Below are 57,671 nucleotides of genomic sequence, written 5' to 3'. Positions count from 1 at the left end.
GGCTTTTTGTAAACCTCAACTTCTGTGATTCCTAAACAAGCCAGAAATCCAATTGCCGCAGGTGTGATTAAAGTATTGGCTTCAAAAACTACTTCATCTTTTCCAATTTGTTCTCCTTTTGGGCGAACATTTGCACTTTTCTCAGGCATTGTGGCAATCAAAATTGAATCTTTATTTCCCATTACATGTTCCTGCATTACTACTGTATCTGCATTATCTGGAACAAAAGCGCCTGTAAATATTCGAATTGCTTCGTTTGGCTTCAATTTTATATTAGAATGATCTCCAGCCTGTGAAATTCCAACAATATCATATTGATGTCTGATGCTGTGCGTAAAGGCATAACCATCCATAGCCGACTGGCGAAAAGGTGGCATGTCGATTGGCGAAATTACTTTTTCTGCCAAAACATATCCTAACGCTTTGCTAACCTCAATGAACTTTGTTGGCATTTTATTGCTATTCGCCTCAATAATCGCTATAGCATCTTCTACTTTAATCATTCGTGTTATTTTTACAAGCAAAAAATACTTATTACAAATATAAGTATTTTTACTTAGTTAAATCAATTAAGTATCTAAATTTTTTAAAAATATAAATTTAGCTTAATTCTTTTACATACCGAGCGAAAAAATCAAATAGCTTTTAAAGTTGAAGTGTTTGATTTACTTTCCTTTAAAATTACCTTTTGGAAGATAATACAGCCATGCAAAACCAATAAAAAATAGTATTGCAGAAGCTGCAAAGGCAGGAATTAATATTTCTTTATTATTTTCTAATGCATTATTCAAAGAAGCATATAAAAGCCAAATTTGAATACTTACATTTAAAATCAAAATAAAAATAAGTGTAGAAAGTATATTGTTCAGCTTATTAGGGTTAGCGCGATTCTGGCTTCGTCTAAAAGTACTCATATCTATAAATTTAAATTATACAGTTTAGCTGTCTTTTTTCTCAATCATTGCTTTTACAAAAACAGCATTTTCTTTAAAAACCACTTCTAATTGCGGCAAAGCTCGTGGTGGCGGTCCTGCAATAACATCTCCAGTTGAAGCGTCAAATGAGCCTTCGTGACACGGACAATGTATAATTCCAGTGCCTGGTTTGTAATATACTGAACAAGAAAGGTGTGTGCATTTTTGTTCGTAAGCTCTAAACTCACCGCTTTCTAAGTGAATTAATATATATGGAATTGTACTTCCTTCTAAAACAAAACCTCTTGTTCCTCCAACAGGAACATCTTCTTTATTGCAGATAAAATGCTCTCCTTGTACTTCTTCTTTTGGCAATAAAAAAGCTTTTGCGGTTACGAATCCGCTTCCTACCATTAATCCGCCGGAAACAAAAGTCAGGAATTTAGCAAAATCGCGTCGGCTGACCTGAGTTGATTCCTGTTTTTTTATGGGGAAATCTTTTTTCCAGTTTTGATTTAAATTATCTTCTTTTGACATGATTCTAGTTTAATAAATTCTTAATTCTGTACTGCCTTTTGGCATCATAATATTCACTTTTGTTTTGACTTTTTCCTGTCCAAAAATAAAATTATTGACTGGCGTACTATTTGGTCTCATTTCTTCGATTTGTTCTCTTGTTCCATAAAACAACGCTCCGCTTGGACAAACTGTAGCACACATTGGTTTTTTACCTACGCTTGTTCTGTCGTAACACATCGTGCATTTCATCATCAAATCGTATTCTTCAACTTTTTTAGGCACACCAAAAGGACAAGCCATAACACAGTTTGAACATCCTATACATCTTTCTGTACTTGCTGTGTGTACAACACCAAATTCGTCTTGCGAAATCGCATCGGCTGGACAAACATTTGCACAAACAGGATCTTCGCAATGCATACAAACCTGTACAGTGGTTTGAATTGTCGACGCACGATCTACATAATTTACGCTTATTAAAGTTTGCTGGCCATTGGTTTCACATTCGGCGCAGGCCATTTCGCAGGCTTTGCAACCAATACAGCGTTGCATATCTACAAAAAATTCTTCGTTTGTATTAAAATTGGTCAAATTCATAACTTCACTTTTTATAGATTAAACACTTGCATACGCTTCAGATTCTTTGGCTGGCGGTGCTATTTTTCCTTGCGGATCTAATAAACAGGCGCAGACTTTAAACTCCGGAATTTTAGAAATCGGATCTAAAGTTCCCGGCGTTAATTGATTGGCAGATTTATGTCCTGGCCAGTGATACGGAATGAAAACGGTATCTTTTCTAATCGTTTCTACAATATTTGCAGGGAAAATTCCTTCTCCTCTACGGGTTGCCACTCTTACTAATTCTCTTTGTTTGATTCCGTATTGTGCCGCCAATTCCGGATGAATTTCTAACATTGGTTCCGGAAACTGATCTACAAGTTTTCCAATTCGACGGGTCTGTGTTCCGCTTAAATATTGCGAAACAACTCGGCCTGTTGTCAATGTTATTGGATATTCTTCATCTGTAACTTCGCCCGGAAGTTTATAAGGCGCGGGATTAAAATGCGCTTTTCCGTCTGGCGTTTTAAACTTTTTATCTTCCCAAAGTCTTGGTGTTCCGGGATGATCCTCAGTTGGACAAGGCCAGAAAACGCCCATTTTGTCTTCTACTTTTTTATATGTGATTCCGAAATAATCTGCTGTTCCGCCTTTTGAAGCGACACGCAATTCGTTGAAAATTTGTTCACTATTATCATAAGTAAATTTATCTTCTTCACCCAGTCTTTTGGCAATTTCTAATAATATAGAAGTATCGGTTCTGGCTTCTCCCGGAGGAGTAACCGCTTGTCTGATTCTAATCACTCTTCCTTCTGCAGAAGTTGTTGTTCCTTCTTCTTCTTCTTGTAAAGATCCTGCTAAAACAATATCCGCATGTCTAGCAGTTTCATTTAAGAAGAAATCAATGCATACGTAAAACTCTAATTTTTCAAGAGCAGAACGCACATAATTATTGTTTGGAAGTGAAACTAACGGATTGAAACAAATCGATATTAATCCTTTTATTTCGTCTCTGTGAATGGCTTCTATAATTTCATAAGCAGTAAGTCCTTTTCCGGGTAAATCTTTTTCGTTGATTCCCCAAACTTCAGATATATATTTTCTGTGTTCTGGGTTTTCAATATCTCTGTTTCCTGGCAATTGATCGCATTTATGACCGTGTTCTCTTCCACCCTGACCATTTCCTTGTCCGGTGATAGTTCCGTAACCACAATAAGGTCTCCCTATTCTTCCTGTTGCCAAAACGAGATTAATACAACCTAAAACATTATCAACACCTTTTGAGTGATGTTCGATTCCTCTTGCGTGCAATAAGAAGCTAGTTTTTGCTTTTCCCCATAATTCTGCAGCAGCTTTTATTTTTTCTTTATCAATTCCGGTTACTTCTTCTGCCCATTCTAAAGTATAATCTTTAACGGCATCAATCGTTTCCTGAAATCCTGATGTGTAGTTATCAATAAAATCATGATCCAACATATCGTGATCTACCAAATATTTCAGCATTGCGCCGTATAAAGCAGAATCTGTTCCGGGTTTTACATCCAAATGAATATCGGCAGTTCTTGCCAGCGGAATCATTCTTGGATCGATTACAATTAATTTTGCACCACGATCTCTAGCTTTCCAAATCCAATGTGTTAGGGTTGGGAAAGTTTCGCTAATATTGGCTCCAGTAACGATGATCACTTCGGCATATTCTAAGTCTGAATAATTGTTTGAAGCTCGGTCTAAACCAAATGCTTTTTTATTTCCCGCTCCAGCGCTTACCATACAAAGTCTTCCGTTGTAATCTAGATTTCTCGTTTTTAAAGCTACACGGGCAAATTTTCCAACTAAATAACTTTTTTCGTTGGTTAATGAAACTCCAGATAACATCGAAAAAGCATGTTTCCCGTATTTTTCCTGAATTCTTTGAATTTCAGAAACGGTTTTATCCATCGCATCATCCCAAGAAACTTTTTCAAAACCTTTTCCTTCTACTCTTTGTATTGGGTGTAAAAGTCGGTCGGGATGATTATTTTGAAGATATCTTTGAACTCCTTTTGGACACAAACGTCCTTCATTGAAAGGAAATTCCATCCACGGTTCAAAGCCCACTACTTTATTTTCTTTCACTAATAACTGAATTCCGCACTGCATTCCGCAAAAACAGCAATGTGTTTTTACAACGTCATCTGGTTCGTCTCTTCCGTCATAACCATCTACGGGAGCGTAGTTTAGATGTGGTCCAAATGCTTCAATAATTTTTTCAGTTGATACGGGTAGTTTTGCCATATTTTTTAGTTTTAAGTCTCAATCCCAGTCTCAGTTTAAACAGTAAACTGATAACTGAGACTAAAAACTTTTTTTAGTTTTCAGTTTTCGGTCTCAGTTTTCAGTCTTGGTTTACAGATTAGTAGCTGCAAACTAAAAACTGCGACTGAATACTTTTTTATAATTATCCAAATAAATTTCCACCTTCTAGTCTAGCTTTTAAGTGTGCTTTTGCTAAGCGCGATCTTTTTCCTTCTGGGCTTAAATCAAGGTGAGAAGTTCCGTCTTCATGAGTAAAATCAAAACCTAATTCTTTGGTTACAATTTTTAAATCATTGATATGAAGCTGGGTTGCAAATTCTTCTCCAGTATGCGGACAAACTGCCATTCCTTGTTTAATTCCTTCTTGTTTATAAATATGCGCTCCAATTTGCGCGGGGCGCTGAATGATATGAAAGAATTTGCCAAACGGAATCCAAATCAAGAACATGATTACAGTTACGGCATGTATTACTGCTAAGAAATCATATGCAAAACCTTTCATAAATTGATACGAATATGTTAAGCATAAACCTGTTACAGAAATGGCTATTAATAAAATTAAGGGTAATAAATCACCTTCAAAAGTCTGTGTTGCGATTAATCCGGGATTGGTTAATCTTCTTCTTAAATAATAAACAGATCCTATTATAACTAACCACGAAGACCAGTTTAAGGCATGAAAAATCAGGAAAGCCAAAAAAGAATTTATTTTAAAATCCATCATTTTAAATCCGAAGAAATGTGCTTCGTAAATAGAAATTGAATTTGGTGCGAGCGTAAAGTGAATCCATCCAAATGTAAGCGGAATTGTTATGGCAAATGCCGACAAACATCCTAAAGCAATACAAAAATGGGCAAACCAGCGCCATTTGCTTCTTGGGTAAATAAATTTTTGAACGACGATATTCTGAGCGGTTTCTTTTCCTAAAAACCATAAATGAGAAAGTACTTTTCCGGTAAAAAGGAATTTAAGACTTCTTTTAAAATACATCCAAGTTGGAGGTCTTTGCAACCAAACGGTATAACGATATACGATTCCGAAGAAAGCAAATACAGTTCCGAATAAATAAGTAACTAATGCTGCATCAAAATTTTGCAGTTTTCTGGAACCATAAAAAACGAGTACAATGGTCAATACAGAAACCAAAGTTGCAACAAGTAAAGCTTTGGTATTAAACGTTTTATTTTTCATCTTTAATAAATTAAATGATTACTTATTTAACTTGGTTTTTCACAATTCTTACGATTGTAGAACCACCAATTGATACCTGTAGCTAATATAGTGAAAATAGCAACACCAATAAAGAATTGATTTACAGTACCATTAGCAGATATGTTATTTCCAATTAATTTAGAAAAAATAAAAGGTCCAAAAGCAGCGATTGCAGCTGTCCATCCAATAACTCCTGCTGCCTGACGTGGATTTTCTTTAAATATGATTGGATATTGTCTAAAAGTACCTGCATTTCCAATTCCTGTAAAAAAGAACATGGCTAAAATTACGGTAACAAAAAGTGGAAATTGTTCCATGCTGGTTGGTGCAACTAAACCTTGTGTTACCAATATGATTGCTCCTGCCAAAATTCCCAAACCTGTAATCGTTGTTAAAATTGCTCCTCCAACTTTATCAGCCACAAATCCAAAAGCAATTCGGCTGGCAGAACCTAATAATGGTCCATAAAACGCATATACTAAAGGATCTGGTGCATTTGGAAAATCTCCGTAAAGAAATTTAATCATTAACGGAAAAGCAGCAGATAATCCTGCAAAAGTTCCAAAAGTCATTACATAAGTTATTATGCAATACCAAGTATGTTTGTTTGAGAAAATATCCATCTGTTCTTTTACAGAAGCCATCATTGGAATACTTCTTAAATAAAACCAACTTAAAATTGCCATGATTATTAAAAATGGAACGTACCAAAATGCGGCAGACTGCAAGTATATTTCTGATTTTTTAACCGCTGTATTATCAGGTTCGATGTTGTCTAAGATTTTTTCAGCTAGTTTCGGATTTGCGTTTGCAATGGCTTTTGCTTTAGCTTTTATTGGTAAGGCATTAAAAATAATAACATTATCTGTCGAATTTACTGCGGTACTTACCGAATCAATTACATTTTGCTTTGCATTAGAAAGTATTTTAGTTTGAACTTCTGTATCAAATGTCGCAAAAACTTCCTTTTGTTTTTCTAAACTTGATGTTTCTAAAAGAGCTAAAGTTTCTTTAGGATCAACACTTGTAAAATTAGATGCTGCACCGTAAATTCCCAAACTGATAATCAGCGGTGTAACAAATTGCGCGATCGAAACACCAAAATTTCCAATTCCGGCTTGTAGCCCTAACGCAGTTCCTTTTAATCTCTGAGGAAAAAATAAACTCGTACTTGGCATATAGGATGAGAAATCTCCTCCTCCAAAACCTGTTGTAAAGGCTAAAACGGCAAAAACCCAAAAGGGCGTATTGACATTCATAATGGCAAAACCAATCCCGATAACTGGAATTAATTTTATCGCTGTTGCAAAAGATACGATATGACGTGTTCCGAAAATGGGTAATAAAAAAGTATGAATAATTCTTAAAAATCCAGCGGCAAGTCCTGGAATAGCTGTTAACCAAAAGAGCTGATCTTTAGAAAAATTAAATCCTAATCCAGGTAGTTTAACGGCTATCACGCTCATCATAAACCAAGAAGCAAATGATAAGATTAAAGTTATTGTTGTTATTATTAATGTCCTCCATGCAATTTTACTTCCGCCAGCATTCCAAAAAGCTTCATCTTCTGGATCCCATTTGTCTAACCAAGTTTTCATATGTTTATTTTTTTAATGATTGCTTTCTATATCTCTTGTAAAATTTGGTAATTTAGTTCTCGTCACATTTATGATTGTTCGATGCATCCATAGAAGGCAAAGAACAGAGACTAGGAAAATAAATATCCAAGAACTTGTCCATAATCCTGTGTAATTGAGAAGATATCCGAAGATTATTGGACCTAAAAATCCTCCTAGACCTCCTATTAAACCAACCATTCCACCTACAACTCCGACTTCATTTGGAAAATATTCCGGAATGTGTTTATAAACTGCAGCTTTTCCGATTCCCCAAGAAATTCCAATAAGGATTACCAATACCAAATAAACCCATAGATTGGCACTAAAGTTTATTTGTGTTACTCCCTGCGCCAATAATTCTTTCTTTTTGACTTCTTGATTTTGTTTTACAACAATTTCCTGCCAAGAAGTTTTTACTGGAAAAACAGATTGCCTGTTTATTTCAGCATCTTTCTTGGCTTCTATTAGATGTGCTTTTCCGTTTACGACTATTTTATCTGCAGCAATTTCTGTTACAACACCATTATTCATTGCCATTACACCTGGCCCCGCAGTAAAAATTTCCATTTTAGGAAACATCAATAAAAAACTAATTACAATTGAAGAACCTAAAACCCAATACATTACTTTTCTGGCTCCGAATTTATCTGAAAGATATCCACCAAAAGCCCTGATTACTCCAGAAGGCAGACTGAACATTGTAGCAAACATTCCGCCCATTACTAAAGTTGTACCGTAAACATTCATAAAATTGGGAAGAAGCCATTGCGAATAAGCAACGAAAAAGCCAAAAACTAAAAAGTAATACGTTCCAAAACGCCAAACTCTAGTTTTTTTGAGCGGGGATAATAATTCTGTTATGTTTTTTGAAACGCCGTGATTGGTTTTGTTTTTAGCAAAAACAATAAAAAGTATTCCAATAATTACGAGAACAGCCGCATAAATAATGGGCAGCATTTTCCAACCATTTACTGGATCTTTCTCTGATAAATTGTTTAATAAAGTCGGTGCAATGAAAGTCGTAATTGCCGCACCAGCATTTCCCATTCCGAAAATACCTAACGCTCTTCCCTGCCACTCTTTTGGATACCAAACAGATGTGTAGCCAATTCCAACGGCAAAACTGGTCCCTACTAATCCGAAGAAAAAACTTAAAACGGCAAAACTCCAGAAAGAATTAGCAAAAGGCAATAAAAAGAGCGGAATAGAACACAATAAAAGTAAAGTTGAAAAAACAATTTTTCCACCGTATTTATCCGTTAAAATTCCGATTGGAAGTCTAAAAATAGAACCTGAAAGAATTGGAATTCCTAAAAGCCATCCTGTTTCAATAACAGTAAAATTAAAAATTCCTTTATCTGCCAAAAAAGTTACTAAAACACCATTTAATGTCCAGCAAGCAAAACATACTGTAAAGGCTAGTGTATTTAAAAATAAAATACGGTGTGATTGAGAAAGGTTATTCATATCAAAATTTTAAATATTATTGAAATAAGCTGCACTTCAATAATGCAACAAAATTAAAATCTTAAATACTTACAAAATATGACATATATCATATTAAAGATAATTTAGTCTTTAATATAAAACATTCTAAAGTACAATATATTAACCAATTACAATAAATAACAAACAGTTTTTTTAAATGAACACCAATATTTATAAACGTTCTATTGTAAGAATTTTAAATAATTATGTGTAATTATTTAAAGTTTAAATTTTCTTGAGTTTAATTTTGCAATTTATACACTAAAAGTTCGATTGTTTTCTAATTAGAAAACAAAACTAAAGCATCTTTTTCTTTTATCTTGACGTTTTTGTACTTGCTTTTAAATTTTACATGAATTTAAAAGCAAAAAAAACAAGTGTAAAATACTACATTTTAAATACTCAATTATTATTTTTCTTAACATTTACCTGAATTACAAATTCGCTCCTAAGCCTTTAAAAATAAGGGGTTAAATAAAAATTAGTTTTACAGAAAGCGCTAGAAATGAATATTTTTCAAAAAAAACTTTACAAACTTTTGGTTTTTATTATATAAAAATTAACTTTGTCTATAGGATTAGTAGAGTTTAAATAATGTTTCAAACATAAAAATTATTATTGTGAAAACGACAGAAAGCATATCGCATTACATTCTTCCTAAAGTATACACTTATAACACTTTCTGTTATATGTGTTTCTGTTGTTAAAACCTACTTTTAAATTATGTGCTTTTTATACCATTTTCCAAAAGCAGATTTCTTAAAAATTCATCACCGAAAATATTTATTGAGTTTACACAAAAATCTTTCAATTGCATTTACTGCATCTGATTGATTCTTGAAACCATGCCTATATTTCAAAAATTAAAATAACTAACAATTAAAAAAAACTAAAATGAAAACAATGCAAACCTGTTGCTGTAAATAAAAAAAGCCATTTCTGCGGCAACAGAAATGGCGAGGCTTAAAGAACATTTATCACTAAATCAAGAACACTTTTTAGAGTGCTGTATAAACAGTGCTCAGGGCGTCTTGTTAATTACTTAAAACCAACACAAAGAAATGAAAAAAAAGTTAAACATACACATACTGCTGTTTCTACTCTTCATAACGGCAGGCATACAAGCCCAAAATACTACCCCGCTTATTCAGTCAAAACTAGACGGAACTGTAGTGGATGACATTACAAATCAGCCCATTATAGGTGCTTCTGTTACTATCAAAGGAACAACTCACGGTGTTATTACAGATGCCGAAGGAAAATTCTATTTTCAAACCGGACAGAAATTTCCTTACACACTAATTGTAAGCTACATTGGATACAAAAAAGCAGAAGTTATTGTAGAAAAGAATCCGGTAATCATCAACTTAAAAGAAGAACGCCAAGAACTTGATGAACTGGTAGTTGTAGGATACGGAACTCAAAAAAGAAAGGATATTACAGGTTCTGTAGCTTCTGTACCAAAAGCCAATTTATCTCAGGTAACTTCATCTGCAGATAACCTTTTAAGAGGTGCTGTTGCTGGGGTTGTAGTTACACAAAGTTCGGGGCGTCCAGGTGCCTCTTCCAGTGTACGTATTCGTGGAGGAAACTCAATTACAGCGGGTAACGAACCACTTTATGTTGTGGACGGAATCTTAATTTATAATGATAATGCTAACAGTTCTGCTGGTGTGACTTATGCAGGTGCAAGCGTAAACGTATTATCGACTATAAATCCCGCAGATATCGAATCGATCGAAGTTCTGAAAGATGCATCTGCAACAGCAATCTATGGTTCTCGTGGTGCTAATGGAGTTGTGATTATTACGACTAAAAAAGGAACAAAGGGACAAGATAATATCTCATACCAAGGTTATTTCGGATTTCAAAATGTTTCAAAAAAATTGAAATTAATGAATGCCAGCGAATGGGCAAGTTTAAGAAATGATGTTCAAGCAAGTATCGGTCAGGCACCTTCATTTACTGCTGCACAAATTGAGGCTTTTAAAACTTCTGGAAGTTACGATTGGCAGTCTGAAGCTTTTAGAACCGCAGCGCCTATTCAAAGTCATAATTTATCTTTTTCTGGTGGTGATGAAAGATCTAGATACTCTATTTCTGCAGGATATTTTGATCAGGACGGAGTTGTAATAGCAACCGATTTCAAACGTATTTCACTTCGTGCGAATTACGAAAGAAATTATTCTCAAAATTTTAAATTTGGTGTAAATGCCAACTATACTAATTCTATTTCAAATGGTGTTGGTGCGAGTAGCAGTGGAGGAAGAAATCCAAATCCTTTAGTTGGTGTATTATTGACTGCTCCTGTAGTTCCGATAAAAAATGCTGACGGAAGTTACAACGTAACCAATAATCCTTATGCTACTTCTGTAAATGGTTATGTTCCGAATCCGATTAATGATTTGGAAAATACAATCAACGAAACTAAAATCAATAGAATTTTAACCAGTTTATTTGGTGAATACAAAGTCACTAAAAAATTGACTGCGAAAGTTGCTGTTAGTGGTGATGTTATCAATACAAAACAAAATTATTATGCACCAGCAAATACTTCAAATGGAGCTGGAACAAAAGGTTTAGCATCTATTGGAGACAGAATTGTAAGTTCTGTTTTAAATGAAAACACATTAAATTATAATACCAACTTCGGAGAAAATCATAAATTTTCTGCTTTAGGCGGTTACACACTTCAATATACAAAAGGAGAAGTAGTAAATGCAGGAGCAAATACTTTTGTTAATGATGCTAATACTTATAATGCGATTCAAGATGGTGTAGCTGTAAAACCTTATAGTGACGCTTATGAAAGTGTATTGAAATCGTGGCTAGCAAGAGTTAATTATTCTTATAAAGGAAAATACAATTTAACGTTATCAGGCCGTGCCGATGGTTCTTCTCGATTTGGTTCTGAATCTCTTTGGGGCTACTTTCCTTCTGCAGGTTTTTCTTGGAACATTACCGATGAGGAATTTGCCAACAACATTAAAGGTGTAACCGAAGCTAAACTTAGAATTACAGCCGGAACCACAGGAAACCAAGAAATTGGAAATTATCTTGCTTTGGCTCAAATGGGCTCTGTAAACTATTCTTTTGGAGGAACATTGTATACTGGTATCGCTCCTACCCGATTGGCAAATCCTGATTTGAAATGGGAAAAAACAGATCAATACAATGTCGGTTTAGACTTGTCTTTACTTGACAGAAAAATCAATTTTGTTTTTGATGTGTATTATAAAAAGACAAAAGATTTATTGATTAGTGTTCCTGTTCCGTTGAGTTCAGGTTATGCAACTGTTCTTCAAAACATTGGTGGAGTTGAAAACAAAGGTTTTGAAGTTGGTTTGACAACAGAAAACTTGAAAACAGAAAATTTTGCATGGAATTCAAATCTAGTCTTTTCTCTAAACAGAAATAAAGTTACCGAGATTGGAAATGGCGTTAACGAATTTTTCCCTGTAGTACCAAATGGATCATTATTGCAGCAACAACCCGTAATTGTAAAAGTAGGTCTGCCTTTAGGAACTTTCTGGGGATACAGAACAAACGGAATTTTCCAAACTCAGGAAGAAGTAAACACGCAGCCAAAAATCAACAGTTTAGCCAATACAAAAATTGGAGATAGAAAATATGTAGATGCAAATGGCGATGGGGTGATCAACGCTTTGGATAAAGGAAATTTAGGGACTTCTCAGCCAAAATTTGTTGGAAGTTTCAGCAACACGATTTCATACAATGATTTTGATTTGAATTTCTCTTTCCAAGGATCTTATGGCGGAAAAATCTTCAACGCTCTAAATCAGCAATTAGAAATTTCTACTCTTGGAACAAATGCAGCGGCTACGTTAAATGATCGTTGGACACCAACAAACCCAAGTAATGAAATTCCGAGAGCAACAAGTTCTCCTTTAGGAATTGTTTCTGAAAGATATGTAGAAGATGCTTCTTTCTTAAGATTAAAATTAATCACATTAGGTTACACGTTACCAAAAAGTGTTTCTAAAAAATTAGGAACAAAAAGTGTGAAATTCTATGTTTCTGCAGAAAATTTAATTACATGGACAAAATACACTGGATATGACCCAGAAGTAAGTTCATACGAACAAAACAACTTATATCCGGGAATTGATTTTGGATCTTATCCAAACTCAAAAACATTCATCTCGGGCTTGAACGTAACTTTCTAAGAAAAAAAATATATCAAAATGAAAAAGATCATTATAACATTCCTTTTAAGTGCCGGTTTACTGGTATCGTGCACGGAGCTTGAGGTAACACCAAACTCTTTTGTTACCGAAGCCAATTATTTTAATACTCAAGATGATGCTGTAGCAAGTGTAACTGCTGTTTATGCTTCTTTAAGCCTTGATCCAGGAGAACAAAGTTTATTTGGAAGAAACCTTTATTTCTTAACTGATATGGGTTCAGATTATGCAGCTGCTGGAGTTTCTGCAACCAATCCGCAGGTAAGAGCGATGAGCGCGCTAACTCACGATGCCACTACCGACCGTGTCCAAGTAGCTTGGAGACAAATTTATGCAGGAATCAACAGAGCCAATGTTGCTATTGATAATATTCCGAAAGTAACTGGAAATGAAATTGTAAAAACAAGATTAATTAACGAGGCTAAATTCATCAGAGGATTATTGTATTTTCAAGCAGTTCGTCTTTGGGGCGGAGTTCCGATTGTTTTGCATGAAGCAACTTCTATTCAATTAGGTAATTTAAAAACGAATCGTGCCACTGCTGAAGAAGTTTATACTCAAATCATTAAAGATTTAACAGATGCTGAAAGTTTACCTGCAACTTACAGTGCTGCAGACGCGGGACGTGCAACTTCTGGAGCTGCAAAAGCAATTTTAGCAAAAGTATACATCACAAGAAAAGATTGGCCAAATACAATTTTAAAAGCTAGAGAAGTAATTAATGGTGGTTACGGATATGCTTTGTTTGAAGATTTTCAAGACATTTTTACTAAAACTAAAAAGAACGGAAAAGAACATATTTTCTCTGTACAGTTTGAGCCAAATCAGGCAGGAAACGGTTCTAGCGGAAGTACTTTTCAAGCCACTTCTTTCACAGGATTTACTGCAACTGAACCAGCAGATATCGTTTCTGATGTGGCGCTATTCTACGACATTTATGCACCTGGAGATAAAAGAAGAGATGTAAGTTATGCCAAACAATTACTTAATCCGGCTACTGGAACACTTTATACTTTTCCAAAACCAATTTTCAAAAAATATTTGGATTTAACCAACTTGGCAACACCTGGAAACGTAGCCATTAACTTTCCTATTATTCGTTACGCAGACATTCTTTTGTCATTAGCGGAAGCGATAAATGAACAAAGCGGACCAACTGCAGAATCTTATGAATTGATCAATCAAGTTAGAAGAAGAGCATTTGGAAAAGCCATTACAACTCCAGATGTAACAGTTGATTTAATCGGATTAAATCAAACCACTTTTAGAGCGGCAATTCAGGAAGAACGCAAAAAAGAATTTGTTCAAGAAGGACAAAGATGGTTTGACTTGGTGAGATGGGGAACTTTGGTTACAGAAGTGAAAAAAGTAACGGCTAAAAACTCTGTTTCGGAAAGAAATAATCTTTATCCGATTCCACAAAGTGAAAGAAATATCAACCCTGACGGTTTACCACAAAACCCTGGATATTAACTATTAATTTTTAAACACATAGAAACATAGAATTAATTTTTGAATAAAAGAAGTTTAAAGAAAAACATATTTTTCACACATAGATTACTATGTGCCTTTAAAAAAGTGAAACGCCTTTTATCGATTCTAAAAACTATGAATCTATGTGTTAAAAAAAGTTTGGTAACCAGAAACCCTTATAACCAAAAAACTATTAAAAGATGAAAAATTTTAAAAATACCACTACAATCAAAAGCTCTGGAAAAGGGCTTTTGATTACGGCATTGCTGGTTGCACAATTTGGCTTTGCGCAAGAACAGCAAGAGTTTAAAGGAACTATTGGTAAAACTTTAGCCGATTCTAAAGAATATTGGCCAGATCCTGTAAAAGCGCCGAAAGGTGGTCCAAACGTGGTTTGGATTTTATTGGATGACGTCGGATTTGGAGCGGCATCTGCTTTTGGAGGTTTAATCAACACGCCAACTTTTGATAATCTTGCCAACAACGGACTTCGTTATACCAACTTCCACACCACAGCAATTTGTGCTCCAACGCGCGCTGCATTATTGACAGGAAGAAATTCAGGAAGAGTTCACGTTAGCGGATTTTCTCATACGGTTTTATCAGCTGGTTTTCCAGGTTGGGACGGAAGAATTCCTTCTGATAAAGGAACCATCGCAGAGATTTTACGTGAAAACGGGTACAATACTTTTGCTGTTGGAAAATACGGCGTAACTCCAGATGAAGATGCAACAGATGCAGGTCCGTTTGACAGATGGCCAACTGGAAAAGGTTTCGATCATTTCTACGGATTCTTAGGTTCTCAAACCGATCAATACAATCCTGATTTGGTGGAAGATCAAGTTCACATTAAACCTGACGGACGTCATTTAAATGAATTAATTACTGATAAAGCAATCAGCTACATTCAAAAACAGCAAAAAGCGGCACCGGGAAAACCATTTTTCTTGTATTACGCGCCTGGAGCAGTTCACGCACCTCATCAGGTAGCCGAAAAATGGGTTGAACCATACAAAGGAAAATTTGATGAAGGCTGGGATGTTTATCGTGAAAAAGTATTAGCAAATCAGAAAAAATTAGGAACGATTCCTGCAAATGCAGTTTTACCAGAACGCAATGCACTTATTACAGAATGGAAAAAATTAACACCAGATCAGAAAAAAGTATATGCAAGATTCATGGAAGTTTACGCTGGATTCTTAACTTATACCGATTATGAAATTGGAAGAGTTGTAGATTATTTAAAACAAAGCGGACAACTTGATAATACTTTAATTTTTGTTGCTATTGGAGATAACGGAGCGAGTAAAGAAGGTACTTTGCAAGGAACGATTAATCAAAGTTTGTTTTCTCAAGGAAAATCGGATGAAGAAAATCTTCAAAGCAACTTAAACAATATTGGAGAAATTGGAACTGCAAAAGGTTTAAATACGAATTATCCTTTAGGATGGGCGCAAGCTACAAATGCTCCTTTCAAAAACTGGAAACAAGATGCACATTCTGAAGGAGGAACAAGAAATCCTTTGATTGTTTTTTATCCAAACGGAATTAAAGACAAAGGCGGAATTAGAAATCAATACAGCCATGTAACAGATTTACTTCCTACAACTTTAGATATTGCTGGAATTAAAGCGCCAGAATATATCAAAAATATCAAACAAGATATTATTCAAGGTTCAACTTTTAAGGCTTCTTTAGATAATCCAAAAGCAGAATCGCTACATAAAGTACAGTATTACTACATTTTTGGAAACAGAGCAATTTATAAAGACGGATGGAAAGCTTCGGCTGCACATTTACCAGATTCATTTGCGGTAAAACAATCTTTAGGAAAAAGTGAAAAACCAGCTGCAAGTAATTTCGATACTGATGTTTGGGAATTATACAACTTAAACGAAGATTTTAACGAGCGCAACAACTTGGCTAAAAAATATCCTGAAAAATTAGCTGAACTTCAAAAATTATTTGATGAACAGGCAAAAGAAAACAATGTTTATCCGTTGATTGACTGGCAGGATGTTTACAACAGAAGGATTCATAATTCAGGTGCTGAAAAAGGTAAGACACTTCAAGATTTAGTAAAGCAAGTAACTAAACCTGCGGATACAGAAACTACAAAATAATGATTACACAACCTGCAAGGTTTTCAAAACCTTGTAGGTTTCAAATATCCAACCAGAAAAATCTTTAACGATTTCTAGGGTTTGAAAATCATACCTACAAGGTTTTGGAAACCTTGCAGGATAAACTTATAAAGATGAAAAAAATAAAAAATAAAATACCAAATCTCAAAACTCCGCAAAAAGGTCTTTTGTTTACAGCTTTACTTTTTGCACAATTTGTTTTTGGACAGTTAAAACCTGATCCAAATTATAAAGGTGTTGTGGGCAAAACTTTAGCCGATTCTAAAGAATATTGGATTGAGCCAGCAAAAGCTCCAGAAGGCGCACCAAACGTAGTTTGGATTTTATTGGATGATGTTGGTTTTGGAGCAACAAGCGCTTTTGGAGGATTAATCAATACGCCAACATTTGAAAAATTAGCCAATAATGGATTGCGTTACACCAACTTCCACACTACAGCAATTTGTGCGCCAACACGTTCTGCTTTATTGACTGGGCGTAATTCGCACGCTGTTCATGTTGGAGGTTTCTCTCACACTTCAATGTCAGCAGGATTTCCTGGCTGGGATGGAAGACTTCCTTCTTCGGCGGGAACAATTGCAGAGATTTTGCGTGACAACGGTTACAACACTTTTGCTGTTGGAAAATACGGTGTAACTCCAGACGAAGATGCTACAGATGCAGGCCCGTTTGACAGATGGCCAACTGGAAAAGGTTTCGAACATTTTTACGGATTCTTAGGTTCACAAACCGATCAATATAATCCTGATTTGGTGGAAGACCAAACTTGGTTAAACGGAAGCACAAAACTAAACGGTGCCGAAAAAGACAAGTCTAAAAACGAATTTGTAACCGATTTAAAAGGGAAACATTTAAGCGAATTAATTACAGATAAAGCAATCAAATACATTGATCGTCAGAAACATGCGGCGCCAAACAAACCATTCTTTTTATACTATGCGCCGGGAGCAACACATTCTCCACATCAAGTAGAAAAACAATGGAGCGATAAATACAAAGGCAAATTTGATGATGGTTGGGATGCTTATCGCGATAAAGTAATTGCCAATCAGAAAAAATTAGGATTAATTCCTTCCGATGCAAAACTGACAATTCGTGATTCTTACGTGCCTGCTTGGAGTACTTTATCTCCAGATGAGAAAAAACTATATGCTCAGTTTATGGAAATATACGCTGGATATCTAGAATACACTGATTATGAAGTAAGCCGAATTGTAGATCATCTGAAATCTATTAATCAGTTGGATAATACTATTTTCTATATTGTTTTAGGAGATAACGGAGCTAGTAAAGAAGGTAGTTCAATTGGTTTAATTGATGAATCTTTTAGAAAACTTTCTGATCCAAAAATTAAAGAAGAGTCTTTGAAATCTAATTTAGCTAAGACTAATTTATTAGGAACTCCAGCCGCAACAAAAGAAAATTATCCGCACGGATGGGCTTTGGCAGCAAATACTCCGTTTAGAAATTTAAAACAAGATGCACATTCTGAAGGAGGAACAAGAAATCCTTTGATTATCTATTATCCAAAAGGAATTAAAACGCCGGGAATTCGTAACCAATACGGACACGTAATTGATATTCTGCCAACCACTTTAGAGACGGTCGGAATTAAAGCGCCAGAAACCATCAGAGGAATAGCTCAGGATTCTATTCAAGGAACTTCTCTAGCCTATTCTTACGCTGATGCGAAAGCGCCTTCAAGACATAAAATTCAGCATTACTATATTTTTGGTTCAAGATCACTTTATAAAGATGGCTGGAAAGCTTCGGCGCCGCATCATCCTGATTATATTGATATTACTCAAAATGATGCTTTATCTAAAAAAGACGAGCCAAGTAATTTTGATAATGACGTTTGGGAATTATACAATCTAAATACGGACTTTAACGAAAGAGTCGATTTAGCTAAAAAATACCCGGAAAAATTGAAAGAGCTTCAGGCCGAATTTGACAATCAAGCGAAGAAAAATAATCTTTATCCGCTAATAGATTGGCAAGATGTTTTGAGACAGCGCATTCATAAGAAAAACAAATAATAATATTATCAGAGCTGTTAAATAATTAATAGCTCTGATATTAAAAAAGTAAACTATGGCAGCAACAAAACCACTTATCAAGAAAGGCATTTTTGCTTTAGTCCTTGTAGTAATTGCAGTGACTTTTTACTACTTAACGATATGGGCAGTTCCGTATTACGTTCAAAATAAATTTGCAGAAAAAAGTTTGGGTTATGTGAACACACCAAGATTCGGAGAGCAGCCAAATGCTGAAAACAGCAGAGTGATTCCGCTTCCAAATCCTGATTTCTTGTATTCTACAATCAATTATGATTTGAAAGAAAATGTGTTGAAAATCTCTGGAATTGTTCCCGATTCAACTTATTGGTCAATTTCTGCTTATCAGGAAAACACAACCAATTATTTTGTAGAAAACGAAGAAAAAGTAAAAGCAAAATTTGAATATTATTTAGCTCCTGAAGGAAGTACTGCTGAAGTTTTGAAAAATATTCCGAAAGAAAAAATCATTTACAGTCCGACAACAAAAGGATTGATTCTGTTTCGTTATTTGGTTTCAAAAGCATATCCTGTTAAGACATTGGCAGAATTACAGCATGGAGTTACGGTAGAAAAGTTATCGAATTAATTTTAAAATCAAATCAAAATGGCTTTAAATCAAAAAATTAAGAAAATAGCAATCGGACTAGGCTTAGTTCTATTGGCTGTAGTTTTAGGAAGCGGAGTTGGTATTTACAATATCCATTCAGGAAAAAGTGACTCGCAGCGAACGATTGGCAACTGGAAGACCGTTGATAAATACAAAGACCTCAGCACAGCCGATTTATTGACAATTGCTCAGGTTGCAGTTTACGGTCCTTACGCTTTGACGAAAAAAGAAGTAATTTACTTAAGCACAAGTACAGACAGCGAAGGAAATGCTTTAGATCCAAAATCAGATTACGTGATTAACGGTAAAAAACTCGACGCCAAATACTGGAGCATTACCGCTTATGATGAAAACGGTTTTTTAATTAAAAATCCAATCAACAAATACAGCTACAACTTGGAAGACGTTAAATACGAAGCAGATAGTACTTCTTATAAAATCAATCTGTCGGGAACAGAGAAAAAAGAAAACTGGCTTCCGATCAACAATGTTCAAAAAACGAGTTTAATCATTCGTTTGTATTTGCCTTCAGAAAAACTTAGAGAAAATTTAACAGCTGAAACACTTCCCACCATTCAAAAAGTAAAATAAAAGTATCATTTATAACAAAAAAGTTAAAAATTCAAACAATTTAATCCTACTAAATCCATAGAATTAAAAGATATTTTGTTTAGTTTTACATTAACTATTAAAAATCAGAGAGATGAAACGAGTAGATTATGAAATTATAGGAAAAAAGATTGTCGTTGGGATAATCCTATTTTTAGTTCCGCTGGCTATTTTGGCTGGAGGTTTAACAATAATTAATCAATTTTTAAAATAAGAGATCATGGCAATAGTTCAAAAAGAAAAATTAACGAGAGACTTAACAATTAGTTTCTTCATTTATTCATTGCCAGTATTGGCAATTTACCTTTATTTTAAATTAACTGGAGGAGCTGTAAGCGAATCACATTTGACATTACCTTCTTGGTTAGAATTTGCGCAACCCGTTTTTGCTAATATCCGATCTTGGGGATTAATAGTATTCACAATTGTACTAGGAATTGTAGAATTTGCGGCAGGATTATACGATGATGATTGGACTGGTGAAGAACGTAAAATTGATATTGTTTGTTTCTTAGCACCAAAATTACTTTTACCACCTGTGATTGCTTTTTTCAGCTTAACGGCTTTACCTTATTTATTACCAAATGCGGCAAATTCATTATCATGGGTTCCATTTTGGGGAGGATTTTTCTTAATCGCAATTGCTGATGATTTAACGCAATATTGGTACCACAGATTACATCATCAAGTTCCGTTTTTATGGCGTTTTCACAGAACACACCACTCTGCTCCTTACATGGGAATGGCAATGGCTTCTAGACAAAACTTTATTTACACCGTTTTCTTTTCACAAATCTATTTAACTGCAACTTTAACTTATTTAGGTTTAGGATTACCTGCTTTATTTGTTTTAGTAATTAAAAGCATCATCACTTTGGGCGCGCACTCTAGTATTGCTTGGGACAAACCTTTCTACAAATACAAAGTTTTACATCCAATTGCTTGGGTTTTAGAAAGATTAATTTCTACTCCTGCAACACACCATGCGCATCACGCAGACACAAGCGGAGACGGTGTTGGACACTTTAAAGGAAACTTCGGAAACATGTTCTTTATTTGGGATATGATTTTTGGAACAGGCTTAATCACTCGTAAATTCCCAGAATCTTACGGAACAAAATCATACAAACAAGAAGAATGGTATGCTCAATTTTTGTGGCCAATATTCAAATCTAAAAAAGAAGGAAGTTCTCTTGCAGAAGGCGTATTAGCTTTTCCATTAAAAGCCAAACCTGTAGAAAACACAGTGCAGACTGAAGAACAGACTCCAGTTTTAGAGCAGGCTTAATTTTAAAAAATATATTAAAAATATAAAGTAGGCAGTGTATTCAAATTAAGGTTGAATACACTGCCAGCTTTTATCAAAACCTTTCCATCATGAAAAATAATAGCATAAAAAATAGCATTTCAGCACTTATTTTGCTTTTTACAGTAATAGGTTTTTCGCAAAATAAAAGTTCAAATACCGTTTCATTGGATGTTTTTTACAATAAAATTCAAGCGGAGAAAAAACCACAGATAATCGATGCCAGAGGTCCAGAAGAATTCGCTTTAAACCATATTAATGGTGCTGTAAATTTCAATTTAGAATCGAAAGACTACGCGAAACAAGTAGCCAAATTAGACAAATCTAAACCCGTTTTTACCTATTCAATTGGAGCAGGAAGAAGCGTTTGGTTAGCTGACGAATTATTAAAAAGCGGTTTTAAAGAAGCGTACAGTTTAGAAGGTGGAATTGCCAACTGGATCGGAAACGGAAAACCTTTTTATACCAATTCTAAAAGCAAATTAACGCTTTCTGAATACAATAAAATTGTTGCCGATAATAAAACTGTTTTAGTAGATATTGGTTCTAAATATTGCGGTGCTTGTACAAAAGTAAAACCAGTTTTAGAAACCATCAGAACACAATATGGAGAAAATTTAAAAATCGTAGAAATTGATTTAGAAACCAGTCCGCAAGTTATTGCTGACTTAAAAAAGATAAAAGTTTTCCCTACCTTGATTTTATATCAAAATGGTAAAATTATTTTGAAAAAAGACGGTTTAGGCGATTTGAAAAAAGATGTTGATGTGGCTTTGGCTTCGAAATGATAATGTAATTTGAGAGCAAAGTTGGATACAATTTTGTCAGGCTGAGCGAAGTCGAAGCCCACGTTAGAAACTCTACAAAGATTAATTTTCGTTACGGAGCTACTTGTTTGGGCTTCGACTTCGCTCAGCCTGACAAACCGTATATGAAAAAATTAAAAAACGCAAAACCAAAATTCAAAAGATTACTACCAAAATATGGCAAACTATAAAAAAATAACCAAAATTGTTGTTCCCATTTTAATCGTGCTTGTTCTTCTCGCAGCCTTTTTATTCTGGCCAATTAATACCGACGGAACATTAGTCAAAACCGATGAAAAATTAGCAGCAGGAAAAGCTGCTTTTCTTGCTCAAAAAGACACTTCTGCAACTTCATTAAAAAAGCCTAATATTATCATTTTACTGGCTGATGATTTAGGGAAATATGATATTTCGCTCTACGGCGGAAAATCGACTCCAACTCCACAAATCGACTCTTTGGCGGCATCAGGTGTCACTTTTACAGAAGGTTATGTTTCCTCTTCTATTTGTTCGCCTTCTAGAGCCGGATTGATTACAGGAAGATATCAGGAACGTTTTGGGCACGAATATCAGCCGGGCGATCGTTATCCGAAAAACAATTTAGAATATTACGCTTTTAAATATATCATGAATACCAATAATTGGAGATTAAATGATAAAATCGAATATCCAAATGATGCTTCAATCGCAACGCAAGGTTTACCAAAATCTGAAATCACTTTTGCAGATTTGGCTAAACGTCAAGGGTACAGCACTGGTATAATTGGTAAATGGCATTTGGGACACAACAAAGGATTTTTTCCTCTAGATCGTGGTTTCGATTATCATTACGGATTTTATCAGGCGTTCTCGCTTTTTGCGCCAGAAGACAACAATCCAGATATTATCAATCATCATCATAAAGATTTTACCGATAAAATGATTTGGGGAAAAGGCCGCGTCGGAATCGGACAAATCCGTCGTGATAGTACTATTATTGATGAAAAAGCCTATTTAACAGAAAAATTTGCTGATGAGGCAGAAGCTTTTATTGATAAAAATAAAACAAAACCGTTTTTATTATATGTTCCGTTTAATGCGCCGCATACGCCATTTCAAGTTCGTAAAAAATACTATGATCGTTTCCCGAATGTGAAAGACGAAAACAAACGTGTCTATTTTGCGATGATTAGCGCGCTTGACGATGCGATTGGAAGAATCCGTGAAAAAGTAAAAAAAGAAGGTCTTGAAGAAAATACTTTAATCTTTTTTGCAAGTGACAACGGTGGTGCGGATTACACCTTTGCCACAACTAATGCGCCATTAAAAGGCGGTAAATTTTCTCATTTTGAAGGCGGAATTAATGTTCCTTTTGCACTTTCGTGGATAGGAAAAATAAAATCGCATACCGTTTACAAAACGCCTGTGAGTACTTTGGATATTTTTTCTACCATCGCTGCTGCAATTGGTTCTGATTTGCCGAAAGACAGAGTTTACGACGGCGTAGATTTAGTTAAAACCGTAAACGAAAACAAACAAGCACACAAAGATTTATTCTGGCGTTCGGGCGATGCAAAAGCGATTCGAAGTGGCGACTGGAAATTGATTGTAAGTGGAAAAACACACGAAACATGGCTTTATAATCTCGCCAAAGACAAATCTGAAACTACCGATCTGGCTTCAAAAAATCCTGAAAAAGTAAAAGAATTACAAACCGCATTACAAACTTGGGAAAAAGGGTTAATTAAACCACTTTGGCCTAATTTAACATATTATGAATTCGATTTTGGCAAACAAAAATACTTTGTCGATTTGTAATTATACAAAACCGATTATATATAATCGATTTAACTAATTTAGATATCCTAACAGGTTTTAAAAACCTGTTAGGTATTTAGCTATAAAGTATTCCCTATCAAAATAAAAAGTTTCCTTGATCTAATATCCATTACATACTGGTTGTGATTTAGAAACCTGAAAATCATACCTAACAGGTTTTTAAAACCTGTTAGGATAAGAACATTAATTAAACAACAAATGTCAACTCAACCCAAACCATTTACTATTCACGAAGACTGGACCGTTGTAATTCTCGGATTTATAATCATCGGAATTTCACTTTTTATCTTTCTTCCCGAAGTTCCAGTTTTTAGCTGGTCCAATTCTACCGATTTAACAGCGAAAGTATTTGATTTTAATAACCTTAAAATACTTTTTATTCAATTTATCTATTTAATTTCTATTGGAACTTTTGGCGCTTTTTTAATTGGAAAATCCGTAAAATATTTTCTATTTACTTTTCCAATAGTTTATGTTTTGACCTTAATTGCGTTAATTCTCGCAGGAAATTCAGCTATAAAATCCATCAATTTAGAAGCGGTTATTTTTAGTTTACTAATTGGTTTAGCGATTGGAAACTTTTTCAAACTTCCCGACTGGTTTCGATTGGCCCTTTCTACAGAAGTTTTTGTCAAAATCGGATTGGTTTTATTGGGGACCAGTGTTATTTTTTCAGATATTCTAAAAGCCGGATCTTTAGGATTAATTCAGGCATTAATTGTCGTTTTATCCGTTTGGTATTTTGCTTTTTGGCTTTGCAAGAAATTAAAAGTTGACGACGAATTAACGATGATGATTTCTAGTGCAGTTTCCATTTGTGGCGTTTCTGCTGCGATTGCAACTTCGGGCGCGATAAAAGGAGATTCTAAAAAATTATCTTATGTAATTTCTATTGTTTTGGTAACTGCAATTCCGATGATGATTTTTATGCCCATTATTGCTAAATATTTCAATTTCCCTGAAGAAGTTACGGGAGCTTGGCTCGGAGGAAGTATTGATACTTCTGGCGCTGTGGTTGCTTCTGGAACTTTGGTTGGCGAAACGGCATTAAAAATTAGTACCATTGTAAAGTTTTCTCAAAATGTATTATTGGGAATCGCCGCTTTTGCTATTTCTGTTTATTGGACATACACACACAACAAATCTGGAGAAACTTTAGAATCAAAACCAACGCTTAATGTAATTTGGGAACGTTTTCCAAAATTCGTTATAGGTTTTATAGCCGCTTCAATTGTTTTTTCTTTTTTCGTTGCGCCAGAAACTCGCGACGCAGTAAAAGATAGTCTAAAAAACCTTCAAGGACTTTGGTTTGCATTGGCTTTTACCAGCATTGGTTTAGAAACCAATTTTAAAGATTTGCTTCAAAATAACAGCAAGAAACCTTTCATCGCTTTCTTGATTGCACAATTATTCAATATCATTATTACGCTTATCATCGCTTTTTTACTTTTCAGTAAATAATTAAAGTGATGAAATTAAAAACAAAAATATAATACCATGAATTCCAAACTTAAAAACATTGCACTTGCTTTCCTTCTATCTGGAGCGGCAACTATTTCTAAATCAAATGCGCAGAATAATACATCGAAACCCAACATTATTTTGATTATGGTTGACGATATGGGCTATTCAGATTTAGGAAATTACGGGTCGGAAATTAGCACTCCAAACTTAGATCGATTGGCAAAAGAAGGAACTCGTCTTCGTGAATTTTACAATAATTCTATCTGCGCACCAACAAGAGCTTCATTATTAACGGGTCAATATCAGCACAAAGCGGGCGTTGGTTTTTTTGATGTCAATTTAGGATTGCCTGCCTATCAAGGTTATTTAAACAAAGAATCTTTAACCTTAGGCGAAGTTTTTCGTTCAGGCGGATACAGCACGCTTCTATCTGGAAAATGGCATGTTGGTTCTGAAGATCAAGCGCAATGGCCAAACCAAAGAGGTTTTGATAAATTTTATGGCATTTTAAAAGGTGCTTCTAATTATTTCGATACGAAACCTTTGCCTTTCGGAAAAACACCTTATCCCGTAAAATTAATTCGCAATAACGAAGAACTGCATCCAAAAGATGATTCTTATTATTTTACAGACGAAATCGGAAATAATGCCGTGACTTTCTTAGACGAACAAAACAAAGAAAACAAGCCATTCTTTTTGTATTTGGCTTTTACCGCTCCGCATTGGCCGTTGCAGGCAAAACCAGTTGATATTGCCAAATACCGCGGGAAATTTGATGAAGGCTGGGATGTTTTGAGAGAAAAAAGAATTGAGAAATTAAAAGCCAATGGCATTTTACTTCCCAACCAAACCATTTCGCCAAGAGATCCAGAAGTTCCAGAATGGAGCAAACTGACTTACGATGAAAAACAGTTTTGGAAAGCAAAAATGGAAGTTTACGCGGCAATGGTAGACAATATGGATCAAAACGTGGGTAAAGTTTTAGATAAATTAAAGGCGCTTAAAAAAGACAAAAACACGCTGATTATTTTTATTTCTGACAATGGCGCTCAAGGCGGATTTAACACTTACAATCCGTTAGGGAGAGGTTTGGTTCGAAACGAAGGACCAGTTGGAACTTCTGGATCATTTGATTATCAGGAACAAAATTGGGCATATTTATCAAATACACCTTTGCAGCAATATAAAAATAATATGCACGAAGGCGGTTTCAGTTCGCCATTTATCGCTTGGTTTCCTTCAAAAATAAAGGCTGGAAGAATTGATAAAGGAACTGGACATATTATTGACCTCGCTCCTACTTTTTATGATTTGGCTGGAATTGAATATCCTAAAAATTTAAACGGTGTTAGTTCTAATCCATTAGCTGGAAAAAGTTTGCTTCCTGTTTTATTTGAAAATGCTTCTGAAGTAAATCGTGGCGAACCTTTATTCTGGGAAAGAGCTGGAAATAGAGCCGTTCGCGATGGAAAATGGAAATTGGTTTCCATCTATCCTTCTTACGAATGGGAACTGTATAATCTAGAAACGGATCGAGGCGAGACAACCAATGTTGCAGCTCAAAATCCTGGAATTGTAAACCAGCTTTCTGCCAAATATTTTGACTGGGCAGATAAAACGGGAGTTGTAGAATACAGTAAATTCAAACTTAAACCAGAAACAATGCCAGGCGGCGCTGCTTTAAAAAAGTAATTTAAAACACTAAAATTCATTTGACTTGAATTTTGTTAGACAATAAAAGATAGAATAATAAGTATAAGCTTGCCCTTTTACTTACTATTCTATCTTTTTTTTATTTGCAAAACAAATCACACAAAAACCTAAAAATCAAACAATTAAACTCAATTCATTTAAATAATCACAAAATATCTATTTTCTATTTCAAATAAAAATATCTTTTTTCTTGGTTTTTATTATAATAAATTTAACTTTGTCTATAGAATTAGTAGAGTTTAAAACATAAAGAACTACATTTTGAAAACAACAGAAAAAATATCGACTTACATTTTTCCTAAAAAATTTACATATAACACGTTTGGTTATATGTGTTTCTGTTGTTAATTCTTTCGTAATCGTCGGTTACTCAATTTTCATTTTATAAAATCGACATCAAAACGACTCCTTTTACATCCCAAACACTTTCCTACTTATTGTACTTTGAGAAATCTCTTTGTTGTAATTCGCATCAAATAGATTACTGTGGCATCAAAAAATTGATACAAATAGTGATGCATTAAAGCTGAGTTATGGTAAAGCTGTTAGTTACAAACCAAAAAAAACTATGTTATGAATTCATTTTATCAAGAAATAGCAAAAAAACATCAAAGCTTACTAATACTGCCTCAAAAAAAAGACATTCATCAATTTATTGAGGATTTGTTCTCTGTTTTATTTTCAAACACTTCAAAATCATTTGGGCACTTACCTATTATCGAACATAAATTTGAAGTATTGGAAAAAGAATTTAATGAAATTCTTAGAAATTATACTTCCGACAAAAATGAAAGCCTTAAACAATCTATAACATTCTTTAAGGCGCTTCCCGAATTATATCGAAAAACATTAAATGACGCTGAAACCATTTACGCTAAAGATCCAGCCGCAAAATCTATAGAAGAAGTGCTTTACGCCTATCCTGGCTTTTTTGCTATTGCGGTTTATCGCTTTTCCAATCAGTTATGGCATCAAGACTTGAGACTTTTGGCAAGAACCTTTTCAGAATATGCGCATATTAAAACCAGCATAGAAATTCATCCCGGAGCACAAATTGGTGACGAATTTGCAATCGATCACGGAACAGGAATTGTAATTGGAGAAACGACAATAATTGGCAATAATGTACAAATTTATCAAGGCGTTACGCTTGGCGCTTTGAGCGTAAAAAAAGAAGAAGCATTCATTAAAAGGCATCCAACCATTGAAGACAATGTGGTTATTTATGCAAACAGTACCATTCTTGGTGGTCAAACTATAGTTGGAAAAGATTCTATTATTGGCGGAAATGTTTGGCTAACTTATTCCGTTCCTTCGAATTCGGTTGTTTATCATAAAAATGAAATGAAGGTCAAAGACAACAATCCGTTTCCTGAACCTATTTTTTATTCGATTTAATATTAAGATTGCCATGAAATATCAAAACATTTTAGAAACAATTGGAAATACGCCTCACGTTAGATTAAACAAGCTTTTTACATCTCACGAGGTTTGGATTAAAATAGAAAAAACAAATCCAGGATCTAGCATCAAAGATCGAATTGCTTTGGCGATGATTGAAGATGCAGAACAAAAAGGATTAATCAATAAAGACACTATTATTATCGAGCCAACTTCTGGAAACACTGGAATCGGACTTTCATTGGTTGCAGCTGTAAAAGGCTATAAAGTGATTGTAGTTATACCAGAATCGATGAGTATAGAACGCAGAAAAATTCTAAATGCTTATGGAGCAGAATTTGTTTTAACGCCAAGAGAAAAAGGAACATCGGGAGCGGTTGAAAAAGCGATAGAATTAGCTTCCATCACCAAAAACTCTTTTATTCCATCGCAATTTACGAATCAAGCTAATGTTGCCATTCACGAAAAAACCACAGCTTTAGAAATTTTAGCCGATTTTCCAGACGGAATCGATTACCTGATTTCTGGAGTTGGAACTGGCGGACATATTACAGGCGTTTCGAAAATATTAAAGCAACATTTTCCAAAGCTAAAAACTTTCGGCGTTGAACCGGCTTTATCTCCAGTTTTAAGTGGTGGACAGCCTTCTCCTCACCCATTTCAAGGAATTGGCGCAGGATTTATTCCAGAAGTTTTTAATCGCGAATATATCGATGAGATCATAACGGTTGAAAAAAATGAATCCTTTCATTACGCTAAAAAAATAACTCGAGAAGAAGCAATATTTTCAGGAATTTCAACAGGAGCAGCGCTCGCCGCCATTGCTAAAAAGCTAAAAGACATACCCGAAAATGCCGTAATTCTAACTTTCAATTATGACACAGGTGAAAGATATTTATCTGTAGATGAGTTGTTTGATTAAAATTTATGAATAAATTTAAGGTGTCAGAAAAATAAATTATAACCCTATTAAAACCCAAAAAAAATGGCAGAAACTAAACCACAACAGACCGCATTAGGCGATGTTGCAGCAAGACAACTCGCAATTGCAACACGTACAGTCCCTCAAATTGGAACCGTTACACCGAGATGGCTAACGCATTTATTACACTGGACACCAGTAGAATCGGGTGTATTTCGTTTAAACAAAGTTAAAAACGCTAATCATATTGAAGTGGATTGTTCTGCTCGAGACGAGAGAGTTTTACCCAATACTTTTGTTGATTATGTAGAAAACCCAAGAGAATACAATCTTGCTGCCGTACAAACGATTGTAGATGTTCATACACGTGTTTCTGATTTATACAGCAAGCCTTATAATCAAATTTCAGAACAACTTCGTTTGGCTATCGAAACGATTAAAGAACGTCAGGAAAGCGAATTAATAAACAATAAAGATTACGGTTTATTAAGCAATGTTGCACCGTCTCAAATTATCAAAACCAGAACTGGCGCACCAACTCCAGATGATTTGGACGAATTACTGACTAAAGTTTGGAAAGAACCTGGTTTCTTTTTATTACATCCTTTAGCAATCGCTGCTTTTGGCCGCGAATGTACTCGCCGTGGAGTTCCGCCTCCAACAATTTCTTTATTCGGATCTCAGTTTTTAACTTGGAGAGGAATTCCGCTTATTCCTTCGGATAAACTGCCAATTGTAAAAGGAAAATCAAAAATTATTCTTTTAAGAACTGGCGAAAGCCGTCAAGGTGTTATCGGATTAATTCAACCTGGATTACAAGGCGAACAATCTCCGGGATTATCTGTTCGTTTTATGGGAATTAATGAAAAAGCGATTGCTTCGTATTTGGTTTCGCTTTACTGCTCTTTGGCTATTTTAGTAGATGATGCTATTGCCGTTTTAGAAGACGTAGAAATAGGAAAGTATCATGAGTACAAATATTAACAACAACGGTTTACCCAACATCGACGATTTGCAAAATTTAGCAAACGAGTTGTTCAAGGCGCTGCCTAACGAGTTTCCAAAAGAAATTTCGTTAAGTCCAGACAAAGCCGAACATCCGCGTGCGACAAAGATTGCAGAAACGATATTGCAGACAGGACATGTTGATCCGTTAGATCAGCATCCGTTGGCAATTCCGTCGAATGTACAGCCAGCACAGCATTCCTTTAGCGGATTTGGCGTTTCTCCTTCTGTATTAAATTACGGAAATACGGGAGCTTCTGCATTGTACCCAAATGCTGGAGCAGGATTTGATCCGCAGAGCAAAAATTCATCTTCGGGAGTTCAGGAAAATCATGATTTAAATATCAACGATCCACATACGGGATTTCATGATATTAATTTGAATAATGGAAGTCCGCAGCTTAGTGAAGAATCTATTTTTTCTTCGTTGTTGTTGAATAATCAATATCTGCCATTTCAAACACAAAATTCTTCTTTTGAAATTGAATTACAAGCGGCTTTGGCTTCTGTTGATACTCAATTTAAAAAACGAGATGATAATCCGTTTAACGGAAATGATTCAGGAGCATCGTATTATTTTTTAGAACAGAATCCGTTTGCTTTTGATAGAAGAAGCACAGATATCGTTGTTGGAAATTCTTTTGATGCTAAAGAAATTAATCTTTATAAAGGACACCATTTCAATGCAGAATTAGTAAAAAAGGATTTCCCAATTCTAAGAGAAACCGTAAACGGAAAACCTCTTGTTTGGTTTGATAATGCGGCAACAACACAAAAACCGCAATCGGTTATTGATAGAATTGCGTATTTCTACGAACATGAAAATTCGAATATTCACCGCGCGGCACACGAATTAGCAGCTCGCGCATCTGATGCATACGAAGCAGCAAGAGAGAAAGTAAAAGCTTTTTTGAATGCTAGTTCTGTAAACGAAATTGTTTTTGTAAGAGGCGCAACAGAAGGAATAAATCTAGTCGCTTCAACTTGGGGCGAACAGAATTTAAATTCCGGCGATGAAATCATTGTCAGTAATCTGGAACATCACGCCAATATTGTTCCTTGGAAACGTCTTGCTGATAAAAAAGGATTGAAATTAAGAGTAATTCCTGTTGATGATGACGGTCAGATTTTGTTGGATGAATATGCAAAACTGCTCAATTCTAAAACACGTTTGGTTGCTTTTACACAAGTTTCGAATGCATTAGGAACGGTTACGCCTGCCAAAAAAATAGTTGAAATGGCTCACGCTGCCGGCGCAAAAGTCTTGATTGACGGCGCACAATCGGTTTCACACATGAAAGTGGATGTTCAACATCTGAATCCAGATTGGCTAGTTTTCTCTGGACATAAATTATTTGGTCCAACTGGAATTGGCGCTTTATACGGAAAAGAAGATTTATTGAACGAAATGCAGCCGTATCAATCTGGCGGAAATATGATTCAGGACGTAACTTTTGAGGAAATAAAATACCACAAAGCACCCAATCGTTTTGAAGCTGGAACAGGAAATATAGCCGATGCAATCGGTCTTGGCGCAGCAATTGATTATGTAACCAAATTAGGAATTGAAGCGATTGGTCAGTACGAGCATTATTTATTAGAATATGCTACGAGACTTTTAAAAGAAATTTCGGGTGTACGATTAATTGGAACTGCAAAAGATAAAGCGAGCGTATTGTCTTTTAATCTTCAAGGCTATTCCAATGATCAAGTTGGACAAGCTTTAAACAAAGAAGGCGTTGCAGTAAGAACGGGTCATCATTGTGCTCAGCCTATTTTACGCAGAATGGGAGTCGAAACTACAGTTCGTCCTTCGTTAGCATTTTACAATACAACTCAGGATGTCGATACTTTTATTAAAACCTTATGGGAATTGAAAAAGGTTAAATTCTAAAATTCTAAAATAAAAATGAGTCAATGCTTTAAAAACATTGACTCATTAAGAAATAGTTACTTTTTTTGATATTTTAAGTAATTATAACCAGAAGGCGATTGTTTAATTACAGTCGCCTTTTTATATGATTAAAGTTAAGCAGAAATAATTAATTTCTGAACTCATTCAAAGATTTCTCGATAATCTCTAAACATTCTTTAACTTGATCTTCCGTCATTACCAAAGGCGGCGCTAATCTAATTTTATTTCCGTGAGTTGGTTTTGCCAATAATCCGTTGTCTCTGAATTTTAGACAGATTTCCCAAGCCAAGTCAGAATCTTCATCTGTGTTGATTACGATTGCGTTTAGAAGTCCTTTTCCGCGAACCAGCGTAATTAAGTTATTTTTTTCGGCGATTTTATTTAAACCATCTCTTAAAATAATTCCTAAACGTTCCGCATTTTCAGCCAGTTTTTCATCTTTAATTACTTCAAGAGCTGCAATCGCTACAGCCGCTGCAACAGGATTTCCACCAAAAGTAGATCCGTGTTGTCCTGGTTTAATCACATTCATAATTTCATCATTACACAAAACAGCCGAAACTGGATAAACTCCGCCAGAAATCGCTTTTCCTAAAATTAAAATATCAGGCTGTACATTTTCGTGATGAACAGCTAATAGTTTTCCTGTACGTGCAATTCCGGTCTGAACCTCATCTGCAATAAAAAGTACATTGTGTTTTTCGCAAAGCGCTTTAGCTTTAGCTAAATAACCTTCTGAAGGCACATAAACTCCCGCTTCACCTTGAATTGGTTCAACCAAGAATCCAGCAATATTTTTAGATGAATTTAAAGCATTTTCAAGCGCTTCTAAATTATCATATTCAATTTTAATAAAACCATCAGTAAAAGGTCCGAAGTTTTTACGAGCAGTTTCATCATTTGAAAATGAAATGATTGTAGTGGTTCTTCCGTGAAAATTATTCTCGCAAACAATAACCTGCGCCTGATTTTCTGGAATTCCTTTTACTTCATAAGCCCATTTTCTACAAACTTTAAGCGCTGTTTCAACTGCCTCTGCACCAGTATTCATTGGTAGCACTTTATCAAAACCAAAATATTCGGTTACGTATTCTTCGTAATTTCCTAATTTATCATTGTAAAAAGCACGAGAAGTCAAAGTCAGTTTTTGAGCTTGTTCTACCATTGCACCCACAATTTTTGGATGGCAGTGACCTTGATTTACAGCAGAATAAGCTGATAAAAAGTCATAATATTTTTTACCGTCAACATCCCATACATAAACTCCTTCTCCACGCTCTAAAACTACTGGAAGCGGATGGTAATTATGAGCTCCATATTTATTCTCTTTTTCAATCAAAACTTCTGATTTTGATGAAAGTGCTTTTTCTGTACTAATCATAATCTGCTTTTTATTTTGACAAAAATATTAAAAATAAATTTAATTTTATTCAAAATAAATATTTTGACCTAAAAATAACGATTATTAAGTCAAAAAACACATTTAAAACCTATTAAAAAACATATTTAATTTATTAGAAAGTTTCTTTTATGATTGATTATTAAAAAAAAGAATTACTTTTATAAATCAGCAACAACAGATTTTTAAAGAGTATTATTGAATGGAATTATTAGACGAATTTGATATTAGTATTATTAAGGAATTAGAAAAAGACGGCAGAATGGCTTTTTCTGCGATCGCAGCTAATTTGAAAATATCTAATACCATGGTGCATCAGCGCATTAATAGAATGATTGAACAAGGTGTAATTGGCGGAATTAAGCCTATTATTCAAGAAAAGAAAATTGGTTACGACTGGGCTTCTTTTACTGGAATTACCTTAAACAAAGATTCTGATTCTGATCGAATTATCGAAGCATTAAAACAAATTCCTGAAATCACGGAATGTTATTATGTAACAGGATCTTTTACTTTGTACATTAAAATAATTGCCAAAAATCACGAACATATGCGTCGTATTCTTTATGAAAAAATCGATGGAATTCCAGGAATTGCAAAGACTGATTCGATTGTAGAATTGGGCTGTGCTTTCAAAAGGAATATATCACTATAAATATATTTATTCTTACAATACAATATTCGTTACAAACCTCACAAGAATTTACTTGTGAGGTTTTTTTGTAACATATTATTTCTGATATTTGTTAAAAATTGTCGAATTATGAAAAACACAGCTCTAATTTTATTCAGTGCAATCTTATTTTCCAACCTTATGAACGCACAATTAAAACCTGTAAAATACACTGAAGGCAGCCAGCAATTAAACGGCTTATTTATAAAATCTGCTAAAAAAAGCGCTAACAATCCCGGAATCTTACTTCTGCCAGCATGGCTCGGAATTGATAATGCTTCTAAAGGAATAGCAGAAAATTTATCTAAACTAGGATACCATGTATTTATAGCTGATATTTATGGAGAAGGAAACTATCCTAAAAATACGGGTGAAGCTGGAAAACAAGCTGGTTTTTATAAAACGAATTACGAAGCCTATCAAAAACGTATTGACGCCGCTTTAAAAGAATTGGTAAAATCTGGAGCCAACGCCGATAACATTGTTGCAATTGGATATTGTTTTGGAGGAACAGGAGTTTTAGAAGCTGCCAGAGGTCATTTAAACCTTAAAGGAGTTGCATCGTTTCACGGCGGTTTAGGTAAAGATGCTAGCAGAAAAACTGAAGCTATTTCTACAAAAGTTTTAATTTGCCACGGAGCCGATGATCCGTTTGTTTCTAAAGATGAAATTACTTCTTTTCAGCAAGAAATGCGCGATTCTAAAGCAGACTGGCAAATGATTTATTATGCTAATTCCGTTCACTCGTTTACCAATCCAGAAGCTGGAAGCGATAATTCTAAAGGCGCAGCTTACAATCCTGTTGCAGCTAAAAGATCTTTTGAGCATTTACAGCTTTTCTTAAATGAAGTTCTAAAAAAATAATACCATATAACTCAACCCAACCAAAAACAAATTAATCAACCAGCTCAATGTCACATAGCAAAATTAGAGAAGATAAAACCTGTTTGAACTGCAGGCACGTTGTAGAACAAAAATTCTGTCCAAACTGCGGACAAGAAAACACCGACAGCCGAAAAACTTTTCATCATTTGTTTATTCACTTCTTTGAAGATTTAACACATTATGAAAATGCATTTTGGAAAACAATTCGAAATCTTCTTTTCAAACCTTCGACGCTTACAAAAGAATATCTTTCAGGAAAAAGATTGTCTTATCTGGCTCCTGTTCGTCTTTATATCTTTATAAGTTTCATAACCTTTCTTTTAATTGCATTATTTCCAAGTAATATAACTGAGGATCTAACGAAAAATGACCAGGAAATCACGTCTAATTTTGAAAAAGAACTTAAAAAAGAAAAGGGAAACTGGAAAGAAAAATCATATTTAAAATCGAAAACAGTAGACAAATCCTATTTTCACTTGAAAACAATGAAAGAAATTGATTCCATTCAGAAATATGGAAAGGAAAGTGAAAAGCTTAATACAACAACCTACTGGTTTTATGAAAAAGCCGTTCACGTTACCGAAAAATATACTAAAAGAGAGATAATTGAAAAATTTATCGAATCTTTTTTTCATAATCTTCCGAAAATCCTATTCATTGTAATGCCATTTTTTGCTTTTTTCTTGTGGCTTTTTCATAACAAAAAGAGATGGTACTATTTTGATCATGGTATTTTTACGCTCCATTATTTTTCGTTTCTGCTGCTCATTTTTCTCATCATGTTTATAATTGACAGACTTGTTGGTCTTTTTGGAGAAAATAGCCCGATGTCTTATATTTCCGGAATTACGTCTTTCATTGGAACGATTTGGATGCTGTATTATTTTTTCCCTGCACATCATCGTTTTTATGGCGAATCTAGAATAGTTTCCTTTGCTAAAAGCATTTGTTTATTCATTATAAACTCATTTTTTATTCTTTTTTTACTAACCTTTTACGTTCTTTACACATTTATTAATTTACACTAACTATAGGAATGAAAAAACTACTCCTTTTATTATTAGTTGTTTCTGCGTATTCATGTAAAACTGCGCAGTCAACAGCACCTAAAGACAACTCAGATCCAACAAAATACGTTAATGCGATTTCTGAAAAAGATCTTAAAAAAATGCTTTACAAAATTGCTTCTGACGAAATGGAAGGTCGTGAAACGGGTTCTCCTGGACAGAAAAAAGCGGGTCTTTATATGATTGAACAATACAAAAAAAGTGGCGTATCTTTTCCAAAAGGAGCTTCAGATTATTACCAGCATATTCCTGCAGCATTCTTAAATGCACGAAGAAACGAGAATTTAGCTGACTCTGAAAACATTTGGGCTTTCATCGAAGGTTCTGAAAAACCAGATGAAATCTTAGTTATTTCTGCGCATTATGATCATGTTGGAATTAAAAATGGTGAAGTTTATAATGGAGCTGATGATGACGGATCTGGAACTGTGGCGGTTATCGAAATGGCAAAAGCTTTCGCTAAAGCTAAAAAACAAGGTCATGGCCCAAAACGCTCTATTTTGTTTCTTCACGTAACTGGAGAAGAGCACGGGTTACATGGATCTCGTTTTTATTCTGAAAATCCGTTATTTCCAATTGCCAATACCATTGCCGATATCAACATTGACATGATTGGACGTCGTGATGTTGAACATTCAAAGACAAATAATTATGTATATGTAATTGGCGCAGACAGATTATCATCTGATTTACACAATGCTGTTGTGGCTCAAAATGAGAAATACATCAAAATGGACTTGGATTTTAAATTTAATGCCCCTAAAGATCCTAATCATTTTTATGAGCGTTCTGATCACTACAACTTTGCCAAACATGGTATTCCATCAATCTTCTTCTTCAACGGTGTACACGAAGATTACCACGGAAAAGATGATACTCCAGAAAAAATTGAGTACGATGCTTTAACAAAAAGAACAAAACTGGCCTTCGTTCTTGCTTGGGATTTAGCCAATAGAGAGAATAGACCGGTAGTTGATAAGAAGTAGATTCTTACTATTAGGGACAAAGGTTCAAAGTAACAAAGGGACAAAGTTTATAATCTGTACAAATAAAAAAAGGATGAGTTGTTAACTCATCCTTTTTTTATTGTATTTTAACTCAAAGATAAAAAACTTTGTTACTTTGTTACTTTGTTACTTTAAACCTTTATCCCTTCCTCTAGTCATTCATCGAAATCAAAAACTCTTCATTATTCTTCGTTTTCTTGAAACGATCGTTTACGAAATCCATTGATTCTACTGGGTTCATATCGGATAGATATTTACGCATAATCCACATTCTTTGTAACGTTTTTTCGTCTAATAATAAATCATCGCGACGTGTACTTGATGAAGTAAGATCGATTGCTGGGAAAATACGTTTATTAGCTATCTTACGATCTAATTGAAGTTCCATATTACCTGTTCCTTTAAATTCTTCGAAGATCACTTCGTCCATTTTAGAACCTGTTTCTGTCAATGCAGTTGCGATTATACTTAAAGAACCACCATTTTCTACATTTCTAGCTGCTCCGAAGAAACGTTTTGGTTTTTGTAATGCATTGGCATCAACACCTCCACTTAATACTTTTCCAGAAGCTGGTTGAACTGTGTTGTAAGCTCTAGCTAAACGCGTAATAGAATCTAATAAAATCACAACATCGTGACCACATTCTACTAAACGTTTTGCTTTCTCTAATACTATATTTGCAATTTTTACGTGTTCTTGTGGCTCTCTATCAAAAGTAGAAGCGATAACTTCACCACGAACACTTCTCTGCATATCTGTAACCTCCTCAGGACGTTCGTCAATCAAAAGAACGATCAAATAAACTTCCGGATGATTTGCAGCAATTGCGTTTGCAATATCTTTTAAAAGCATTGTTTTACCCGTTTTTGGCTGCGCAACGATCATTCCACGTTGTCCTTTACCAATTGGAGAAAACAAATCTATAATTCGAGTTGAAACTGAGCTTCCTTTTTCAGCCAATTTAAATTTTTCTGAAGGGAAAACTGGTGTTAAGTGTTCGAAAGAAACTCTATCGCGCACCACTTGTGGATCGTGGCCATTAATTTTTAATACACGAACCAAAGGAAAAAACTTCTCGCCTTCTTTTGGAGGACGAACCACACCTTTTACAGTATCTCCGGTTTTAAGACCGAATAATCTGATTTGTGAAGTTGATAAATAAATATCATCTGGAGAAGCTAAATAATTATAATCTGAAGAACGCAAAAATCCGTAACCATCAGGCATCATTTCAAGAACGCCTTCACTTTCTATAATTCCATCAAATTCGAAATCTGAATCTCTGAAATTATTGCTTTTTTTATTTTTATGATTAGGATTTTGATTGTTATGATTTCCGTTTCCGTTACCATTCCCGTTTTGATTTTGATTCTGATTCGGGTTTTGATTTTGGTTTTGGTTCGGATTTTTATTCTGATTAGGATTAATCTTTTTTACCGGAGCAATTACTGGACTTTTCTCAGCTGTTTCAGCTACTGGCTCAGAAATAATAGTTTCGGATGGTGCTTGTTCTAAAGATGCTGGCTCTGTAACTTGTTCTGCTGGTATTTCTTCTACAGCTACTTTTTCTTTTTTCAACGCCACTTTCTTCTCATATGCCGACTTATTGAATTTTACAATTTTCGGATCCTTTTTTACTGCTGGCGCTTTATTTTCTTGTGCTTCTGTTGTAGGTAACTCTTCTGCAATTGGCTCTGCTGCTTGAGCAGTATCGTTTTTTTGAACGGTTTCCTCTGCTTTATCAAATTCTAAAACGGGTGTATTTTTGGTATTTGCTGCTTTAGTTTTTGCTGGCGCAATTCTAGCTCGTTTTGGTTTTTCTTCTTTAGATTCAGAAACTACAGCTGTCTGAGGAGCTTCTGCAGGTGCAAGAGTACTTTCTTGGTGTGCTAAAATCTGACTAATTAAAGTCTCTTTTTTGACACCATTAATCTTTATTGTTTTAGCTAACTTAGCTATTTCTTGAAGCTCAGCAAGCTTCATTTCTTTTAATGCAGAAATATCAAACATGAATATTCTATGAATTTAATTATTTTAAAGGAAATACTGTAAAAAGAATAGGTAGATAATTAATTTGAATTGACCGCAGTATGAAGTGCTTACGGTATTATGATGCAATAATACGAATAAAATTTAATCATACAATAGTATTTTAAAAAAAGAAAATATATTTTTGTAAAACATTTTTAGACCATGATACAAAGAATTCAGACTGTATATTTAATTCTAGCTTTTGCTGCAACGGGCATTTTAATGCTTTTTGTTCCTTTATGGACAACTGCCGCAGGAAAGCCTTTCTTTTTTATGCAAGACCAACTTTATACTATTTTATTAGGCTTAACAACGATGCTTAGCATTATTAGTATAATTTCATTTAAGAAGAGACAAAATCAGTTTGTGTTAAACAGACTAAACATAATATTAAACTTAATTTTATTAGGATTATTTGTATATCGATCACTAAATTTATCTGGAGAGGCTGAAGTCTCTGAGAAAGGTATTGGGATGTTTATGCCGATTGTTGCTATCGTGTTATTAGTTTTAGCTAATAAGGCCATCAAGAAGGATGAAGATCTTGTAAAATCTGTAGATCGTTTGAGGTAAACCTATAAACTTAATTTATTTGTGCGAAGAAAACCCGGATTTAATTATTCGGGTTTTTTTATGCTCCAAAATAAATTATTGTAAGTATTTTTGTATAATTTTGTATTTTAATTTGTTTTCCAACAAAATGACATCAAAAATAAAAATCCATCTTGCAGATGATCATCAAGTATTGATTGATGGACTTTCTAACTTATTGAAAACTGTTCCAAATTTTGAAGTGGCAGGCAGTTCTCTTGACGGAACTACTGTTTACAATGATGTTATTTCAGATCAGGCTGATGTTTTAATTCTGGATATCAGTATGCCCAAAAAAGACGGAATTGAAACTTTAAAAGAATTTAAAGATAAAAAATCTACCTGTAAAGTAATTATCCTGTCTAGTTATGATGACCTAAAAATCATTAAAGAGGTAATGAAACTTGGTGCAAAAGGCTATTTAACCAAAAACTGCGCAGGTGAGAATATCATTGAAGCTGTTGGAGCTGTTTATGAGGGTCAGGAATATTTCAGTGACGGTGTGAGAAAAAAGATTTTTAATACTTTCAAAGACAATCCAAAATTGAATCAGAATGCGGTAATCGAAAATCCGATTTTGAGTCCGCGTGAGATTGAAATTATCATATTAATTGCTTTAGAATATAGCGGAAAAGAAATTAGCGAAAAACTTTTCATCAGTTCTCATACTGTAGAAACACACCGCAAAAACATTATGAGAAAACTAAACATCAGAAGCACAATTGGGTTAGTAAAATATGCACTTAAAAACAATTTGATTAATTCGTAAAACAGGTCCTATGTTTGGTCTTCATTTTCTGTTATATCTATTTTTTTCTTTTGCTGTCAAAACGACTGATTTATCTCAGCAAGCTGTAAACATAAGTAAAACTGAAACTGCTTTAAACCATCAGAACAATGAAGGAATTCAATTAACAGAAAAAAAAATAGTAAGTCTATCCATTATTCTGATTATCATTATTTTTCTTCTGTTTTATTATATCTACCAAAACAATAAGCTGAAACAAAAAATAAAACGAAAAGATACGAAGCAAAAAATACTTCTCGACATTATCAACTCTAGTATCGATTCTCAAGAAATAGAAAGAAAAAAAATTGCTTCGTTTCTCCACGACAATATCAACTCTTTACTTTCGTCTGCCGGATTGCACTTAAATACTTTTACAGTAAAGAAAGAAATTAAATCGGAAGAAATTATTAAGGCTAAAACGATCTTATCTCAAGCACATGAGCTTTTACGGGACATGTCTCACGATTTAGTCCCTTCACTTTTAGTTCGTTTTGGGCTAATCTATGCTTTGGAAGATTTATGCGAAAAAAACTCCAATTCAGCCATTAGTTTTGAATTTTCAAGTTCTATTCCAACAAACAAAAGATATATTGAAAAATTTGAAATGAAAATTTACTTTATTGTTAGTGAATTATTTAACAACATTATAAAACACAGTAAAGCAAAAAAAGCTAAACTTTCAATAATTGAAAAAAACGCTCAATTGATTTTACGTATTGAAGATGACGGAATTGGCTTTAAAACTCAAAAACCAAAAGATTTAGAAGGTTTTGGCTTAAACCGAATTAGAGCGAGAATCAAAAAATATAAAGGAACTATTTCCATTAACTCAAAAGAAAATACAGGAACTCAGATAAAAATTCAGATTCCGCTGCCACATTAAAATTACTTCGCTCCTATTTCGATAATTTCTAAATCTTTTATTTTATCATCATCAATTACAAATCGGAGCATGGTTCTTACTTTATGAAAACCACTTTTTCCGGCAGCACCCGGATTCATGTGCAATAAATTATTTTTCTTATCAAACATCACTTTCAAAATATGCGAATGTCCGCAGATGAATAATTTCGGTGGGTTCAGCGCTATTTCTTCCCTTACGTTAGGATTATATTTTCCAGGATAACCACCGATATGAGTAATCCAAACTGAAACATTTTCGCATGAAAAACGATTATTCAAAGGAAATTCCATCCTTGCCTTTGCATCGTCTATATTTCCATAAACAGCTCTTAAGGGTTTTAGTTTTTTAATGGCATCTGTAACATTCAAATCTCCAATATCTCCAGCATGCCAAACTTCATCAGCTTGATTGACATATTTTAGAATTGTGTCGTCTATATGACTATGTGTATCAGAAAGAAGAAGGATTTTTGTCATTTTTTTTAGAAAGGCTCAAAGGTTCAGAGAAGCAAAGGTACAAAGGTTTTCTTGTAGAGACGCACCGCAGTGCGTCTTTCGTGTGTTTTTTAAAATTCATTATTTGCCAATTTTCGATCTGGTTTTAGATGCACTGCTGTGCGTCTCTACAGATATACACAAAGAAAAAAACCTCTGCAACTCTGAACCTTTGTTACTTTGTCACAAAAAAAAGAAAAAACTTAGCATCTTAGTATCTTAGAACCTTAGCAACTTTTTTTCGTACCTTTGCAACTCTGAACCTTTGAACCTCTAAAGTGAGATATTTTATTCAATTTGCTTATAACGGAACACATTATCATGGCTGGCAGATACAGCCTAATGCCTCATCAGTACAAGAAACTTTAAATAAGGCTTTTTCGGTTTTATTAAATGAGCAGATAAGTATTATGGGAGCCGGTAGAACCGATACAGGTGTTCACGCTACTGAAATGTTTGGGCATTTTGACACTGAAAAGACTTTGGAAGTTCCTGTTTTGGTTCATAAGCTTAATTCATATTTACCTAAAGATATTGCGATTTTCAATATTATTCCAGTTCACGATGATGCTCATTGTCGATTTGACGCTACAAAAAGGACTTACGAATATCATATCAATACCATAAAAAATCCGTTTTTACAGGAATTGAGCTGGTATGTAAATCAGAAATTAGATTTTGATCTGATGAACGAAGCAGCGCAATTATTATTGAAACACACCGATTTTCAGTGTTTTTCGAAAGTCAATACCGATGTAAATACTTTTGATTGCACGATTTTCGAGGCATTTTGGAAACAAGAAAAAGGAAAGCTGATTTTTACTATTTCGGCAAATCGTTTTTTAAGAAATATGGTTCGGGCAATTGTAGGCACTTTGATTAACATAGGTTTACACAAAATTACGCTGGCAGATTTTGAAGATATTATTGCCAGTAAAAGCAGAGAAAAAGCTGGATTTTCGGTTCCAGCGGATGGTTTATATTTAACCAATATTTATTACGATTATTTATAGCTATAAGCTATAAGTTGTAGGCTTTAAGCGCTCCGCGTTAAGTCTATTGCTTAAAGCCTAAAGCTTAAAGCTTGAAAAAACAAATGAAAGCAAAAGCGTTCGATACAGGATTATTTAAAAGAATTTTAAAATATACAAAGCCTTATAAATGGCGTTACTACGGCGTAATTATTTTTGCCGTTTCGCTCTCTATTTTCGCCGCCCTTCGACCGTATTTACTTAAAGAAACTGTCGATGGCTATATCAAAACTCATGATAAAATGGGACTATTGATGTACATCATCTTAATGGGCGTAGTTTTATTAATGGAAGTTTTCTCTCAGTTTTATTTTGTGTATTGGGCGAACTGGCTTGGGCAAGATATTGTAAAAGACATTCGAACCAAACTTTTTAAGCACATTCTAAGTTTTAGAATGAAGTATTTTGATCTGGTTCCTGTAGGGCAATTGGTAACACGTGCCGTTTCTGATATCGAATCGATTGCCCGCATTTTCAGTCAAGGTTTGTTTATGATTATAAGCGATTTGATGAAAATGGTGGTGGTCTTAATTTTTATGTTTTACATGAACTGGAAACTAACTTGGATTGTTGTTATTGCAATGCCAATTCTGGTTTACATAACAAGAATTTTTCAGCGTAAAATGCAGGTTGCTTTTGAGGAAGTACGAACGCAGATTGCCAACATGAACTCTTTTGTACAAGAACGCGTGACGGGAATGAAAATCGTACAGCTTTTTAATCGTGAAAAAATCGAAGCTGAAAACTTTAAAGACATCAATAATAAACATCGAGTTGCTTGGATAAAAACGATTTTATACAACTCCATCTTTTTCCCGATTGCCGATATTATTTCGTCTATAACTTTAGGTCTGGTTGTCGTTTATGGTGGATTTAGAATTTTAAACGGAGATCATTTTACGACTTTTGGAGATTTATTCTCTTACACCATGTTTATCGGAATGCTATTTAATCCGCTGAGACAAATTGCGGATAAATTTAACGAGATGCAATTAGGAATGATTGCTGCCAATCGTGTTTTTGATATTATTGATACACAAGATCACATCCAAGACACAGGAACCATTGAAGCACCTGTTTTTAACGGAAGTATCGAATTCAAAGGCGTTCGTTTCAGTTATATCCCAGAAGAAGAAGTCATAAAAGGAATTGATCTATCGGTTTCAGCTGGACAAACTATTGCTATTGTAGGTTCTACTGGTGCTGGAAAATCCACTATTATAAATCTTTTGAATCGCTTTTACGAAATTAACGGCGGGACAATTTCTATTGACGGAGAAAATATCGAAAACTATACATTAGCATCTTTAAGAAAACAGATTGCTGTAGTTTTACAAGATGTATTCTTGTTTGCTGATACAATTTACAATAACATTACTTTGCATAATCCAGAAATTACGAGAGAAAGAGTTATTGACGCAGCGAAGAAAATTGGCGTTCATGATTTCATTATGAATCTCCCAAATAATTACGATTTTGATGTAAAAGAACGAGGCGTAATGCTTTCGTCTGGACAGCGTCAATTGATTGCCTTTTTACGTTCCTATGTAAGTAATCCAAGTATTTTGATTTTGGATGAAGCGACTTCTTCGATAGATACGTATTCTGAAGAAATGATTCAGCGCGCGACTGAGACGATTACAAAAGGAAGAACTTCTATTATTATTGCGCACAGACTAGCAACAATTGTAAATGCCGATAAAATTGTCGTGATGGATAAAGGTTTAATTGTGGAACAAGGAACGCATCAGGAATTGTTGCAAAAAACTGATGGCTACTATAAAAATTTATATGACTCTCAATTTTCAGTAGCTAATTAGTTCTTAAAACTTAAGTTGATCAATAAAATAATGCTAATTTAATCTAAAATTCACGTTTAGTTCAAAATTAAAAAACTGCATATTTCATAATTTGTGATTTAAAATCCGACTAAAAACTGTCAAAATGATTTCAAAACGTTAAAATAGCGTTATAGAAATCATAAAATTGACATTTCAGTATCAAGTAGATAGCTTACATTTTTGGTTTATTATTTATCTTTGAGAGTATAGAAATCAAATGTAAAAGAAAATGCCACAAAACCGATTTTACCCAAACGAACAATTTAAAGAAATAGAAATAAACGCCTCATTACAATTAAAATATGCCATTTCAAACAGAGGACGATTAATAAGTTTTACTGACGAAATTGAAAATGGCCGAATACTAAAAGGTGGCTTAAGTGACGGATATCCGACTTTCCGTTTTAAGGTTAAAAAAGACGACAAAATCGTTAACAAATACCTCTTCTTATATAAATTAGTTGCTCAATATTTTATTCCGAAAGATTCCGAAGATCAGACTTATGTATTGCATCTGGATTATAACAGAAGTAATGACGATATTAGTAATTTACGCTGGGCAACCAAACAGGAAATGATGGCGCATAGCCGTAAAAGTCCACGTGTTATTCAGGCGAAAAAGAATCTTATCGAACATAATCTAAAAGCCGACGGAAGAAAATTAACCACAACAAAAGTGATGTTAATTAAAAAAATACTAGCAAGACCTGAGCAAAAAACACGCCTTAAAATGATTGCCAAACAGTTCGGTGTCAGCGAAATGCAAATTAGAAGAATTGCAAGCGGCGAAAACTGGGGGCACGTGAAGATTTAATTATGAATTGTTAATTGTGAATGGTAAATTATTGATTCATAGCTCATCATTACAATTACATAAGCCACAGATTATAAAGATTAACACAGATTTTTTTAAATCATTTTAATCTTTATAATCTGTGGCTTATTTTTTTTAAATTTCCCAAAGCACTCCTCACTATTCACTAAAAACTATTTACTAAAAACTATTTACTAAAAACTATTTACTGAGGACTAATTACTAAGAACTAATTACTAAGAACTAATTACTAAGAACTAATTACTAAGAACTAATTACTAAGAACTAATTACTAAGAACTAATTACTAAGAACTAATTACTAAGAACTAATTACTAAGGACTAATTACTAAGAACTAATCACTAAATCACAAAAAACAATTCATAATTCACAATTTACAATTCACAATTCCTTCAGTTTCTGTGAAAAGACCAAAATCTGTGCTTTTAAAAACAAATTTTCAGACGTTGATTTAAAATAAATCCTTAAATTCGCAATCACAAATAACAAAAGAATAAATCGAAAGATGAGTTTCGGAATTGTAGACTTCATTTTTCGGTAGTTAATACTAAAAACAAAAAAAATGAAATACGACGTTATTGTTTTAGGAAGTGGTCCTGGAGGATATGTAACAGCGATTAGAGCTTCTCAATTAGGCTTTAAAGTAGCTGTAGTAGAAAAAGAAAATCTTGGTGGAGTTTGCCTTAACTGGGGATGTATTCCAACAAAAGCGCTTTTAAAATCTGCTCAGGTTTTTGATTATTTAAAACACGCTTCTGACTACGGATTGAAAGTTTCTGAATTTGATAAAGATTTCCCTGCAGTTGTTCAACGTAGCCGTGGTGTTGCGGAAGGAATGAGCAAAGGAGTTCAATTCTTAATGAAAAAAAACAAAATTGACGTTATTGAAGGTTTTGGAAAACTAAAACCAGGAAAAAAACTTGACGTTACCGATAAAGACAATAAAGTTACAGAATACAGCGCTGATCACATTATCATCGCAACTGGTGCTCGTTCTCGTGAGTTACCAAACTTACCTCAAGACGGAGTAAAAGTAATTGGATACCGTCAGGCAATGACGTTACCAACTCAACCAAAATCTATGATCATTGTTGGTTCTGGAGCAATTGGAGTTGAGTTTGCTCACTTCTACAACTCAATGGGAACAGACGTTACTATCGTAGAATTTATGCCAAACGTAGTTCCTGTAGAAGACGAAGATATCTCAAAACAATTTGAGCGTTCTTTGAAAAAATCAGGAATTAAAGTAATGACAAACTCTTCTGTTGAGCGTATTGATACAACTGGAGCTGGTGTTAAAGCTTTCGTTAAAACAGCAAAAGGAGAAGAAGTTTTAGAAGCTGACATCGTACTTTCGGCTGTTGGAATCAAAACAAACATTGAAAACATCGGATTAGAAGAAGTTGGAATTGCTGTTGACAGAGATAAAATCTTAGTAAACGCTTACAACGCAACTAATATTCCAGGATACTACGCAATTGGAGACGTTACTCCAGGTCAAGCTTTAGCTCACGTTGCTTCTGCTGAAGGAATCAACTGTGTTGAAAAAATTAAAGGTTTACACGTAGACCCAATCGATTACGGAAACGTTCCTGGTTGTACTTATGCGACTCCAGAAATCGCTTCTGTTGGTTTAACTGAGAAGCAAGCAAAAGAAAAAGGTTACGAATTAAAAATTGGTAAATTCCCATTCTCAGCTTCTGGAAAAGCAAAAGCGGCTGGAAATGCTGACGGATTCGTAAAAGTAATCTTCGATGCTAAATACGGAGAATGGTTAGGATGCCACATGATTGGTGCTGGTGTTACAGATATGATTGCTGAAGCAGTTGTAGCTCGTAAACTAGAAACTACTGGTCACGAAATCTTAAAATCTATCCACCCTCACCCAACAATGAGCGAGGCTGTTATGGAAGCTGTAGCTGATGCTTACGGCGAAGTAATTCACTTGTAAAAATATACCGTTTTACGCTTATATATAATTTTCAATTTATAAAAATCCGATTTGTGAAAACAAGTCGGATTTTTTTGTTTAATATGCTCAGTAAGATAAAAATATTCAAACCAAAGTACTTTTGTATATTTGATTAGATTAGGCCTTCCAAAATTATCTAATTCTCTAATTTTCTAATTAACTAATTAAAAATGACCACCGATATCATAGAAGTAAATAATTTCATTGTCCTCATTGAACAATCTAATTCTGACAAAGAATTTGTGCAGCAATGTGAGATTGATGGTGATGCAGTAGGTTTTGCTTTTTATGGTTCTGGAAATGTAGAATTGGAAATTAAACATAACGATCAAACAAAATACCTAACAAACACAACTGGCTTAGCGATTTCTTTTTTTGGAAATCAGAAAGTTTCTTTTTCGCATAAAATTGCTCCCCAAAAGCCTTTACAATCTATCAGCATTTTTGCGAAGCTGAAAACCCTGCAGACATTACCAAAAGAAGAAAGAGAGATTTTTGAAAAACAGCTGCCCGAATTAGTAAATCCATCGGCACATTTTGTAAGAGGTCCAACGCTGTTTATGACCCTTGAAATGCAATTGGCCGTTCAAAAAATATTCAATACCACTTATGCTGGCAATACAAGATTATTATTCTTAAAAAGTCAGGTGAATGAATTACTGGCGCATTATTTTGCACTGCTTTCTACAGAAAAGAAAACAGATTTAACCGAAAAAGACAAAGAAAAACTTTTTCAGGCAAAAGATATCGTTAGCACAAACTATTCAAAACCGCCTACCCTTACAGAATTATCTAAACTAATTGGTTTAAACAGCAATAAACTCAAAAAGAACTTTAAAGAACTTTTTGGAATTCCAGTTTACAAATACATTCACGAAGAAAGACTCAACAAAGCTTACGAATTACTTTGCAACAGCGACAAAACTGTACAAGAAACTGCATGGGAAGTTGGTTACGAAAGCTTAAGTTCATTCTCTAACGCTTTCCAGAAAAAATTTGGATCAAGACCAAACGAAGTCAAAAAACAATTCTTTTCAAACAAATCTTAATTCCTTTCAGACAAATCTTTTTATGTTGATGTCTGCAACTTTGTATCATCATTAATTAAATCATTAATCATGAAAACAAAGAAAATTTTAGTACTGGGAGGCAACGGAAAAACGGGCCGCAGAGTTGCCGCACTATTAGAAACACAAAAAGATATAGAAGTCAGAATTGGTTCGCGATCTGCCAAAATTCCTTTTGATTGGGAAAAACAAGAAACTTGGTTAAATGCCATAAAAGACATTGATGTTGTTTACATTACCTTTCAACCCGATCTTGCAATACCAACCGCACCAGAAATCATTCAGAAGTTTACAACTCTTGCCTCACAGAATGGAGTAGAAAAAATGGTTCTTCTTTCTGGAAGAGGCGAAAAAGAAGCGCAAGTATGTGAAGAAATTGTAAAAGCCAAAGCCAAAAACTGGACAATCGTAAGAGCATCTTGGTTCAATCAGAATTTTAGCGAAAGTATTTTTCTAGAACCTATTTCAGCTGGATTTGTAGCATTGCCAAAAGCCGATGTCCTCGAGCCTTTTACAGATGCAGATGATATTGCAGCAGTAGTCACAGAAGCACTTTTAAACGAAAAACATAATGGTAAGACTTACGAATTAACCGGTCCTCGTCTGCTTAATTTTGAGCAGGCAGTTTCTGAAATAGCAAAAATTACAAAAAGAGACATTATCTTTCAAGCAGTAGAACTTGAAGAGTACGTGAAGATGCTTCGCGAATATCAGGTTCATGAAGACGAAATTTGGCTTGTAAATTATTTGTTTACAGAAGTGCTGGATGGACGAAATTCTAGCACTACAAATGATATTGAAAAAGTTTTAGGTCGAAAAGCTATAGATTTTACCGAATATGTTGTAAAAACAGCAGAAACTGGAATTTGGAACAAAGTAAACGAACTGTCATGAATTATCTGAGAGCAGTTTTATCGGGCGTAATACTCTGGATTTTTGTCGCTTTAAGCTTTTTTATTCTAGAACACACTCCTATTGTAAAAGATTCCTTGAACATACAAACAGCACTAATCTGCATTTTAATTGTTTTCTACTCGATTTTTGGAGCTTCGTTTTATTATCAAAATGGAATTTCGACATCAGGAATTCCAATTGGCATCATAATGTCTTTGACTGCTATTTTACTAGATATTTTAATCTTTGTCCCTTTTGTAGAAATTCCTAAAGGACATACTTATCAAGATTTTTTCAGCAATCCTTTGTTGTGGCTTCTTGCCGTTTTAAATGTCTTAACAGTATATTTTTATTGGAAAAAGAGATTTGAAAGTAAATAAAAAACAGAAACTTATTCTAGATAATCCGAATTGTAAAAGTGCAATTCGGATTTTTGCTTTTTGTTTAAAAACCGTTTCCTAAAAAGCAACCATTCACAAAGCATTCTCAACAATCCGTAAAGAAAACACCACCAAACAAAAATTTGTCAAAAATTTCACGTAAGAAAATTTTTTCATCATTTCAAATTCATTATTTTTATTCTTTATAAATAAGAAAGTAATGAAACTACCTTTTATAGAAATAATCGAAGCCACGACAAGCGATCCTAATTTATTAATGTGGAAATTCCACGATGAAGACAAAGAAATAAAAAACGGAGCTAAATTAACCGTTCGCGAAAGTCAACACGCCATGTTGTTAAACGAAGGTCAGCTTGCAGATATTTTTTCTCCTGGACTTCATACTTTATCTACCGAAAACATTCCGATTTTAAGTTCAATAAAAGGCTGGAAATACGGTTTTGAAAGTCCGTTTAAGGCAGATGTTTACTTTTTCAATACGCATCAATTCATCAACAACAAATGGGGCACTCCCGCTCCTATTCTGCTTAACGATCCGCAATTTGGAAAAATAAGAATTCGTGCTTTCGGAAGTTTTGATATCAAAATTGCCGATGTTGCTAAATTCTTTCGTCAATACGCAGGAACTTACAAGCAGCTTACGATTTTTGAATTGCAAAATCAGCTTAGAGATTTTGTTGCTCCAAAATTTGGAGAAGTTTTGGCAAACGAAAATATTACTGTGACCGATGTAGCTGGAAATATTACACAGCTTGGCAAAAAAATAGAACCGTATTTAAAACCTTATTTTGAACAACTAGGACTAGAATTAACACAATTTGTCATTACAAGCGTAACCTTACCTGAAGAAGTTACAGCACATTACGATAAAATCACTAATATGAATATGGTAACCGATATGGATAAGTTTACCAAATTCAATACCGCAACTGCCATTGGAGATAAAGGGACTGCTCTTCACGATGCGACCTTAAATGCAGTAAGTACTGGAATTCTTTTAAACCAATTACAGCAAAATAAGGAAAATCCAAAGCAGGAAACGGCAGACGATCTCACTGCAAAACTTCAAAAACTGAAATCTTTATTTGATGCTGGTTTAATTGACGAAGACGAATTCAAAACAAAGAAAACCGAATTATTAAGTCAATTGTAATGGAAGAGAAAAAAGTCAATTCGTTTTTAGACAAACTAAAACAAAAAGCACAAAACCAAACCAATTACGGCGGTGAATTCGAAATTAGCGAAGCTAAAATGAATGCTAAAGACTGTCCAAATTGCGGGGCTGGAAGAGCGAAACAAGACGGCTTAACCAATTGTGCGTATTGTGGTTTCGAATTTATAAATGTAAAACTTACAGACGGAGTTTACATTAAAAAAGAAGATAATTCACTTTAAAAATATTAAAAATAGTGTTCGGATTATTTCATAAACAAAAAGACGAAGAAGCACTTCCAGAGTGGTATTCAGAACTTCAGGAAGCACAAGAAAGATGGTTTAGTTTTTTAGAAAAACTTGAAACTAAAATGGAAGAATTTGCCACTGCAGCAATTCCTGAATTAAAAGAAATTCTTCAAGGCGATGACGATTTTTATAAAAGAACTTTTCACAGAATTTATTCTGGAGTAAACGGCCAGCTTAATAATATTCGTGAAAAAGCCAGAGATACGTACGAAGAAAAGATAAATAATCTTTATTACAATCTCAATGCGCAGATTTCTGTTTTAAGTAAACATCATCATTTACTTTCAGATTTTAGAGGAGCATGTTCCGATCGTTACAATCAATTTGAAAACCAATACAATTACTGGAGAAAACAAATCGATAAAACTCAGGAACGTGATCTAGAAATCGAATATCAAAAAATACTAGACAACTACGAAACTACTAAAAACAAATTTAGCTGTACACAATGCGGCGGCGCCATAGCAATCAAGAAAATCTTTTTAATCGAAACGTATATTTCTTGTCCGTATTGCCAGACGCAAAATACATTTGCTCCAAGTAGTCTAGCACGAAATTTACAAAATATTGCTAAAGAATTGGCAGAGCAAAGAACGGCACATTTATTAGCAGAATTTGAACGCGAAAAAGATAAAGAACGCCAACTGTATCATCAGCGTCATGAATTGAGTTTGAGTATCATTCATGAATCTGATAAAAGGATTTTAAATGAAGTTCAGACAAAAATGAAAGATCTTGAAGAGCAGAGACAATTTGCGATTCAAAACGCTCCAAAGCTACGTCAGATTTATTTGCGAGCTTTATACGATGAATGGAATAAAATCACGCCCGATTTAAAAGAGCACAACGAAAAAATGTATCAGAATCAATTGAACTATTAATAAATATTAATCCCTAAAAATCGAGAAATGTTTAAAAAACTTTTTGGATCTCTAACTGGAGACAACAAACAAGAAAATCAAAATTACGAGCCTGTTCAAACATCGAATGACAATCACGAAGACAACTATGAAAATGATTATCAAGAAGTAGAATACGATCCTGAAACTTTACACGGAACACATTATACAGTAGAAGATTTTGATGCAGAAGTGGCTGAAAGAGCCGAAGCTTGGATTGCAGATGAACGTGCAAGCGGAGAAAATCTGGAAGAAAAAGACATTCAAAACATCTATTTTAATTACAGAAGAGCGGTTTATACAGAATGGAACAACTGCGACTCCGATCAAATGATTCGTTTTGAGCACGCCAATTCTTTAAAATACAGTGGCATTCAGACTTCAGGTTTTGTAAAAGTTGACGATAACAATCCGTTTCTTGAGCCTGTTCACGGTGTAGATTTAAGAACGTATACGGCAATGTGCCTTAAAATAAGTGCAGGAATTGATTATCTGGAAGTTTGTAAAGCAATGGGATTTGAACCTGCTATTTGGGAAGAATTAAACACAATCTGGCCGCAGCGTATGGGCGAGGACACTTCGTTTACTGTTACAACTTTATTTGGACAGTATTATGCTGAAAATGTAACCGTTCCGCAATTGGAAAATCTTAAAGCAGAAATTTCAGAAGAAGGTGCCGCTAACTTAGAAAGAATAAAAACGGATCGTTATTTCTACGAAGAATTGGCTGGAGCGAGACAAGCCGCTTACGAATACGGAATCGACGGCGCACAATGGATTTTAGAAAACTTCGGAATCAATTTGGCAGACTTCCAATCTGTAGCAATGCAATGGATGACCGAGCAAAACCAAAATTGGAATTCTGAAGATATCATTACTTTTTCAGACTATCAACAAGAAAAACAAAAAGAATATGCTGCTAAATTCGCCGCAGAACAAGGTGGAAATATTGCAGACGATGTAAATTTCTAAATTTATTTCTAAGGATAAAAAAACCGATTTGTAAAAAACAAATCGGTTTTTTATTCGTTTAATGCTGTTCACCATTCAATAAGAATCATTTAAAATTAAATATAATGGAAGAGACAAAAATATTCTACGCCGACGGAGAAAATCCAAAAATGATTGAGGCTTACAAAAAAGCCCAAGAAACCTTTAAATATTTCTGGAGAGAATTATCTTGGGAATACAGACGAATAATTCCAGGATTGGATGTTGCCTGCGTAAAATTAGCTTTTACACAGGAAATAGACGGAGAGACAATTGTTGAGCATATGTGGATTAACGATGTAAACTTTGATGGCGAAAACATTTACGGTATTTTAGTAAATGATCCAGACGAGTTGACGAACGTAAATAATGGAGACGAAATAGCAATTCCAGTAAATCAAATTAGCGACTGGCTATTTGCTATTGGAGGAAAAACCTACGGAGCCTTTACAATTCATGCCATGCGTTCTGAAATGAGCGATGAAGAAAGAGAACAGCATGATGCCGCTTGGGGATTAGAGTTTGGCGATTTTAATGATATTGAAGTCGTTTCAGATCAAAAAGAAAATCCCGAAAACCTAATTGAGCATCCGATGAGCAAAAACATGAAGGAAAGTCTTGTCGAATTTCTAAAAAACAATCCTGAAGAAGTTTTAGGAAAAGATGATTTGGGCTATACCTTTTTGCACCGCGAAGCAATTGCTGGAAATAGCAGTTCTGTTGCAATTATAATCGAATCTGGTGCCGATGTAAAAGCAAAAAATGAATATGGAAAAACAGCCTTGGATTATGCCACAGAACTAAAGTGGGATCATCTATTGCCTTTACTGCAATAAAATGTAAGGAATCCGATTTGTGAATGCAAGTCGGATTTTTTGATCACAATACAAAAACAACTGAAAAAGAATACATTACAAAAAATTATCACATTTTACAATCTTTTTTTTGTATTTTTATACTTACAAAAATCACGACAACGACTTAAATCTTTTAGAAATCCAATACAAATTATAAGTACTGCTTTTAATCAGTTAGAAAAAGAGGCAGAAAATATAGGTTAACTTCGGCTTTTCTCACTTATAAAGTCTACCATTTGATTATAGCTGAATAATGAAGAATAATAAAATTTATAACTCCTAATAAATTAATATTATGAAAAAAAACTTCCTTTCAGTTTTAACTTTACTGTTGCTTTTAGCTTGTAATCAGACTAAAAAAGCAGCTATTGAAAAAAAAAGCAGCAAAGACACCACAACTGCGTTTAAACCGACAAATATTAAAGAAGAAATTCTGTATCAACGTGGCGTTGAAGCTGCGATATGGGGAATGCCTGCTGTTAATTTCCAATTAATGTATGACGCGTTGGAGAAATTAAATGGCAATTACAATCAAGTTGTTATTTGGCCAAAACTATTAGACTGGAAAAATCAAACCCTGACTCCAAATCCCGATGTAATTTATTTAATGCCCTTTTTCAATACCGAAAAAGTAGGACCTGTTGTACTTGAAATTCCGCCAGCTGATAATGGCGTTTTTAATGGAAGCGTTATGACGTATTGGCAAAATGCTCTAGAAGATGTTGGCCCAGGAGGAGTTGATAAGGGCAAAGGAGGAAAATACCTTTTTTTACCGCCAGGTTTTGATAAAAGTAAAATCCCTTCAGGTTATATTCCTTTACAATCTGATACTTACAGAGGTTACGCATTGTTACGTTCTGTTTTAAAAAGCGGAAGCCCTGCTGATGTTGCAACAGCTGTCGCATATTCTAAAAGAATTAAACTTTATCCGTTAAGTGAAGCTTCAAATAATCCTACTACAACTTTTGTAGATGCAAGCGATAAAGTATACGAATCAAATATACCTTTTGACTTCACTTTTTACGAAACCTTAAATAAAATAGTTCAGATTGAGCCATGGCTTAATAGAGATCGTGTTATGATTGATCCTTTAAAAACAATAGGTATAGAAAGAGGAAAATCATTCAGTCCCGATGCCCGTACCAAAGAAATATTAGCACACGCCGTTAAGACTGCAAAAGAATGGCTAGAATATAAATATGAAGCTACAAAACCATTTTATAAAGATACTCACTGGTTCTTTCCTGCAGATGAGGATAATATTCGAAGTGTGAAAAGCACTTACGGAATATCTGAAATTTATCCAATAGATAATCGTGCAGTTTGTTATATGATTGCATTCTTCAGTGCCAAGCATTTGGGTGAATCTCAATATTATTTAATGCAAACAGCGGATAAAGAAGGTAATCCGCTTGACGGAAAAAACACTTATAAAGTTACCGTTCCTGCCAATGTTCCCGTAAAACAATATTGGTCAATGACCGTGTACAATCGTGAAACCCATACTTTCATAAGAGATAAAAAATGGGCTGCTCGTTCTTCACAAACACCAGGGCTTAAAACCAATAGTGATGGTACTGTTGATCTTTACTTTGGTCCAACGCCACCAGAAAGTGGTGAATCTAATTGGGTGCCAACAGATTCTAATGGCAAATTTGAAATTCTTGCACGTTTTTATGGCCCTAAACCAAACCTATATGATCAAAGCTGGAAACTAAATGATTTAGAAAAAGTAAAATAATTAGGAAAAGAAATTAACCCGAAAAATTTAATCCGATTTGTGAAAACAGATTGGATTTTTTTGTTGTCTTTTATGAGAAATAAAAAATGATTTTTAGTAACAATTTCGCCATGAATTTTTAATATTAAAACAGTAGTTTTGCAGCGCCCAAAACATATCTGCCATGAAAAAAATACATTTCTTTTTAATTATTGTTCTTTTTTTACCTCATCTTTTTTTTGCACAAACAAAAACCGAACCTCAAAATATTTTTGCAAAGTCTTATGATTATGTAAATGATTTTGAACACATTCTTACACCAAAACAAGTCAAAGAATTAAATGATTTTTTAAAAGCAAGCGAAGCCAAAACCAAATCTAAGATTCTTATCGTAAGTGCTGAGTCTGTTAGTCCTTATAGCGATTTAAACGAATATTCTCGACACTTAGACAATTACTTATTTTCTAAACTGAAAATTGACACTGCCGTATTAATCGTAATAAGCAAACAATTGAGACAAATACAATTTCAAGGAGTTGCTAAGATAGGCGCTAAAATTACCGATCCGGAATTAAAAGATATTATTTCGACTTATGTAATTCCAGAATTAAAAAAAGGAGATTATTTTAAAGGTCTACAGGCTGGTACACTTCATTTAGTAAAAAAAATAGAATAAAAAACACGATCCGATTTACTTCCATAAATCGGATTTTTTTATACTTCAAATTCATTTTTTTCCGATAAAAGCAATATCTTGTCTAAGCTTTAACTTAGAAAAAATATTCAAAATGAATTTAGAAGAATATAAAAAAGAATTTTCAGAAGACGATGCCGTTGGCTGGTTAGAAATTGACAAAGAATTTGATCGTCTTTATCCTAATCAAGAGCCGAAACATTTTGCTCCTGCGATTAGTTATATGCTTGGCGGAGAACATCCGCTTGACGGCGTAAGCTATTATGAAAGTAAAAATCAGGAAGATCATTATCATTTTATCACATATGGTTTTTCTGAATTGTATTATAACGAAGAAAAAGCAGACGGTGAATTCAGTAAATGGGGATTTGAGCTTACGTTCAGATTAAAACCTTTTGAAGCAGATAATGAAAATCCAAGCTGGGCTGTAGCACTATTACAAAACATTGCCAAATATGTTTTTAGTAGCGGAAATTGGTTTGAAGAATTTCATTATATGCCTGCAAATGGTCCAATTCGACTGGATACCGAAACTGAAATTACCGCTTTAGTTTTTGTAAATGATCCAGAAGTTCCGAAAAAACAAACACCTCACGGAGAAGTAACCTTTCTGCAAATTGTTGGTATCACAGATGAAGAATATGAAAATATCAAAGAAAATCCAGACACCGTCGAGGCACTTGTCAATAAACTAAAAGAAAACAATTCCTTATTAATTACCGATTTAAATCGAAAAAGTTAAAAATCAAAATGATTAATTATAATAACAAAATTTTCAAACCTGTAAGTAATACCGAAAATGGAGAAACATCTAATGAAACCGTCTTTCATTACAAACAAGAAGGAAATATTTTAACTTCTGAGTATTCTGGCGGAAAAATCATTAAAGGACATTTAATTGGTTTAGTTGATAAAGCGGGAAATATCGAAATGAGATACCATCAGGTAAATGAAAAAGGAGAACTTATGACGGGCTTCTGCAGTTCTAAACCTGAAATTTTATCAAACGGAAAAATAAGGCTTAACGAAACGTGGCAATGGACTTCTGGAGATTTATCTAAAGGAAATTCAATAATTGAAGAACAATAAAAATCTAAACCGTTTAAACAATGA

At 34.2% G+C, this 57,671-nt stretch carries 50 protein-coding genes (2 of these 50 cut by a window edge); 39 read left to right on the top strand and 11 right to left on the bottom strand.

Going from position 1 to position 57,671, the window contains the following annotated elements:
* The 8 genes from LL966_RS02700 to LL966_RS02665 form a co-directional block, all read right to left on the bottom strand.
* Positions 1–503 carry the beginning of a molybdopterin molybdotransferase MoeA gene (locus tag LL966_RS02700; protein ID WP_229349945.1) on the bottom strand. The gene continues 670 nt to the left of window position 1, outside the view, so 503 of the gene's 1,173 nt are visible here — the first part of the coding sequence; it begins with the start codon at positions 501–503; the stop codon falls past the left edge of the window.
* A gap of 162 nt (positions 504–665) precedes the next feature.
* A complete protein-coding gene (locus LL966_RS02695; RefSeq protein ID WP_229349943.1) occupies positions 666–914 on the bottom strand; it encodes a DUF6755 family protein in 249 nt (82 codons plus the stop codon).
* Between the two features lie 24 nt (positions 915–938).
* Entirely contained in the window at positions 939–1,451 is a 513-nt protein-coding gene (locus tag LL966_RS02690; RefSeq protein ID WP_229349941.1) for a Rieske (2Fe-2S) protein, read from the bottom strand.
* Positions 1,452–1,460: 9 nt separating this feature from the next.
* Positions 1,461–2,030, bottom strand: coding sequence for a 4Fe-4S dicluster domain-containing protein (locus tag LL966_RS02685; protein WP_229349939.1), 570 nt, complete (start codon positions 2,028–2,030; stop codon positions 1,461–1,463).
* Between the two features lie 18 nt (positions 2,031–2,048).
* Entirely contained in the window at positions 2,049–4,265 is a 2,217-nt protein-coding gene (locus LL966_RS02680; protein WP_229349937.1) for a molybdopterin oxidoreductase family protein, read from the bottom strand.
* A 163-nt stretch (positions 4,266–4,428) separates the two neighbouring features.
* Entirely contained in the window at positions 4,429–5,478 is a 1,050-nt protein-coding gene (locus tag LL966_RS02675; protein ID WP_229349935.1) for an MFS transporter, read from the bottom strand.
* A gap of 26 nt (positions 5,479–5,504) precedes the next feature.
* The gene (locus LL966_RS02670; RefSeq protein WP_229349934.1) at positions 5,505–7,097 is read right to left on the bottom strand and encodes a magnesium transporter MgtE N-terminal domain-containing protein; all 1,593 of its coding nucleotides are present in this window, start codon (positions 7,095–7,097) and stop codon (positions 5,505–5,507) included.
* 12 nt (positions 7,098–7,109) lie between these two features.
* Complete coding sequence (locus tag LL966_RS02665) at positions 7,110–8,585, bottom strand: MFS transporter (RefSeq protein WP_229349932.1); 1,476 nt, start codon at positions 8,583–8,585, stop codon at positions 7,110–7,112.
* A gap of 1,082 nt (positions 8,586–9,667) precedes the next feature.
* Here LL966_RS02665 and LL966_RS02660 point away from each other — a divergent pair.
* From LL966_RS02660 to LL966_RS02590, 15 genes are all read left to right on the top strand, one after another.
* Positions 9,668–12,793: a SusC/RagA family TonB-linked outer membrane protein gene (locus tag LL966_RS02660; protein WP_229349930.1), complete on the top strand. Its 3,126-nt coding sequence runs from the start codon at positions 9,668–9,670 to the stop codon at positions 12,791–12,793.
* An 18-nt stretch (positions 12,794–12,811) separates the two neighbouring features.
* Positions 12,812–14,284 carry a RagB/SusD family nutrient uptake outer membrane protein gene (locus LL966_RS02655; protein ID WP_229349929.1) on the top strand — a complete coding sequence of 491 codons (1,473 nt, stop codon included), beginning with the start codon at positions 12,812–12,814 and terminating at the stop codon, positions 14,282–14,284.
* Between the two features lie 200 nt (positions 14,285–14,484).
* Positions 14,485–16,407 (top strand): arylsulfatase, encoded by a 1,923-nt coding sequence (locus LL966_RS02650; RefSeq protein ID WP_229349927.1) that lies wholly within the window; start codon positions 14,485–14,487, stop codon positions 16,405–16,407.
* Positions 16,408–16,541: 134 nt separating this feature from the next.
* Positions 16,542–18,467 carry an arylsulfatase gene (locus LL966_RS02645; RefSeq protein WP_229349925.1) on the top strand — a complete coding sequence of 642 codons (1,926 nt, stop codon included), beginning with the start codon at positions 16,542–16,544 and terminating at the stop codon, positions 18,465–18,467.
* 55 nt (positions 18,468–18,522) lie between these two features.
* A complete protein-coding gene (locus tag LL966_RS02640; protein ID WP_229349923.1) occupies positions 18,523–19,074 on the top strand; it encodes a DUF1254 domain-containing protein in 552 nt (183 codons plus the stop codon).
* A gap of 18 nt (positions 19,075–19,092) precedes the next feature.
* Entirely contained in the window at positions 19,093–19,686 is a 594-nt protein-coding gene (locus LL966_RS02635; protein WP_229349921.1) for a DUF1214 domain-containing protein, read from the top strand.
* Positions 19,687–19,924: 238 nt separating this feature from the next.
* The gene (locus LL966_RS02630) at positions 19,925–20,992 is read left to right on the top strand and encodes a sterol desaturase family protein (protein WP_229349919.1); all 1,068 of its coding nucleotides are present in this window, start codon (positions 19,925–19,927) and stop codon (positions 20,990–20,992) included.
* A gap of 89 nt (positions 20,993–21,081) precedes the next feature.
* The gene (locus tag LL966_RS02625; RefSeq protein WP_229349917.1) at positions 21,082–21,798 is read left to right on the top strand and encodes a thioredoxin domain-containing protein; all 717 of its coding nucleotides are present in this window, start codon (positions 21,082–21,084) and stop codon (positions 21,796–21,798) included.
* Positions 21,799–21,993: 195 nt separating this feature from the next.
* Complete coding sequence (locus LL966_RS02620) at positions 21,994–23,613, top strand: sulfatase-like hydrolase/transferase (RefSeq protein WP_229349916.1); 1,620 nt, start codon at positions 21,994–21,996, stop codon at positions 23,611–23,613.
* A 219-nt stretch (positions 23,614–23,832) separates the two neighbouring features.
* Positions 23,833–25,095, top strand: a complete 1,263-nt coding sequence (locus LL966_RS02615; RefSeq protein WP_229349914.1) for a YeiH family protein — start codon at positions 23,833–23,835, stop codon at positions 25,093–25,095.
* Between the two features lie 36 nt (positions 25,096–25,131).
* Positions 25,132–26,790 carry an arylsulfatase gene (locus LL966_RS02610; RefSeq protein ID WP_229349912.1) on the top strand — a complete coding sequence of 553 codons (1,659 nt, stop codon included), beginning with the start codon at positions 25,132–25,134 and terminating at the stop codon, positions 26,788–26,790.
* Positions 26,791–27,384: 594 nt separating this feature from the next.
* Positions 27,385–28,209 (top strand): serine O-acetyltransferase EpsC, encoded by an 825-nt coding sequence (gene epsC, locus LL966_RS02605; protein WP_229349910.1) that lies wholly within the window; start codon positions 27,385–27,387, stop codon positions 28,207–28,209.
* A 13-nt stretch (positions 28,210–28,222) separates the two neighbouring features.
* Positions 28,223–29,134, top strand: a complete 912-nt coding sequence (gene cysK / locus LL966_RS02600; protein WP_229349908.1) for a cysteine synthase A — start codon at positions 28,223–28,225, stop codon at positions 29,132–29,134.
* Between the two features lie 63 nt (positions 29,135–29,197).
* The gene (locus LL966_RS02595; RefSeq protein ID WP_229349906.1) at positions 29,198–30,118 is read left to right on the top strand and encodes a family 2A encapsulin nanocompartment shell protein; all 921 of its coding nucleotides are present in this window, start codon (positions 29,198–29,200) and stop codon (positions 30,116–30,118) included.
* Positions 30,102–32,033, top strand: a complete 1,932-nt coding sequence (locus tag LL966_RS02590) for a family 2A encapsulin nanocompartment cargo protein cysteine desulfurase (protein ID WP_229349904.1) — start codon at positions 30,102–30,104, stop codon at positions 32,031–32,033. The genes LL966_RS02595 and LL966_RS02590 overlap by 17 nt, the downstream gene beginning before the upstream one ends.
* Before the next feature lie 148 nt (positions 32,034–32,181).
* Here the strand turns inward: LL966_RS02590 and rocD are convergent, their stop codons facing one another.
* Positions 32,182–33,435: an ornithine--oxo-acid transaminase gene (gene rocD / locus LL966_RS02585; protein WP_229349902.1), complete on the bottom strand. Its 1,254-nt coding sequence runs from the start codon at positions 33,433–33,435 to the stop codon at positions 32,182–32,184.
* A 220-nt stretch (positions 33,436–33,655) separates the two neighbouring features.
* On the opposite strand from rocD, the gene LL966_RS02580 reads away from it, so the two are divergent.
* From LL966_RS02580 to LL966_RS02565, 4 genes are all read left to right on the top strand, one after another.
* Positions 33,656–34,108: an Lrp/AsnC family transcriptional regulator gene (locus LL966_RS02580; protein WP_229349900.1), complete on the top strand. Its 453-nt coding sequence runs from the start codon at positions 33,656–33,658 to the stop codon at positions 34,106–34,108.
* A 108-nt stretch (positions 34,109–34,216) separates the two neighbouring features.
* Complete coding sequence (locus LL966_RS02575; RefSeq protein WP_229349898.1) at positions 34,217–34,990, top strand: dienelactone hydrolase family protein; 774 nt, start codon at positions 34,217–34,219, stop codon at positions 34,988–34,990.
* Positions 34,991–35,037: 47 nt separating this feature from the next.
* The gene (locus LL966_RS02570; RefSeq protein ID WP_229349896.1) at positions 35,038–36,039 is read left to right on the top strand and encodes a DUF3667 domain-containing protein; all 1,002 of its coding nucleotides are present in this window, start codon (positions 35,038–35,040) and stop codon (positions 36,037–36,039) included.
* An 8-nt stretch (positions 36,040–36,047) separates the two neighbouring features.
* Positions 36,048–37,064, top strand: coding sequence for a M28 family peptidase (locus LL966_RS02565; RefSeq protein WP_229349895.1), 1,017 nt, complete (start codon positions 36,048–36,050; stop codon positions 37,062–37,064).
* A gap of 172 nt (positions 37,065–37,236) precedes the next feature.
* On the opposite strand, the gene rho is transcribed toward LL966_RS02565, so the two are convergent.
* A complete protein-coding gene (gene rho, locus LL966_RS02560; RefSeq protein WP_229349893.1) occupies positions 37,237–39,096 on the bottom strand; it encodes a transcription termination factor Rho in 1,860 nt (619 codons plus the stop codon).
* Positions 39,097–39,279: 183 nt separating this feature from the next.
* Between rho and LL966_RS02555 the strand changes: the two genes are divergently transcribed.
* From LL966_RS02555 to LL966_RS02545, 3 genes are all read left to right on the top strand, one after another.
* The gene (locus tag LL966_RS02555) at positions 39,280–39,690 is read left to right on the top strand and encodes a DUF4293 domain-containing protein (protein WP_229349891.1); all 411 of its coding nucleotides are present in this window, start codon (positions 39,280–39,282) and stop codon (positions 39,688–39,690) included.
* A 127-nt stretch (positions 39,691–39,817) separates the two neighbouring features.
* A complete protein-coding gene (locus tag LL966_RS02550) occupies positions 39,818–40,477 on the top strand; it encodes a response regulator transcription factor (RefSeq protein WP_229349889.1) in 660 nt (219 codons plus the stop codon).
* Between the two features lie 10 nt (positions 40,478–40,487).
* Entirely contained in the window at positions 40,488–41,381 is an 894-nt protein-coding gene (locus LL966_RS02545; RefSeq protein ID WP_229349887.1) for a sensor histidine kinase, read from the top strand.
* Between the two features lie 2 nt (positions 41,382–41,383).
* Here LL966_RS02545 and LL966_RS02540 read toward each other — a convergent pair whose 3' ends face one another.
* Positions 41,384–41,878: a metallophosphoesterase family protein gene (locus tag LL966_RS02540; protein WP_229349885.1), complete on the bottom strand. Its 495-nt coding sequence runs from the start codon at positions 41,876–41,878 to the stop codon at positions 41,384–41,386.
* A 296-nt stretch (positions 41,879–42,174) separates the two neighbouring features.
* Between LL966_RS02540 and truA the strand changes: the two genes are divergently transcribed.
* The 17 genes from truA to LL966_RS02455 all read left to right on the top strand — a co-directional run.
* Entirely contained in the window at positions 42,175–42,909 is a 735-nt protein-coding gene (gene truA, locus LL966_RS02535; RefSeq protein ID WP_229349882.1) for a tRNA pseudouridine(38-40) synthase TruA, read from the top strand.
* Between the two features lie 83 nt (positions 42,910–42,992).
* Positions 42,993–44,747: an ABC transporter ATP-binding protein gene (locus LL966_RS02530; protein ID WP_229349880.1), complete on the top strand. Its 1,755-nt coding sequence runs from the start codon at positions 42,993–42,995 to the stop codon at positions 44,745–44,747.
* 250 nt (positions 44,748–44,997) lie between these two features.
* Positions 44,998–45,582, top strand: a complete 585-nt coding sequence (locus LL966_RS02525; protein WP_184161009.1) for an NUMOD4 domain-containing protein — start codon at positions 44,998–45,000, stop codon at positions 45,580–45,582.
* Positions 45,583–46,165: 583 nt separating this feature from the next.
* The gene (lpdA, locus tag LL966_RS02520; RefSeq protein WP_219071086.1) at positions 46,166–47,554 is read left to right on the top strand and encodes a dihydrolipoyl dehydrogenase; all 1,389 of its coding nucleotides are present in this window, start codon (positions 46,166–46,168) and stop codon (positions 47,552–47,554) included.
* 191 nt (positions 47,555–47,745) lie between these two features.
* Entirely contained in the window at positions 47,746–48,624 is an 879-nt protein-coding gene (locus tag LL966_RS02515) for a helix-turn-helix domain-containing protein (protein ID WP_229349878.1), read from the top strand.
* A 69-nt stretch (positions 48,625–48,693) separates the two neighbouring features.
* Positions 48,694–49,536, top strand: coding sequence for an NAD(P)H-binding protein (locus LL966_RS02510; RefSeq protein ID WP_229349877.1), 843 nt, complete (start codon positions 48,694–48,696; stop codon positions 49,534–49,536).
* The gene (locus LL966_RS02505; RefSeq protein WP_229349875.1) at positions 49,533–49,916 is read left to right on the top strand and encodes a DUF5367 family protein; all 384 of its coding nucleotides are present in this window, start codon (positions 49,533–49,535) and stop codon (positions 49,914–49,916) included. Before LL966_RS02510 ends, LL966_RS02505 begins: the two co-directional genes overlap by 4 nt.
* A gap of 220 nt (positions 49,917–50,136) precedes the next feature.
* Positions 50,137–51,090: an SPFH domain-containing protein gene (locus LL966_RS02500; RefSeq protein ID WP_229349873.1), complete on the top strand. Its 954-nt coding sequence runs from the start codon at positions 50,137–50,139 to the stop codon at positions 51,088–51,090.
* The gene (locus LL966_RS02495) at positions 51,090–51,332 is read left to right on the top strand and encodes a hypothetical protein (protein ID WP_229349872.1); all 243 of its coding nucleotides are present in this window, start codon (positions 51,090–51,092) and stop codon (positions 51,330–51,332) included. Before LL966_RS02500 ends, LL966_RS02495 begins: the two co-directional genes overlap by 1 nt.
* A 14-nt stretch (positions 51,333–51,346) precedes the next feature.
* Entirely contained in the window at positions 51,347–52,279 is a 933-nt protein-coding gene (locus tag LL966_RS02490; protein ID WP_229349870.1) for a hypothetical protein, read from the top strand.
* Between the two features lie 27 nt (positions 52,280–52,306).
* Positions 52,307–53,269 carry a DUF6620 family protein gene (locus tag LL966_RS02485; RefSeq protein WP_229349867.1) on the top strand — a complete coding sequence of 321 codons (963 nt, stop codon included), beginning with the start codon at positions 52,307–52,309 and terminating at the stop codon, positions 53,267–53,269.
* 104 nt (positions 53,270–53,373) lie between these two features.
* Entirely contained in the window at positions 53,374–54,123 is a 750-nt protein-coding gene (locus LL966_RS02480) for a DUF2314 domain-containing protein (RefSeq protein WP_229349865.1), read from the top strand.
* 316 nt (positions 54,124–54,439) lie between these two features.
* Entirely contained in the window at positions 54,440–55,885 is a 1,446-nt protein-coding gene (locus LL966_RS02475; protein ID WP_229349863.1) for a DUF1254 domain-containing protein, read from the top strand.
* Positions 55,886–56,048: 163 nt separating this feature from the next.
* Complete coding sequence (locus LL966_RS02470; RefSeq protein WP_229349861.1) at positions 56,049–56,540, top strand: TPM domain-containing protein; 492 nt, start codon at positions 56,049–56,051, stop codon at positions 56,538–56,540.
* 112 nt (positions 56,541–56,652) lie between these two features.
* A complete protein-coding gene (locus LL966_RS02465; protein WP_229349859.1) occupies positions 56,653–57,300 on the top strand; it encodes a suppressor of fused domain protein in 648 nt (215 codons plus the stop codon).
* 8 nt (positions 57,301–57,308) lie between these two features.
* On the top strand, positions 57,309–57,647 hold the full coding sequence (locus tag LL966_RS02460) for a n-acetylglutamate synthase (protein WP_229349858.1): 339 nt from the start codon (positions 57,309–57,311) through the stop codon (positions 57,645–57,647).
* 20 nt (positions 57,648–57,667) lie between these two features.
* Positions 57,668–57,671, top strand: partial view of a hypothetical protein gene (locus tag LL966_RS02455; RefSeq protein WP_229349856.1) — the 5' portion only. The gene runs 440 nt beyond the window's last position; only the first 4 of its 444 coding nucleotides appear in the window; the start codon lies at positions 57,668–57,670; its stop codon lies off the right edge, out of view.

Origin of the sequence: Flavobacterium chungbukense (genome assembly GCF_020805785.1) — a bacterium.
In the GTDB taxonomy this organism is placed as follows: Bacteria; Bacteroidota; Bacteroidia; order Flavobacteriales; family Flavobacteriaceae; genus Flavobacterium; species Flavobacterium chungbukense.
Note: the sequence above shows the minus strand (reverse complement) of the source record. Positions and strands in the feature narration are given on the sequence as shown.

Bases quoted from the DNA above. Each gene is read 5' to 3' on its own strand.
- LL966_RS02695 (WP_229349943.1), bottom strand. From the start codon at position 914: ATGAGTACTTTTAGACGAAGCCAGAATCGCGCTAACCCTAATAAGCTG.
- LL966_RS02690 (WP_229349941.1), bottom strand. From the start codon at position 1,451: ATGTCAAAAGAAGATAATTTAAATCAAAACTGGAAAAAAGATTTCCCC.
- LL966_RS02685 (WP_229349939.1), bottom strand. From the start codon at position 2,030: ATGAATTTGACCAATTTTAATACAAACGAAGAATTTTTTGTAGATATG.
- LL966_RS02680 (WP_229349937.1), bottom strand. From the start codon at position 4,265: ATGGCAAAACTACCCGTATCAACTGAAAAAATTATTGAAGCATTTGGA.
- LL966_RS02675 (WP_229349935.1), bottom strand. From the start codon at position 5,478: ATGAAAAATAAAACGTTTAATACCAAAGCTTTACTTGTTGCAACTTTG.
- LL966_RS02670 (WP_229349934.1), bottom strand. From the start codon at position 7,097: ATGAAAACTTGGTTAGACAAATGGGATCCAGAAGATGAAGCTTTTTGG.
- LL966_RS02665 (WP_229349932.1), bottom strand. From the start codon at position 8,585: ATGAATAACCTTTCTCAATCACACCGTATTTTATTTTTAAATACACTA.
- LL966_RS02660 (WP_229349930.1), top strand. From the start codon at position 9,668: ATGAAAAAAAAGTTAAACATACACATACTGCTGTTTCTACTCTTCATA.
- LL966_RS02655 (WP_229349929.1), top strand. From the start codon at position 12,812: ATGAAAAAGATCATTATAACATTCCTTTTAAGTGCCGGTTTACTGGTA.
- LL966_RS02650 (WP_229349927.1), top strand. From the start codon at position 14,485: ATGAAAAATTTTAAAAATACCACTACAATCAAAAGCTCTGGAAAAGGG.
- LL966_RS02645 (WP_229349925.1), top strand. From the start codon at position 16,542: ATGAAAAAAATAAAAAATAAAATACCAAATCTCAAAACTCCGCAAAAA.
- LL966_RS02640 (WP_229349923.1), top strand. From the start codon at position 18,523: ATGGCAGCAACAAAACCACTTATCAAGAAAGGCATTTTTGCTTTAGTC.
- LL966_RS02635 (WP_229349921.1), top strand. From the start codon at position 19,093: ATGGCTTTAAATCAAAAAATTAAGAAAATAGCAATCGGACTAGGCTTA.
- LL966_RS02630 (WP_229349919.1), top strand. From the start codon at position 19,925: ATGGCAATAGTTCAAAAAGAAAAATTAACGAGAGACTTAACAATTAGT.
- LL966_RS02625 (WP_229349917.1), top strand. From the start codon at position 21,082: ATGAAAAATAATAGCATAAAAAATAGCATTTCAGCACTTATTTTGCTT.
- LL966_RS02620 (WP_229349916.1), top strand. From the start codon at position 21,994: ATGGCAAACTATAAAAAAATAACCAAAATTGTTGTTCCCATTTTAATC.
- LL966_RS02615 (WP_229349914.1), top strand. From the start codon at position 23,833: ATGTCAACTCAACCCAAACCATTTACTATTCACGAAGACTGGACCGTT.
- LL966_RS02610 (WP_229349912.1), top strand. From the start codon at position 25,132: ATGAATTCCAAACTTAAAAACATTGCACTTGCTTTCCTTCTATCTGGA.
- epsC (WP_229349910.1), top strand. From the start codon at position 27,385: ATGAATTCATTTTATCAAGAAATAGCAAAAAAACATCAAAGCTTACTA.
- cysK (WP_229349908.1), top strand. From the start codon at position 28,223: ATGAAATATCAAAACATTTTAGAAACAATTGGAAATACGCCTCACGTT.
- LL966_RS02595 (WP_229349906.1), top strand. From the start codon at position 29,198: ATGGCAGAAACTAAACCACAACAGACCGCATTAGGCGATGTTGCAGCA.
- LL966_RS02590 (WP_229349904.1), top strand. From the start codon at position 30,102: ATGAGTACAAATATTAACAACAACGGTTTACCCAACATCGACGATTTG.
- rocD (WP_229349902.1), bottom strand. From the start codon at position 33,435: ATGATTAGTACAGAAAAAGCACTTTCATCAAAATCAGAAGTTTTGATT.
- LL966_RS02580 (WP_229349900.1), top strand. From the start codon at position 33,656: ATGGAATTATTAGACGAATTTGATATTAGTATTATTAAGGAATTAGAA.
- LL966_RS02575 (WP_229349898.1), top strand. From the start codon at position 34,217: ATGAAAAACACAGCTCTAATTTTATTCAGTGCAATCTTATTTTCCAAC.
- LL966_RS02570 (WP_229349896.1), top strand. From the start codon at position 35,038: ATGTCACATAGCAAAATTAGAGAAGATAAAACCTGTTTGAACTGCAGG.
- LL966_RS02565 (WP_229349895.1), top strand. From the start codon at position 36,048: ATGAAAAAACTACTCCTTTTATTATTAGTTGTTTCTGCGTATTCATGT.
- rho (WP_229349893.1), bottom strand. From the start codon at position 39,096: ATGTTTGATATTTCTGCATTAAAAGAAATGAAGCTTGCTGAGCTTCAA.
- LL966_RS02555 (WP_229349891.1), top strand. From the start codon at position 39,280: ATGATACAAAGAATTCAGACTGTATATTTAATTCTAGCTTTTGCTGCA.
- LL966_RS02550 (WP_229349889.1), top strand. From the start codon at position 39,818: ATGACATCAAAAATAAAAATCCATCTTGCAGATGATCATCAAGTATTG.
- LL966_RS02545 (WP_229349887.1), top strand. From the start codon at position 40,488: ATGTTTGGTCTTCATTTTCTGTTATATCTATTTTTTTCTTTTGCTGTC.
- LL966_RS02540 (WP_229349885.1), bottom strand. From the start codon at position 41,878: ATGACAAAAATCCTTCTTCTTTCTGATACACATAGTCATATAGACGAC.
- LL966_RS02530 (WP_229349880.1), top strand. From the start codon at position 42,993: ATGAAAGCAAAAGCGTTCGATACAGGATTATTTAAAAGAATTTTAAAA.
- LL966_RS02525 (WP_184161009.1), top strand. From the start codon at position 44,998: ATGCCACAAAACCGATTTTACCCAAACGAACAATTTAAAGAAATAGAA.
- lpdA (WP_219071086.1), top strand. From the start codon at position 46,166: ATGAAATACGACGTTATTGTTTTAGGAAGTGGTCCTGGAGGATATGTA.
- LL966_RS02515 (WP_229349878.1), top strand. From the start codon at position 47,746: ATGACCACCGATATCATAGAAGTAAATAATTTCATTGTCCTCATTGAA.
- LL966_RS02510 (WP_229349877.1), top strand. From the start codon at position 48,694: ATGAAAACAAAGAAAATTTTAGTACTGGGAGGCAACGGAAAAACGGGC.
- LL966_RS02505 (WP_229349875.1), top strand. From the start codon at position 49,533: ATGAATTATCTGAGAGCAGTTTTATCGGGCGTAATACTCTGGATTTTT.
- LL966_RS02500 (WP_229349873.1), top strand. From the start codon at position 50,137: ATGAAACTACCTTTTATAGAAATAATCGAAGCCACGACAAGCGATCCT.
- LL966_RS02495 (WP_229349872.1), top strand. From the start codon at position 51,090: ATGGAAGAGAAAAAAGTCAATTCGTTTTTAGACAAACTAAAACAAAAA.
- LL966_RS02485 (WP_229349867.1), top strand. From the start codon at position 52,307: ATGTTTAAAAAACTTTTTGGATCTCTAACTGGAGACAACAAACAAGAA.
- LL966_RS02480 (WP_229349865.1), top strand. From the start codon at position 53,374: ATGGAAGAGACAAAAATATTCTACGCCGACGGAGAAAATCCAAAAATG.
- LL966_RS02475 (WP_229349863.1), top strand. From the start codon at position 54,440: ATGAAAAAAAACTTCCTTTCAGTTTTAACTTTACTGTTGCTTTTAGCT.
- LL966_RS02470 (WP_229349861.1), top strand. From the start codon at position 56,049: ATGAAAAAAATACATTTCTTTTTAATTATTGTTCTTTTTTTACCTCAT.
- LL966_RS02465 (WP_229349859.1), top strand. From the start codon at position 56,653: ATGAATTTAGAAGAATATAAAAAAGAATTTTCAGAAGACGATGCCGTT.
- LL966_RS02460 (WP_229349858.1), top strand. From the start codon at position 57,309: ATGATTAATTATAATAACAAAATTTTCAAACCTGTAAGTAATACCGAA.